Here is a 57671-nt window from a genome sequence, read left to right as displayed (position 1 = left end):
CCTGCCGCCAGCGCGCGGCCAGGTGGGGCACGCGCCCGCTTTCGGCCAGCAGCAGCCGCATGGTGCTGATCATGGCCGCGTTTCCGAGGCTGACGTAGAGATGATTGACGATGCGTTCGGCCAGATGGCGCGGCGACTGGGCGCCATCCACCACCGCCTCGATGTCGAGCCGCGAGGGGCTGAGGTGGCGCGTCAGCAGGGCTTCGAACACCGCTTCCTTGCTGTCGAAATGCGCATAGAGCCCACCCTTGGACAGGCCAGCCCGCAGCGCGATGTCATCCATCCTGGCGCCGGCATAGCCCGCCTGCGAGAACTCCTGGAGCGCGGCATCGAGAATCTGCCCGATCCGCACCACCGGAGGAAGACGACGGCGCTGCATGACCATCCTTCTGCTCCCTGTATATGTGCAATTCATTAAAAACCGACCAGTCAGTCGCTACTTTGATTCTGATCAAGGAATGCGTAGCCGCCGCACTGCACAATATCTGCAAGCATGAACCCGGTATCGGGTCCGCCCCGAAGGCGGCGTCATAAGCCTGCCCAGGGACGCGCCCGGCCCCCGCGCTGGAGAGACCCCGCATGACACTCCGCCCGTTTCCGGCCACGATCGCCACGCGCCTCGTTCCCGCAGCCCTGCTGACGCTGCTGGCCAGCGGTTGCGTGTCCATGGCGCCCGACTACGAGCGTCCCGCGCTGCCCGTGCCTGCCGCCTATACAGCCCCGGGGCCCGAAGCGACCGCGGCCAACGCCGCAGCCGCCGCCGAAATCGGCTGGCGGACCTACTTCCCCGATCCAGCGCTGCAGACGCTGATATCCACCGCTCTGGACAACAACCGCGACCTGCGCCGCGCCCTGCTGCGCGTGGAAGAAGCGCGCGCGTTGTATGGCATCCAGCGCGCCGACCAGTTCCCCACCATAGGCGTGCAAGCGGATGGCTCCCGCGCCCGTGTACCGGGCGACCTGAACCTCACGGGACAGCCGCTGGTCTCCAGCCAATACCAGGTGGGCCTGGGCATGGCCAGCTGGGAGCTGGACTTCTGGGGCCGCGTGCGCAGCCTGAAGGACGCCGCCTTGCAGAATTACCTGGCCTCTGATGCGGCCGCGCGGGCCGCGACGCTGAGCCTGGTCGCCGAAGTGGCGGACAGCTACCTGTCCTTGCGCGAACTGGACGAGCGCCTGGCGCTGACCCGCGAGACCATCGCCTCGCGCGAAGAGTCGCTGCGCATCTTCCGCCGCCGCTTCGAGGAAGGCGCAATCTCCAAACTGGACCTGACCCAGGTCGAAACGCTGTGGCAGCAGGCCAAGGCGCTGGGCGCGGACCTGGAACAGACCCGCGCCGCCCAGGCCAGCGCGCTGGAGCTGCTGGCGGGCGCGCCGCTGAACCTGCCCAAGCTGCCCACGCGCCTGGACGACAACGCCGTCATGCGCGAGTTGCCGGCGGGCCTGCCCTCGGACCTGCTGGTCAACCGCCCCGACATCGTCGCCGCCGAACATCAGCTCCAGGCCGCCAACGCCAACATCGGCGCGGCCCGCGCCGCCTTCCTGCCGACCATCACCCTGACCGGCGCGTTCGGCACCGCCAGCAGCGAGTTGGACGGCCTGTTCTCGGGCGGCAGCCGCGCCTGGAACTTCGCGCCCAGCATCAGCCTGCCGATCTTCGACGGCGGCCGGCGCTCGGCCAACCTGGACCTGACCGAAGCGCGCCGCGACCAGGCCGTGGTCGCCTACGAACAGACCATACAGACCGCCTTCAAGGACGTGTCCGACGCGCTGTCCGCGCGCTACTGGCTGGCGGAACAGGTGGACGTGCTGCGCGCCACCGTGGCGGCGCAGAGCGAACGCGCCCGCCTCGCCCAACTGCGCTACGACCATGGCGCCTCGCCCTATCTGGAGGTGCTGGATGCGCAGCGCGATCTGCTGGCGGCCCAGCAGAAGCTCGCGCAGACGCGCCGCGCCCTGCTGTCCAGCCGCGTGCGGCTGTATGCGGCGCTGGGCGGCGGCACGCAAGCTCCGCCCGCTGCGCAGACCGCCTCCGCGCCAACCGCCAGCCCCCCTATAAACCAATAATCAAGGATCCCCGATGCGCCTGCCCACCCGAAAACTGGTCCCTGTCCTGATCGCCCTGGCGGTTGCCGCCGGCGGCTACTACGGCTGGCGGTTGCTGTCCGACAGCGGCCCGGGCGAGGGATTCATCAGCGGCAACGGCCGCATCGAAGCCACCGAAATCGACGTGGCTGCCAAGCTGGCCGGCCGGGTGCAGGAAGTGCTGGCGGTCGAAGGCGACTTCGTCGCCGCCGGCCAGCCGCTGGCGCGCATGCAGATCGACACTTTGCAGGCGCAGCGCGAGGAAGCGCGCGCCCAGCATCAGCAGGCCGTCAACGGCGCGGCCAGCGCCAGCGCGCAGGTCGCGCAACGCGAGAGCGACAAGCTGGCTGCAGAGGCCGTGGTGGTGCAACGCGAAAGCGAACTGGACGCCGCGCGCCGCCGCCTGGCCCGCTCTGAGACGCTGTCCAAGGAAGGCGCCTCGTCCATCCAGGAACTGGACGACGACCGCGCCCGCGTGCGCAGCGCACAGGCCTCGGTGCATGCCGCGCGTGCGCAGGTGAAGGCCGCGCAGGCCGCCATCGACGCCGCGCGCGCCGCCGAGGTCGGCGCGCAATCCGCAGTCACCGCCGCACAGGCCACCATCGCCCGCATCGAGGCCGACATAGCCGACAGCGAGCTGCGCGCCCCGCGCGACGGCCGTGTGCAGTACCGCGTGGCACAGCCTGGCGAAGTGCTGGGCGCTGGCGGCAAGGTGCTGAACATGGTGGACCTGGCCGATGTCTACATGACGTTCTTCCTGCCCGAGCAGGCGGCCGGCCGCGTGGCGCTGGGTCAGGACGTACGCATCATCCTCGACGCCGCGCCGCAATACGTCATCCCCGCCAAGGTCTCCTTCGTGGCCAGCACCGCGCAGTTCACGCCCAAGACGGTGGAGACCGCCAGCGAACGGCAGAAGCTGATGTTCCGCGTCAAGGCCCAGATCAGCCCCGAGCTGCTGCAGCGGCACTTGAAGCAGGTCAAGACGGGCCTGCCGGGCGTGGCCTGGCTGAAGCTCGATGCCGACGCGCAATGGCCCGCCAATCTTGAAGTCAAGGTGCCCTGATGACCTCCCCGGACACCGCGCCCGTGGTGACGCTGTCCGGCGTCAGCCTGCGCTACGGCAAGACGGTGGCGCTGGACGGCATCACCCTGGACATTCCCGCCGGCCGCATGGTCGGGCTGATCGGCCCGGACGGCGTCGGCAAGTCCAGCCTGCTGGCCCTGATCGCGGGTTCGCGCGCGGTGCAGGAAGGCAAGGTGGACGTGCTGGATGGCGACATGGCCAGCCGCCGGCACCGCGACGACGTGTGCCCGCGCATCGCCTATATGCCGCAGGGCCTGGGCAAGAATCTCTATCCCACCCTGTCGGTCGAAGAGAACCTGCAGTTCTTCGGCCGCCTGTTCGGCCATGACGAAGCCGAGCGCCGCCGCCGCATCGACAGCCTGACTCGCAGCACCGGCATGTCGGCCTTCCTGTCGCGCCCGGCCGGCAAGCTGTCCGGCGGCATGAAGCAGAAGCTGGGTCTGTGCTGCGCCCTGATCCACGACCCCGACCTGCTGATCCTGGACGAGCCCACCACCGGCGTGGATCCGCTGGCGCGCGCGCAGTTCTGGGACCTGATCAACGAGATCCGCCGCGAGCGCAGCGGCATGAGCGTGATCGTGGCCACGGCCTACATGGACGAGGCGCAGCGCTTCGACTGGCTGATCGCCATGGACGAAGGCCGTGTGCTGGCCACCGGCACGCCCGCCGAACTGCAGCAGCGCACCGGCGCGGACTCGCTGGAAGCCGCCTTCATCTCCTTGCTGCCGGAAGAAAAGAAGCGCGGCCACAAGCCGGTGGAGATCGTGCCGCTGGCCATCGACCAAGACGCCGAGATCGCCATCGAGGCGCGCGACCTGACCATGCGCTTCGGCGATTTCGTCGCCGTGGACCACGTCAACTTCCGCATCCGCAAGGGCGAGATCTTCGGTTTCCTGGGTTCCAACGGCTGCGGCAAGTCCACCACCATGAAAATGCTGACCGGCCTGCTGCCGGCAAGCGAAGGACAGGCCTGGCTATTTGGCGCCGAGGTCGATCCGCGCAACATCGATACCCGCCGCCGCGTGGGCTACATGTCGCAGGCGTTCTCGCTGTATGGCGAACTGACCGTAATGCAGAACCTGGTGCTGCACGCGCGCCTGTTCCACGTTCCGGAGGCCGAGATTCCGGCGCGCGTGGACGAGATGGTGCGGCGCTTCGACCTGGGCGAAGTGCTGGACACCTTGCCCGAGAATCTGCCCATGGGCGTGCGCCAGCGCCTGTCGCTGGCGGTGGCCATGGTGCACAAGCCCGAACTGCTGATCCTGGATGAACCGACCTCGGGCGTGGACCCCGTCGCGCGAGACAACTTCTGGCGCCTGCTGATCGCGCTGGCGCGCCAGGACCAGGTCACCATCTTCATTTCCACGCACTTCATGAACGAGGCCCAGCGCTGCGACCGCATGTCGCTGATGCATGCGGGCAAGGTGCTGGTCAGCGCGTCGCCCGACGAGATCACGCGCATGCGCGGCGCGCAGACGCTGGAGGAAGCCTTCATCGCCTACCTGATCGACGCGGGCGCCGGCACCAAACCAGAAGACGCCGACGCGCAAGCCGCTCCCCCCTTGGCGTCCGCCTCCGCCGAAACGCCGGAACACCGCGGCTTCAGCCTGCAGCGCATGCTGAGCTACATGTGGCGCGAATCGCTGGAACTGCGCCGCGACCCGGTGCGCGCCACGCTGGCCCTGGCCGGTTCGCTCTTGCTGATGTTCGTGATGGGCTTTGGCATCAGCATGGACGTGGAGGACCTGCGCTATGCGGTCATGGACCGCGACCAGACCGGCCTGAGCCACAACTACAGTCTGAACCTGGCGGGCTCGCGCTACTTCATCGAACATCCGCCCATTTCCAGCTACGAGGAGATGGACGCGCGCATGCGCAGCGGCGAGCTGTCGCTGGCCATCGAGATACCGCAAGGCTTTGCGCGCGACGCGGAGCGCGGCAACGGCGCGCAGATCGGCGTCTGGATCGACGGCGCCATGCCGCAGCGCGCCGAGACCATCCGCGGCTATGTGCTGGGCATGCACCAGGGCTGGCTGATGCAGCAGGCGCGCGAACGCCTGGGCTCGGACGCGACCCTGCCGGTCAGCATAGAGACGCGCTTCCGCTACAACCCGGATGTGCGCAGCCTCCCCGCCATGGTGCCCGCCGTGATCCCGCTGCTGCTCCTGATGATGCCGGCGATGCTGACGGCGCTGGCGGTGGTGCGCGAAAAGGAGCTGGGTTCCATCATCAATCTGTACGTCACGCCCGTGACACGGCTGGAATTCCTGCTGGGCAAGCAGGCGCCCTACGTGGCGCTGGCCATGCTGAATTTCCTGCTGATGACGCTGCTGGCCGTGACGCTGTTCGGCGTGCCCATCACCGGCAGCTTCCTGACCCTGCTTGCCGCCGCGCTGATCTACAACGTGGTGGCCACCGCCATCGGCCTGTTGGCCTCCACGTTCACCCGCAGCCAGATCGCGGCGCTGTTCTTCACCATGATAGGCACCCTGGTGCCCGCGGTGCAGTTCGCCGGCCTGCTCAACCCGGTTTCGTCGCTGGAAGGCGCCGGCCGCCTGATCGGACAGGTCTACCCCGCCACGCACATGCTGACCATCAGCCGCGGCGTCTTCAGCAAGGCCCTGGACTTCTCCAATCTGCAAGGCTCGTTCTGGCCGCTGCTGATCGCCATTCCCGTCATCCTGGGCGCCTCGGCGCTGCTGCTGAAGAAACAGGAGACCTGAGATGCGGCACCTGGCCAATATCTACCGCCTGGGCGTGAAGGAGCTGTGGAGCCTGGCGCGCGACCCGATGATGCTGATCCTGATCCTCGTGTCGTTCACGCTGATGATCTACACCGCCGCCACGGCCGTGCCGGAAACCTTGCACAACGCTCCCATCGCCGTGGTCGACGAGGACGTCTCGCCCCTGTCCGCGCGCATCACGTCGGCCTTCTATCCCCCGCACTTCACACCGCCGGAAGTAACGACTTCGGCCGAGGCCGATGCCGGCATGGACGCGGGGCGCTACACCTTCTCGGTCAACATTCCGCCCAATTTCCAGCGCGACGTGCTGGCTGGCCGGCCCGCTGAAATCCAGCTCAACGTGGACGCGACCCGCATGAGCCAGGCGTTCACGGGCAGCAGCTACATCCAGCAGATCATCAGCGACGAGATCAACGAGTTCGTCAAACGCTACCGCGCGCCCACCGAACTGCCGGTGGAGCTGGCGGTGCGCATGCGCTTCAACCCCAATCTGACCCAGGCCTGGTTCGGCGCGCTGATGGAGATCATCAACAACGTCACCATGCTGTCCATCATCCTGACCGGCGCCGCGCTGATCCGCGAACGCGAGCACGGCACCATCGAGCACCTGCTGGTCATGCCGGTGACGCCGACCGAGATCATGGTCGCGAAGGTCTGGTCGATGGGGCTGGTGGTGTTGGCATCTGCTGGGCTATCGTTGACTTTCGTGGTACGCGGCTTGCTGCAAGTGCCGATCGAAGGATCGGTGGCGCTGTTCCTGGTCGGGGCGGCGCTGCACCTGTTCGCGACGACCTCTATGGGCATATTCATGGCCACGCTTGCGCGCAGCATGCCGCAGTTCGGCATGTTGCTTGTACTAGTGCTGCTGCCCCTGCAAATGCTGTCGGGCGGCACCACGCCGCGCGAAAGCATGCCGCAGTTCGTGCAGGACATCATGCTGGCCGCTCCCACCACCCACTTCGTGGAACTCGGCCAGGCCATTCTCTACCGCGGCGCGGGCTTGAGCGTCGTGTGGCAACCCTTCCTGGCGCTGGCGCTCATAGGCTCGGTCCTGTTCGCGTTCTCGCTGGCGCGCTTTCGCAAGACCCTCAGCCAGATGGCTTGAGGCCTGTGTGTTCGTTACCCCTTACCACTCTCTTAAAAGGACGGATGATGAAGAAAACCACTGCCTCCACGCCTCAGGGCCTTGCCAGCGCCAATGCCGCCTATTGCCAGCGCATGGCGCAGCTTGCGCAGGAAAGCCAGCAGCGCTGGGTTGAACTGGGCCGCCGCCTGGCCGGCGGCAACGCGGAACAATACCTGGCCGCACTGGCGCCCTTGCAACAATCCGGCAACTGGCAAGAGATCGCGCCCGCGCTGGGCGAAATGACGCGCAAGCAATGGCAAAGCCAGCTTGAAGCCAGCCAGGCCATCACCCACGCGCTGCTCGAAGAACAGGCCACCCTGGCCGCCGGCATGAGCGAAGCAATGCGAGGCTGGCTGAAGCAGGCCACCGGCGGCGCCATGGGCATCGAAGACACCCCCATGGCGCAGATCTGGAAGACGCTGTCGAACCAGATGGCGTCGGCGTGCTCGGCCATGCGCGACGCAAGCCAACCGGGATCCCATCATGACGGCTGAACGCACTGCGCTCGTCACAGGCGGGGCCGGCTGCCTCGGGCAAGCCATCGCGCGCGCCCTGCACGATGCCGGCCACCAGGTCATCATCACCTACCACTCCAGCGAAGACGCCGCGCGGGCGTGGGTGGACGCGGAGGCGGCCCAGGGCCGCCGCTACGCCATGTACAGGGTGGACGTGGCCGATTACGACTCGTGCCAGGCGCTGGCGCGGCGCCTGGAGGAAGACGGCCGCCAGATCGACATCCTGATCAACAACGCCGGCCTTACCCGCGATGCCAGCCTGCGCAAGATGAGTCACGAAAACTGGACGGACGTGCTGCGCGGCAACCTGGACTCCATGTTCAACATGACGCAGCCGCTATGCGGCGCCATGGCCGACCGGGGCTGGGGCCGCATCGTCAACATCTCGTCCGTCAACGGCAGCAAGGGGTCGTTTGGCCAGACCAACTATGCGGCCTCCAAGGCCGGCATCCACGGCTTCACCAAATCCCTGGCGCTGGAGCTGGCCAGGAAAGGCGTGACGGTGAACACCGTATCGCCGGGCTACCTGGCGACGCGCATGGTGGAGGCCGTGCCCGAAGAGGTGTTGAAGGAGAAGATCCTGCCGCAGATCCCGCTGGGCCGGCTCGGCCGCCCGGAAGAGATCGGCGCGCTGGTCGCCTTCATCTGCAGCGATGCCGCGGCGTTCATGACCGGTAGCAATGTCGCCATGAACGGCGGCCAGCACATGTGTTGATGCGGCTAGGGGCCGCCGCGGCTCATTCCCGCGGCGCGCCCAGTTCTTCCAGCAGGAAGTCGACGAAGGCGCGCACCTTGGCCACCATGTGGCGGCGCGAGGGATACACCGCATACACGTAGGTCTCGTCGGGTTTCCAATCCTGCAGCACCGCCTGCAGCGCGCCGCTGTCCAGGTCCTGCTGCACGTACACGCGCGGCACCAGGCTGACGCCAAAACCGGCGCGCAGCGCATCGCGCACCGCCAGGCTGGAACTCACCCTGTAGCGGCCCCGCACCGGGACGCGTTCGGTCTCCCCCGCGCGCTTGAAGGTCCATTCGTCCGAGTGGCCAGACAAGGTGAACTGCACGCGCTCCATGTTGCGCAGCGCCAGCGGCGAGGCCGGCACGCCATGGCGCTCGAAGTAGGCCGGCGCGCCGCAGAGCACGTGGTCCAGCGTCATCAGCTTGCGCGCCACCAGGCTGGAATCCTCCAGCCGGTCGGTGCCGCGGATAGCCAGGTCGTAGCCTTCCTTGACGATGTCGATGCGGCGGTCCTCCAGGTTGAGGTCCAGCGATACCTGCGGATAGCGCTCCAGGAAGCGCGGCATGGCGGCGGACAGCCGGACCAGGCTCAGCGACATGGGCGCGCTGACCCGCAAGGTGCCCGACGGCGCCTGCTGCAAGGGCCCCAGCGATTGCTCGGCTTCGCTCAGGTCGTCCAGGATGCGCGCCACCTGTTCGTAGTAGCGCGCGCCGGCTTCGGTCAGGCTCATGCGGCGGGTGGTGCGGTTGAGCAGGCGCGCCGCCAGGTGGGTTTCCAGTTCGGCGATGTTCTTGCTGACCGCGGCGGGCGACAGGTCCATCTGCCGCGACGCGGCTGCGAAGCCGCCCCGCTCCACCACTTGCCTGAACACCCTCAGCGCCGTCAGATGATCCATAGATTATTCACTATTGGTGAATGATATTGCCATTGAATTGGATATTATCGCCAAACAAGGATTCAATTAGCCTGTGGACATGGAGACGGCGCGCATATGGCGAGCCGGCAATCTCAGCAAATCCCAAGGATGGCAGCCATGAACCACGCCCTGACCGACGCAATCGCGCAACGCGTTTCCGCCAACTTCTTCGATCCCGCCCGCGGCGTGGACGACGACATCATCCGTACCCTGGTCTCCTGGGCCACCCGCGCGCCCACCGCCTTCAATCTGCAGAACTGGCGCTTCATCGCCGTGCGCAGCCAGGAGGGCAAGCGCCGGCTGCGCGAGTTGGCGTGGAACCAGCCCAAGGTGAGCGAATCTGCGGTGACCTTCATCGTGCTGGGCGTGCTGCCCCAGGCCGCCTGGATGGCCGACCGCCTGCAACCGTCCGTGGACGCGGGCTTCATGCCCGCGGCCATGGTGCCATCCTGGGAAGCCGCGGCGAGCCGCCTCTATGCCGACTCGCCGCAGACGCAGCGCGACGAGGCCGTGCGCAGCGCCACCTTCGGCGCCTCCACCTTGATGCTGGCAGGACAAGCCCAAGGCCTGGCCGCCAGCCCGATGACCGGCTTTGACGCCGCCGGCGTGGCCCAGGCCTTCGGCTTGCGCCAGGAGGAGGTGCCGGTCATGCTGGTCGCCATGGGCTACGCGCAGGAAGGCAATTGGCCGCAGAAGCCGCGCCGCCCCGTCCACGACGTACTTGAACTTGCCTGAGCTAGCCGGAGCATGACAATGAACCGCGGTTCCGATCTGCTGTTGACTGCCCTGGCGCCCGCCATCTGGGGCAGCACCTACGTCGTCACCACCCTGATGCTGCCGCAGGACTATCCGCTGACGGTCGCCATGCTGCGCGCGCTGCCGGCCGGCTTCCTGCTGCTGCTGATCGTGCGCCAACTGCCGCAAGGCATCTGGTGGCTGCGCGCCTTCATCCTGGGCGCGCTGAACTTTTCCGTTTTCTGGGCTCTGCTGTTCGTGGCGGCCTACCGCCTGCCGGGCGGCGTGGCCGCCACGCTGGGCGCGGTCCAGCCGCTGGTGGTGATACTGCTGGCACGCAGCCTGCTGGGCACACCCGTACGCGGCCTGTCGGTGCTGGCGGCGCTGGGCGGCCTGGGCGGAGTGGCGCTGCTGGTGCTGACGCCCAAGGCCGCGCTGGACCCGGTAGGCATTGCGGCCGGGCTGATCAGCGCCGCGTCGATGGCCCTGGGCACGGTGCTCAGCCGCCGCTGGCAGCCGCCTGTATCAGCGCTCACCTTCACATCGTGGCAGCTGACGGCGGGCGGCATCCTGCTGGCGCCGCTGGCCTTCGCCGCCGAGCCCGCCCTGCCGCCGCTCACGGCGCTTAACGTGGCCGGCATCGCCTACCTGGGTTTGATTGGCGCGGCGCTGACCTATGTGCTCTGGTTCCGGGGCGTAGCGCGGCTGGAGCCTGCGGTGGTCTCCTCGCTGGGCTTTCTCAGCCCCATTACCGCCGTGCTGCTGGGCTGGGGCATGCTGGGCCAGCAGCTGAGCGCCGCGCAGATCGCCGGCATGGTGATCGTGGTCGCCAGCGTGTGGCTGAGCCAGCGCGCCCAGCGTGCGGCCGCCGTCGCGCCAGCCCCGCGTCCGCTGTAACGGCACTGGCGCCGCCGCAAATAGTTGTGGCGGCGCCGTCCTGGCCGGCGCATGATCGTTGCTCCATCCCGAGGAAGGAGCCACATCATGAGCAGCAAACCCAGCATCATTCTTGTGCACGGTTTCTGGGGCGGCGCCGCCCACTGGAGCCGCGTCATCCTGGAACTGGCGCGCAAGGGCTATCAAGACCTGCACGCCGTCGACATGCCGCTGGCCTCCCTGGCCGGCGACGCCGAACGCACGCGCAAAATGATCGCGCAGCAGAAGGGCCCCGTGCTGCTGGTGGGCCATTCGTACGGCGGCGCGGTCATTACCGAAGCCGGCAACCAGCCCAACGTGGCCGGCCTGGTGTACATCGCCGCCTTCGCCCCGGACGCGGGAGAAAGCCCGGGCGGCATCACACAAGAAATGCTGCCCGCGGCCGCGCCCAACCTGGCGCCCGACAGCGACGGCTACCTCTGGCTGCGCGCCGACAAGTTCCATGAGAGCTTCTGCCAGGACCTGTCCGCCGACGAGGGCCTGGTCATGGCCGTCACGCAAAAGGCGCCCCTGGCCAGCGCCTTCGGCGAAACGGTGTCCGTCCCCGCATGGCGCAGCAAGCCGTCCTGGTACCAGATATCCAGCCAGGACCGGATGATCGCCCCCGAAAACCAGACGCGCATGGCCGCGCGCCTGAACACCCGCAAGACCATCACGCTGGACGCCAGCCACGCATCGCTTGCGTCGCGCGCCGCCGAGGTGGCCGGCCTGATCGACGAAGCGGCGCGCGCCTGCGCATCCTAGGCGCCGGCCTGGCGGGCTGCGCACTCAAAACCAGCGTATCAGGGGACGCACCCGCCTTTCTGTGCTGCTTTTTTTGTAACTTCATCGTCTTCGCAAGACTTGCAGCACAGATGTTTTCCCTATGGAAAGCCCATTTTCTTCCGGCAATCCATCCAAACTGATCCGCTTTTTTATTCATGCTCTGAATCTGTACTGATCCAGGCTGCGGCTCTAACTTCACGGTGTAGGTCAAACACCCGTCAGCGCACGCCGTCTTGTGGCGGTTGAGGCGCGCTGGCGAAGAAGTCAGGAATACCGCCATGGATAGCGACGCGCTATTGCTTGCCCGAATACAGTTCGGCTTCACCATCTCGTTTCACATCATCTTCCCCGCCATCACCATCGGCCTGGCCAGCTATCTCGCCGTGCTGGAAGGCCTGTGGCTGCGCACGCGCAACACCGTCTACCGCGACCTCTACCATTTCTGGACCAAGATCTTTGCCGTCAACTTCGGGATGGGCGTGGTGTCCGGCCTCGTGATGGCGTATCAGTTCGGCACCAACTGGAGCTTCTTCTCCGATTTCGCCGGCAGCGTGACCGGGCCCTTGCTGGCCTATGAAGTGCTGACCGCCTTCTTCCTGGAAGCCGGCTTCCTGGGCGTGATGCTGTTCGGCTGGTCGCGCGTCGGGCCGGGCCTGCATTTCTTCTCGACCGTGATGGTGGCGCTGGGCACGCTGGTGTCCGCCACCTGGATCCTGGCCTCCAACAGCTGGATGCAGACGCCCGCCGGCTATGAAATCCTGGACGGCCGCGTGGTGCCCACGGACTGGCTGGCCGTGATCTTCAATCCGTCCTTCCCCTACCGCCTGGCGCACATGGGCATCGCCGCGTTCCTGGCGACCGCGCTGATGGTGGGCGCATCCGGCGCCTGGCACATGTTGCGCGGCGACCGCAGCCCCGCCGTGAAGAAGATGTTCGGGATGGCCATGGGCATGCTGCTGCTGGTGGCCCCGCTGCAAGCCGTGGTGGGCGACTTCCATGGCCTGAACACGCTCAAGCACCAGCCCGCCAAGATCGCGGCCATCGAAGGCCATTGGGAAAACGAGCCTGGCGCTGGCGTGCCGCTGACACTGTTCGGCATCCCCGACATGGAGCGCGAGGAAACGCGCTACGCGGTCAACATTCCGCGCCTGGGCAGCCTGATCCTCACGCATAGCTGGGACGGCCAGTTCCCGGGTCTGAAGTCCTATCCGCCCGAAGACCGTCCCAATGCCACGGCCGTGTTCTGGTCGTTCCGCGTGATGGCGGGCCTGGGCATGCTGATGATCGCGCTCGCCCTCTGGGCCGCGTGGTCGCGCTGGCGTGGCCGGCTGTACGAATCGCGCTGGTTGCACCGGTTTGCGCTGTGGATGGGACCTTCCGGGCTGATCGCCATCCTGGCCGGCTGGTACGTGACGGAAATCGGCCGCCAGCCCTGGGTGGTGTACGGCGTCATGCGCACCGCCGACGCGGCCACGCCGCACGGACTGGGCGAACTGACGCTGACGCTGGCGCTGTTCGTGGTGGTGTACCTGCTGGTGTTCGGCGCCGGCGTCTCGTACATGCTGCGCCTGATCCGCATGGGCCCCAGCCCCGCCCCCGGCCACGCGCCGCTGTCGGGCGGCCCGGGGGAACCGCGCCAGCCCTCGCGGCCGCTGTCGGCCGCCTCCACCCTGGCGGGCATCGAGCCCGCGCAACGCAAGCATTCGGGAGTCTGAGGCCATGGGCATCGACCTTGCACTGGTATGGGCCGTCATCATCCTGTTCGGCGTGATGATGTACGTGATCATGGATGGCTTCGATCTGGGCATCGGCATCCTCTTTCCGCTGATCTCCGATCGCGAGGAACGCGACGTCATGGTCAACACCGTGGCGCCCGTGTGGGACGGCAACGAGACCTGGCTGGTACTGGGCGGCGCCGGCCTGATGGCCGCGTTCCCGCTGGCCTACTCAGTGATCCTGAGCGCGCTGCACCTGCCGCTGGTATTCATGCTGCTGGGCCTGATCTTCCGCGGCGTGGCGTTCGAATTCCGCTTCAAGGCGGACGAGCATCACCGCCCGCTGTGGGACCGCGCCTTTGTGCTCGGTTCCGTGTGCGCCACGTTCTTCCAGGGCGTGACGCTGGGCGCCTACATCGAAGGCATCCCGGTCGTGGACCGCGCCTATCAAGGCGGCGCCTGGGACTGGATCAGCCCGTTCTCGCTCTTCACCGGGGCGGGGCTGGTGGTGGCTTACGCGCTGCTCGGCTGCACCTGGCTCATCATGAAGACCGAAGGCCGCCTGCATCGCCACATGTGCGACATCGCCCGTCCGCTCACGCTGCTGCTGCTGGCCGTGATCGCGGCGCTCAGCGTCTGGACGCCGCTGGCGCAGCCGCAGATCGCGCAGCGCTGGTTCAGCCTGCCCAACATGTTCTGGTTCCTGCCCGTGCCGCTGCTGGTCGCCGTGACCGGCTTCGATCTCATCCGCCGCGTCAAGGGCATGCCCAACGCCGGCCCCTTCGTGCTGTCGCTGGCGCTGCTGTTCCTGGGGTACAGCGGCCTGGGCATCAGCATCTGGCCCGCCATCATCCCGCCTGACGTGTCCATCTGGACCGCATCCGCGCCGCCGCAAAGCCTGGGCTTCGCGCTGGTGGGAGCGCTGGCGATCATTCCGATTATCCTCATGTACACCGCCTGGTCGTACTACGTGTTCCGGGGCAAGGTGCGCCTTGGCGAGGAGTTCCACTGATGAACGGCTCCCAATCCTCCCTGCCCTCATGGCGCAGCCGCCTGCTCTGGCTGGCGATGATCTGGGCATGCAGTGTCGCGGCCCTGGGCGTGGCGGCCTATGCGCTGCGCCTGGTGATGAGATCCATCGGCATGTCGACCTGAACCCGCTCCAAACAAACGGACCCGCCCATGAAGCGCTATGAACGGCTGACAGAAGAAATCACCGCCTCGATCCGATCGGGCCTGCTGCAGGCGGGCGACCGCCTGCCCTCGGTGCGGCAGACCAGCGCCAGCCGCGGGGTCAGCCCGTCGACGGTGTTCAAGGCCTACTACCTGCTGGAAGCCCGCGGCCTGATCCGGGCGCGCGACCGCTCCGGCTATTACGTGCTGCGCGCGCCGCACGCCACGCTACCGGAGCTGGACGGATTGTCCAGCGCCAGCGCCGGACGCCATCCGGTGGACGTCAGCGACAACGTGCTGCAGGTGCTCAACGCCACCCTGCGCCGCGACATGCTGCCCTTCGGCTCGGCCTTTCCCAACCCGTCGCTGCTGCCCTACGGACGCCTGGCGAAGTTCATGGCAGCCACGGTGCAGCGCCTGGACCCCTGGGGCTCGATCGACGACCTCAGTCCGGGCGACGCGGCGCTGCGCCGCGCCATCGCGCTGCGCTACCTGGCCGACGGCATGTCGGTGCCGGTGGACGACATCATCATCACCAACGGCGCGCTGGACGCGCTGAACCTGAGCCTGGCGGCGGTCACCGAGCCCGGCGACGCGGTCATCGTGGAATCCCCCACCTTCTACGCCGCGCTGCAATCGCTGGAGCGCAACCACCTGCACGCCATCGAAGTGGCCACGCATCCGCGCGAAGGCATAGACCTGCGGGCGCTGGAGCAGGCCATCCTGCGCCACCGCCCCAAAGCCTGCTGGCTCATGACCACCTTCCAGAACCCGCTGGGCAGCCTGATGCCCGACGACAAGAAGGAAGCGCTGGTGCGGTTGCTTGCGAGCCACGACGTGGCGTTGATCGAAGACGACGTCTACGGCGAGCTGTACTTCGGCGAGCAGCGTCCGCGCCCCGCCAAGGCCTACGATCGCGATGGCATCGTCATGCACTGCTCTTCGTTCTCCAAGACCCTGGCGCCGGGCTACCGCGTGGGCTGGGTGGCCGCCGGCCGCTACACGCGGCGCATCATGCGCAACAAGCTCACCACCAGCCTGGCCACCGCCGCGCCCACCCAGGCGGCCATCGCAGCCTATCTGGAAAAAGGCGGTTTCGACCGTCACCTGCGGCAATTCCGCCAGGCGCTGGCCCAGCAGCAAGGGGAACTGCTGCAAGCTATCGCCCGCTACTTCCCCAAGGGCACGCGCGCCACGCGACCGCTGGGCGGCTACTTCGTGTGGGTGGAGCTGCCGGCCCATATCGACACGCTCAAGGTGCACCGCGCCGCGCTGGGACACGGCATCAGCATCGCCCCGGGTCCGCTGTTTTCAGCGTCAGGCGCCTTCGGCAACTTCCTGAGGCTGAACGGCGGCCATCCCTGGAATCCCGAAATGGAGCAAGGCATGGCGACGCTGGGCAAGCTGCTGGCGGGCGGCTGATCCGCGAGCGTCGTTCAGCGGCGCTTTCTCGCGGCCTCCAGATCGCTGCGCAAGGACGCAGCGTCCGGCCGCAGGGGCAGCGCCAGGACGCCCTTGCGGTCGATGGCGCCCCAATCGCCGCCGACCATCACGGAATGCTCGCCATCCTGCACGCTGACGCAATGGCTGCACACTGCGGCCAGACCGCCGCTGAAAGGCTCAGCCCACGCATAGGAGGTGGCCAGCGCCAGGTCCAGCTGCTTGTCGTAGTAGGCCATGCCTTCCGGCCTGCGCCCGCGCGCCAGCCCTTCCTCAAACTCGTCCGGGCCGTTGTCGTAGGTAATCACGGACACCGACCGGCCATCCGGCCGCACCCAACGCCAGCCAGCGACGGCCGCGGGCGCCAGGCCATCGGCGCCGAACTGCATGCGGCGCAAGATTTCGGGGTTGAAGACGATGCCGCCGCCGTCCTCGCGGGCGCACTGTTCCGCGTGGCCGAATGCGCCTTCGTCGGTCTTGTCCGCATAGAAGCAGGAAAGTTCGAAGGCAGCCGCGTTGCCCGTTGCCAGGGCCAGCGTGGTGAGCAGGGCAATAAGCATGCGTCATTCTAGGACACTGCCCCGCTCTACGCCCCCGGTATCAGTTCGCCGTGGCGCCCGAATCCTTGATGGCCTTGGCCCAGGCCGCGATCTCGCTCTGGATGAAGGCGCCAAACGCCGCCGTGTTCAGGCTGGAGGCCTGCGCGCCCTCTTCCATCAGGCGCTGCTTGACCGCCGGCGCGGCCAGCGCGCCGCTCAACGCCTGGTTCAGCGTGGCGACCACCGCGTCCGGCGTGCCCGCCGGCGCAACGATGCCGTGCCACGACACGGCCTGAAAGCCCGGCAGGCCCGATTCCGCCATGGTGGGGATATCCGTCATGGCGGGCGAACGCTGCGGCGAGGTAACCGCCAGCGCGCGCAGCGTGCCGGCCTTTACGTGCGGCAGCACGCCGGGAATGGTCGTGAACATGAAGTCGATCTGGCCGCCGATCAGGTCGGTGATGGCCGGACTGCCGCCCTTGTAGGGGATGTGCGTGAACTGGAGCTTCGCGGCGCTCTTGAACATCTCGCCGGCCAGATGGCCAGGCGTGCCCGCGCCGGCCGAGCCCATGTTGATCTTGTCGCCCTGCGAACGGATGTAGGCAACCAGCTCCTGCACATTGGCAGCCTGCACCTGCTTGCCCACCACCAGCACATTGGGCACGGTGGCCAGCAGCGTCACGGGCGTGAAGTCCTTCACCGCATCGTACGAAATCCGCGAGTACAAGGACGGATTGATGCCGTGCGTGCTGGCAGTTGCCAAGAGCAGCGTGTAGCCGTCCGGCGCGGACATCGCCACCTGCTTGGCGGCGATGGTGCCGTTGGCACCGCCCTTGTTGTCGATGACGATGGTTTGCCCCAGCGTCTTCGCCGCCTCCGCCGCAACGGTGCGCGCCAGGATATCCGAGGTGCCGCCCGCGGAATGCGGCACCACCAGCGTGATCGGCTTCGAGGGGAAGGACTGGGCTTGCGCCGGCAAGGCCGGCAGCAGACAGGCGGCCAGCGCGGCACGCGCCAGCAAGGAAGTGCGGAACATTGAAGTCTCCTGGTTTGTTGTCGGTCGCGGCGCCGTCGACGGACGCCGTCATGGCCGCGCGGCTGCGCGGTGCTTCAATCCGAGCCCAGTTGCAGCTTGTTGGGCTGGCGTTTCTCGATGGCCCACTTCAACAACGCGGCCGAACGATAGATGCCGTGGGCGAACTTGCCGTAGGGCAGCGTCAGGAATAGCGCCATCACCACGCCCAGGTGAATCGCCAGCAGCAGCGCCATCGCGCCGCCGTCGCGGCCGGCCAGCAAGGCCAGGCCCGTGGCGCTGGTCAGGAACAGCAGCGCAATGAAGCCGCGGTCCATGGGCTTTTGCGCCGCGTCGCCCTGCTGTGGATGACGCTTGAGGTTCAACCACAGCAGTCCCGCGGGTCCGATCAACAGGCCGACGCCGCCTGCCGTACCCAGCAGCACAGGCGCGCTCCAGAAGGGATACGGCGCCTGCTGGTCCAGCAGATAGTGATACAGCGTCGCCACGCTGGTGGCGGCGAAACACAGCATGAAGCCGTAGAACGTGAAGTGATGGAAGCGGCGGCGCCACAAGGTGAAGGCGTCGTCCGCGTTGTTGCAGCCCTTGCCATGCCCCCCATCCAGGTAGCGCAGGCGCAGGGCGTCATGCGCCGCTTCCGCCACTGCAGCGCCTGTGGCCGCGCCCGGACTGACATTGCGCCAGAAGCGCGTCACGCCCACGCCCAGCGCCAGCATCGCAAAGCCGAACACCGCGCCGAACATCAGCGCCAGCGTGTTATGCGGGAATACGGCATAGAAGTTGCCGCCCATGGGCTCATGCAGCAGCCCGCCCCCCATCAGCGCCGCCAGGGCCAGGAACAGCGCCAGGCCTGCGGCCGTCGCCAGCGACAGGGCCAGGCCGTTGCGCTTGTACAGCCTGCCCAACACGGGCGGCCAGGCGTAGTCGGTGTACGTCTGCATCCGCACCCGCGCCATGGATTGCGGCACGTTCACCGCGAACTCGTGCGGCGGCGCGTACTGGCAGGCATGCAGACAGGCGCCGCAGTTGTGGCACAGGTTGGCCAGGTAGTTCAAGTCGGCCTTGCCGAATTCCAGGCGACGGGTCATGGCGGGAAACACCGCACAGAATCCTTCGCAATAGCGGCAGGCGTTGCAGATCTGCATGACGCGGGCGACTTCGGTTTCATCGCCCGTCAGCAGATCCGCCCGGCGTTCGGCCTGTTTGCCATGCCAGCGCACCGGCTGCTCTGCCATGACGGGCGCTGCCTCGCCATGCTGCGTGGAAAAGGACTGGGCCTCGCGGGCCAGGGCTTCAAGCTGCTTCATGTCGTGCTTCCGCGTTATGCCGGCCGCGCGCGGCGGCGGCGGCCCGGGTGCCGGCGATGCGGCCGAAGGCCGTGCCGATGGACATCCCCACCCCGGCCGTATAGCCCTTGCCCAGCACATTGCCTGCCATCATTTCGCCCGCGACGAACAGGTTGTCGCTGGGCACGTCGCTGAACCGGACCGCGGCGGTGTCGTCCACCTTCAGGCCCAGGTAGGTAAAGGTGATGCCAGGCCGCAAGGCATAGCCATAGAACGGCGCCGTGTCGATGGGCCGCGCCCAGTGCGTCTTCGCCGGCGCCAGGCCTTCGGTATGGCAGTCGTCCAGCGCCGTATGGTCGAACTTGCCGACGCGGCAGGCCGCGTTGTAGTCGCGCACGGTCTGCTCGAAGACCGCCGGGTCCAGCCCCAGCTTCACCGCCAGTTCCGGCAAGGTGTCGGCCTGCACGCCCGGGAACACCGGCGGCATGAAGCGGCCCACGGCCTTGGCGTCAATGATGGAATAGGCGATCTGGCCCGGCTGCATGGCTGTCAGGCGGCCCCAGATCGCGTAGCGCTTGGGCCAGAAGTCCTCGCCCTCGTCGTAGAAGCGCCTGGCCTCCCGGTTGACCACCACGCCCAGCGACACGCAATCGATGCGCGTGCAGATGCCGCCGTCGTACAGCGGCGCGCGCGCATCGATTGCCACGCAATGCGACTGCGACGGATCGCCGATGCTGTCCGCGCCGGCGTCCAGCATGAACTTCAGCAGCACGCCCATGTTGTAGCGCGTGCCGCGGATCAGGAAATTGTCGGCCGGCCATTCGCCGCGCTCGTTCTGGCCCCAGGCTTCGCGCAGCCACTCGCGGTTGGACTCGAAGCCGCCGGCCGCCAGCACGCAGGCGCGCGCCTCGATGCGCTCATGGCCGATGCGCGCCGCTACGAAGCGCCCTTCCTCCAGCTCCAGCGAGTCGACCGGCGCGTCGTAGCGGATCTGCACGCCCAGCGCTTCGGCGCTGCGATAGTAGGCGTTGACCAGGGCCTTGCCGCCGCCCATGAAGAAGGCGTTGGTGCGCGCCACATGCAGCGCGCCGGACAAGGGCGGCTGGAAGTTCACGCCATGGCGGCGCATCCAGTCGCGACAGGTGGAGGACTCGCGGATGACCAGCCGCGCCAGATGCTCGTTGGTCAGCCCGCCCGTCACCTTGAGCAGATCCTGCCAGTATTCTTCCTCGGGATAGGCCTCGACCAGCACGTCCTGCGGCGCGTCGTGCATGCAGCGCAGATTGCGCGTGTGCTGCGAATTGCCGCCGCGCCATTCGCGCGGCGCCGCTTCCAGCAGCAGCACGCTGGCGCCGGCCTCGCGCGCCATCAGGGCCGCGCACAGCGCCGCGTTGCCCCCTCCCACCACCAAGACGTCGACCATGCCATCGTTCCTCTTCCAAGGAACGGACTGTAGCGAGCGGCAGCGCCCGCCGATATCAGCCAGCCGTCAACAGGTCTTCATGAATCGTGAAGAGCCACCACCGGCCATTTGCCCTCGCGCGCCAGCGTGCGCGACACATCGGCCAGCACCAGGCGGGCGGCCAGCGCCGCGGGCGACAGCTCGTCCTCGGACAGGCTGGCCAGCAGATTGGGGCGGTACAGGTGCGCGTCGTCGATGCGCGCCATGTGCAGCTGGCCCGGCGCGATCCGGGCCATGGCGGAACTGGGCTGGATGGTGGCCACGTGGCCCAGTTGCACCACGTCCATCAGCACCGGCAGGCCGTCCACCTCCACCGCCACCAGCGGCGTGCGGCCCGACTGCTGATACGCGTTGTTGACCAGCGCCCGCAGCCCGTGGCGTCCACTGGGCAGGACCAGAGGCAGATGCGCAATGGCCTCGATGCGCGTGGTCTCGCCGGCAGGCAAACCCGCCATGTCCGGCCGCGCCAGCAGGAACAGCGGCTCGTCCAGCAAGGGCGTCACGCTCCAGCGGCGCGCGGATTCGGCCTGGAACACGATGGCCAGGTCCAGCATGCGGCCGTTGAGCATGTCGCTCAGATGGCCCGACAGCGCCTCCACCAGATGCAGGCGGATGTCGGGATAGCGCTCGTTCATGGCCTGCACGAAGGGCGCGCCCAGGATGGCGGCGGTGGTGGAAGGCAGGCCCACGCTGACGTGGCCCGCCAGCCTGGCCTGCTGCGCGGCATGTACCGCATCGTCGGCGTGGCGCAACGCCAATTGCGCCTGACGGAAGAACGCCAAGCCCGCGTCGGTGGGCTCCACGCCGCTGGCGCTGCGCCGCAGCAGCCGCGTGGACAGCTCGCCCTCCAGCCGGCTGATCTGTTGGCTGAGCGCCGAGGTCACCATGCCTATGGACTGCGCGGCGCGGCCGATGCTGCCCGCCTCCACGACGCGGACGAAGTAACGCAGTTGGCGCAGTTCCATGGGCGGCCCCGGCTTTCCAGAAGGGATGACAGGGCCGATTGTAGAGGCAGGGTACGCGCGGCGTTATCCGGGGATCGTCAGGCCCCTGGCCACCGCAGGACGCGCCACGAAGGCTTCCAGCACCCGGGCGACATTCTTGAAGCGCGAGAACTCCACCAGCTCGCCCGCGCCGTAGAAACCCACCAGGTTGCGCACCCAGGGCAGGATGGCGATATCGGCGATGGTGTACTCGTCGCCCATCACCCAGTCGCGGCCTTCCAGGCGCTGGTCCAGCACGTTCAAGAGGCGCTTGGATTCTTCCGCGTAGCGGTCGCGCGGGCGCTTGTCTTCATAGTCCTTGCCCGCAAACTTGTGGAAGAAGCCCAGCTGGCCGAACATCGGGCCGATGCCGCCCATCTGGAACATGACCCATTGCAGGGTCTCATAGCGCCCCGCCGTGTCCGCCGGCAGAAACTTGCCCGCCTTGCTGGCCAGGTAGATCAGGATGGCGCCGGACTCGAACAGGCCCAGCGGCTTGCCCTCGGGACCATTGGGATCGAGGATGGCCGGGATCTTGTTGTTCGGGCTGAGCGACAGGAATTCGGGCGAAAACTGGTCTTTTGCGTCGAAGCTGACCCGGTGGACCTCGTAGGGCAGCCCGGTTTCCTCCAGCAGGATCGACACCTTCACGCCATTGGGCGTGGGCAGCGAATACAGCTGGATGCGGTCGGGGTGCCGGGCGGGCCACTTCTTGGTGATGGGAAAGGCGCTGAGGTCGGTCATGCGGGGGCTCCAGGGAGGGGCGGAAAGGTCGGGGTAATCCTAGCGCAAATCCGGTCCGCCGCGCCGCCGGATGAAATCCCCTAGCGCAGGTCTTCGGGATTCATCGACGCATCGCGCACGTACTTGTCGCCCGGCTCAGGTTGCAGCGTGGCCTCGATCTCCGGCGGAAACGCCGGGATCTTGCTGGTCTGCATCACCGCCCAGCGCATGATGGCATGCAGGTAGTTGAAGGGCACCATGACCAAATACATGAGGCCAGGGCTCTGCGCATCATTGGCGAAGATGCGTTCCTTGCTGAAGGCGAAACTCTCGCGCTTGCCGTCGACGGGCATGCAGTACAGGACCGCATCCAGCACCGCCTGAGGACCCTCTTCCATGTACCGGCGCAGGAACTCCCAGTGGGAATAGGCATTTTCGACGCGGCTGGTGGCGATGCAAAAGGCGAAGGTGTCCTGCACCGTGGCGCCGTCCTCGGCCAGGATCAGGCCGCGTATGTCCCAGTTGAGCCAGCCGAACGTGCCCTTGCCCCGGCCCAGCGTGAAGTAAATCTTGTCCCAGGGCGCCGTCAAGACGGTGCCATTCAGCCGGAACACGTGTACCAGCCGGCGCTTGCGATCCAGCGCGATGGGATAGTAGGTCCAACGGAACATCTCCTTGCACGCAATCCAGACGCCAGCCAAGCCCAGCATGGCGAACATCGCCATTCCGATGAAGATCGCTTCCCAGAGACCGTTCTCATTGGGCAGATCGCCCGCTACCAGAATCCAGGCCAGCATCAGGATGCCACCCACACCAAAGGCGATTCCTATGGCGCCGATCAGTGCAATAAAGCCTCGCCAGCCATACCAGCGATCCACCGACAGCAGGCTGTTGGAATTCATCTTCACGACGCAGAGCTGCGCCAGCAGCGGCACATCGAGACGCTTCTTTTGCAGCAAGCGATGCTCGCGGTCGAACTCCGAAAGCGGACGATCGTTAGGGAACCTGGACATCAGTCCCGTAAAGTCCATCACGACCCTCCCAAGGCCACGCGCAGGCTGTTCATCTCTTGCTGCACCCCATAGTAGTAATCGGCCCCGGCCTGTCCCTGCAGTTTCCCCCACAGACAGCGCTTCAGCCATTCATCGATCTTGTTGCCCTTGAACTTCTCTATCAATATCGCCACGATGATCAGGAGCACCGCCGCGATCAGGCCCACGACCGTGGCCGACAGGGCGAACGCTCCGATGACAACCAGGCTGAGGATACCCGAGGCAAGGTAAAGCCCGCCCATCAAGCCGTTCTTTTCAATCGTGAATTGGTCCGCGGCAGATTTGAAATCGAACACGGCCATGATGACGCCAGTGACGACGCCTATGCGGCCGCCCCATCGCACCAGCAGAGAACCGGTGGTTTCAAGTCCCACCCCAATCCCCAGCCGCATACCCGCGGCCTGCCGGCTCTTGAGCGCCACGCCCAGTACGTCTGCCACCGAGCCGCCCGCCGACGCGATGCCGACCACGAACTTCCAGCTCGCGTCGCTGCGTTCGTGAGGCATGGCCGATTCCAGGTCGCTCCAGAGCTTGTACACCGCCACAGTCTGGAACAGGCAGCCGACGACGCCGACACGGACGTCCGTGTTGATCGCGGTGCGCCAGCGCGACAGTTCCCGGGCTTCGTATTCCTCGACCGTCATGGTGGTCTGCGCCAAGGCCCTGGCCCTATCCGCGGCCCGCAGGTCCGTTGACACATTGGCGGCAGCGTCCCTGTCCACCAGCATGAACCAGCGCTTCTTGTCGGTGCCCTCCAGCTGTTCGCCGCGCACCTCCAACCGCCGCAGCTCGTCCGCCACCGCCTGCTCCATCTGGCGCATGCTCACCTGGCTGCCATGCTGGCGCAGTACCTCGCGGATCAGCGCGGCGCGGAAAGCCTTCTTGCCGCCCTCGACTTCCACGATCGCCACGTTCTGCCGCGCCAGCAGGCCCACGTACATCGCCAGCTTGCGCGCGATGCCGCTATCCACGCCCAGCCTGAGCACATGCACAACCGGCCCCATGACCTGCTCCAGCAGGCGCGCGGTCTTGTCCATCTGACCTTCGCTCAGCACCTTGAGCCCGGTCTTGTAGGCCTCGTGCAGATTGCCCCAGGGGATGGCCTTCCAGTCGAGCGCCGCTTCGTGCGCCTCGACCACCTTCTTGACCACGAAATCCTGGTTGTGGAACATGGCGCGCAGCAACAGGTTGCGCGTGTCGTCCGGTTCCCCCTGTAGCCAGTCCGCATACTGCTTGAAGCAAATGCGCTTGTCCTGGGTTCCGTCGATGCACAACGCAAGGACCGTCTGGTAAACCGCACCGCTATCCGCGTTATTGGAGTCGTAGTTGCATTCGAACGAATCGAGCGTTTTCTGGCAGGTGATCCACGCCACGTGCGCCTTCGCCAAGGGCACGATGGTCGCCGCGTCGAATTGCGCCAAGCGCTCGTCGAATCCCTTCTGCCATGCCCTGCGCGCGTTCTCGTCGTAATTGTCGAAGTACTTCGACCAGGCTTCCCAGCGCACCTTGCCGCGCTCGGCCTCGGTCGGATGGCGATAGTCCTCCGCCTCGGCCATGCGCTGCTTCTTGTTCTCCGGCATCAGCCAGTCCGCCAGCATCTGGCCTACCGCCAGCCCCCCGGCCCCCGACCCTCCCGGGCCGGCTCCCATACTCGGAGTCGTGGTCCCATAGACCGTATGGTTGGTGGCATCCCGGCCTCTTTGCTCCAGGAACTCGCTCTCGGCCGACTGCATGATGATTTCGCTAAGAGACTCGATGGACTTCGACACGGTCAGGGGACGCAGGTCCTCCTTGTTCGATACGAAGTCGTCGAAGCGTATGCGCATCAGCCGCGCGAGATCCTGCAGGATTCCGGTGCTGTCCGGCAGCGCCAGCATCAGGCCCTTGCCGGGCAGGAAGGCCTCCGCGGCGTTCTCGATCATTTCCCCCATCCAGCCCTTCACGTCGTAATAGCCGACGGTGCTCCAACCCAGCAACTGCTGCTTCTGATGTTGATCCAGGTCGCGCTTGCGATGCACCTGGTAGTCCGCGGCCGTATCCTTCAGGGTGTTGATGCTCTTGGCATTGGCGTGCTTGCCGCTGCTGAGCCAAGCCTGCACATCGAACTTGAACATGTGCCGCTCGCGCATATCGGCGCCCTTCTTGCCCTTGTGCGCCTTGCACACGTCCTTGGTCCACTGCACGTCCGAAAACGCCAACCATACGAATGTCGCTTTTTTGGCGTTCGGAATAGTCAGCAGCGAAGCCTTGGCTTCGTGGTCCATCGTGCAAGTAAAGGTCCGGTCGCAGTCCTGCACCGGCTTGTCGAGATCAAAGTTGTACAGCGTGGCGTTTTCGTTGACGTAGTAGCCCTTCAGCTCAGAGCGCGCCTCGTCATAGACGTACAGATAGCCCGGACGCAGCAGCCGCACGCCATAGCGCGCGCTGTCACCCAGGGGCCGCTCTGCCAGCTGCGGCGTGTTCAGGTCGCCGTCCAGCGCCGCAAAGGCACCGTCGTTCTTCAGCACCGCGTAGCGCAGCGGCATGATGGGCAGGCCGATCCGGTGAAACGGGCAATCCTCTCCGCAATCCAGCGACGAGCGCTTCTTCCCGCAGTTCTTTGCATCATCGGCCATCGGGCTCTCCAGTTCGTTCCATATCCGCGCGCACGCTGGACCAGTCCTCATCGGACAGGTCCTGGACCGCAGCAAGGTAGGGGTAATCATCTTCGGGCTGCATTGCTGCCAGGCAGGCGCGGACCCGCTCGTGGCGGTGGAAGGCGGGGTGCACGTCCAGGGCATGCCGTGCAAACGCCTTGCGTTCCTGCGCGGTCGCCAGGCCCAGTTCGCGGGCCGTGCGGAAATGCGCCATCACCTTCTGGCCCAAGGCGACGCGCCCTTCGGGCTCCAGCGTATCCAGGTCCGACAGCACTTCATTCAGGGCCTGCACCTGGGTCAAGGCGAAGGACTGATCCACGCTCAGCTTCGGACGCGCCGCCCCCTCGGCGTCGGGGCGCGCCACCGCACGCCATGCGCCATCCAGGTGGAACACGAAGCGCTGCACCGGCCCGCAAAGCCAGAACAGCTGCGCCGGGTCCAACATCCATGGCAGCTGGACCAAAACGCGCGGATCAAAAAAGCGGAAAAAGCACGGCCCCTGTCCCGCGATGTCGACGATCATCCGCGAGCGCAGATGCGCGGCGACGGCATCGGCGGGCTGATCGGACTGCAACAGCAGCCCCAGCCAGAGATCCTCGCCATCGAGCAAGGCCTGGTTCAGGCTAGCCAGCGCCTGCGCCTTGTCCGCCGCTGGCATTGCGGTCAGGTCCACCAACCGGGGCATGAGTCCCGGCATTTTCCGTAGCGCCGGCGGCACCAGGGCTTCGGCCTGGACGCAGGCCGGCACGCCGGCCGTCCGCTCGTCCTGGATGAGGCCAAAGCCATGGGCGCTGAAAGCCTGGTAATCGAGCATGCCGCCTTCCTCCCGCCTCAACCCAGCGGCACCACGGCGCCGCCGCGCTGGGCCGCGCCGCGCACGCGCGCTTCGCACAAGGGGCTGGCTTCGTTGAAGACCAGGTTCGCCTGGCTGCTTTCCGGGCCGACCCAGTTATGCACGCCGGCCTTCAGCTCGACCTTCCCCGGCGCATGGAGCTGAATGCCGCCGCCTTCCACCCGCACATAGGCGCCGCCGGCCGTCGCCAGCACGCGCTTGGCCGCCTGCACCGTCACGCCGGCCTGCGCCGACGCGAAGGTCACCGCCTTTTCCGCGGACAGAGTCATCTTGGCATCCTGACTGTGCAGGCGCAGCTTGCCGCCCGCCGCATGCAGCAGCAGCCCCTGGCCCTGCACCGGGCTGCCGCCGGACGCCTTGCGGCCAAGCGTGAACAACACCGCGCCGCCGGCCACGCCCACCGCCAGGTTGGCGCTGCTGACCCAGTTCACGTCCGGCGCCACCTGCGCCAACGACGCCCCGGCCGCCAGGAAGGCGTCGGCCGGCGTGTATTGGCCGATGCCGCTGGGCGCGCTCACCTGCAACTGTGGTTCGCTATAGGCGGCAACGGGCTCGCCCTCGGGCGCGTCCTGCTTCGCGTCGATCACCTCCAGGACGTGCTTCAATGCATCCTGCGCCGGCAGTGTTTCCGGATCGTCTTCCAGCACCGCCTTCTGTCGCGCTGCCGCCTGCGCCAACTCCTCCGCTGAACGCGCCGCCCGCTCGATCTGCTTGGCCGCTTCCGAGCTGTCCAGCAACGCACCCTCGGCGTTCCCGCGCAGGTCCGCGCTGATCAGCAGACCGGAGCCGCCGCGCAGCGCCACCGCCTCTCGGGTCGACAGTTCCGCGCCGTGGCCCAGGTCCTGAAGTCTTTCGTTGTCGCGCTGCTGCTTGATATGGCCCAGGTTCAGGCGGCTCTCGGCCTGCGTGGTCGAAGCCGTCAGACGCGACTGTCCGGGCGTGTCGTCGTGCACCAGCTGGTTGTAGCCGCCGGTGCCCTGGCCGCTGCTGGCCAGCGCCTGCGTCTTGAAACCGGACATCACCACGTTGTGCGCATGACCGTCGGCGCCGCCCGCGAACCAGGCGGGCGCGTTGCCGGTGGCGTTGGCGGCGCCGCCTTGCACCTGGTTATGCGCGGCGTCCTCGGCGCCTGCGCCGTTGTAGAGCGCGCCCACCACCACGGGGCGGTCGATGTCGCCGTGCAGGAACTCGACCAGCACTTCCTGGCCGACGCGCGGCACGAAGTTCCCGCCCCAGTCACCGCCCGCCACGGACTCCGCCACCCGCACCCACGTGCCAAGTTCGTCCTTGGCCGGCGCGTTCTCGTCGCCCGAAGGATGCTCCAGGCGGCTGCTGGAAGCCTTGCCGCGTTGCCAATGGAACTGCACCTTGACGCGGTGATCGCGGTCGGTGTGCACCGGCGCCTCGGCGCCCACCACCAGCGCGGTCTGCGCGCCGTACACGGTGGGCCGCGGATGCAGGCGTTCGCCGTGCCCGTCGCGCGTGGCCTTGCGGAATTCCGTATCGATGCCGATGCAGGTAAAGGTATTGCGGTAGAAGTCGGCCTCGGCTGCCTGCGGACCGGTCTCGCCCAGCGCCTCGCGCACGGCGCGGCCCAGGTCCTCGTCGAAGTTGTTGCGGGCCTCGTGCCGCACGGCGATCGCCACATAGGCGGCCCCGCCCTGCTGATAATGCCCGGTCAGATCGAAGCGCTGGCCCGGCGCCAGCGTGCGCACCGTGCCCGCGCCTTCGCAGCTGTCCTGGCCCACGCGCAGCGCGGCCAGCGCGATGTGCGCCAGGCGTTCGCCCTGCGCACTGTCCTCGTAGGCGTACTGGCCGGGATAGTCATTGACGACCAGATCCATCGCGCCCTTCGCGCCGCCGCCATCGACCTGGGCCGCCACCGGCCTGGCCTGGGCGCTGCGGTAGTCCCAGCTGGCCATGCGCACCGCATTGGTTTGCCAGCGTGCGCGCCGGCTCCATTGCTGGATGCTGTCCTCGGTCTCCGTCACGTCGGCGCGCGCGAAGCGCACGCTGGCCTGCGGGCCGGGCTGAAAGGCGCCGTTGTGGTCGGCAATGATCAGCGTGTGGCTGCCCTCGCCTTCGCCGGCCTCATGCTCCACCCAGTAAAACAGGCCTTCTTCGGCCAGCAGGCGCTCGACGAAGGCATGATCGGTTTCGCGATACTGCACGGTGAGGCTGCGCTTGGCGTAGGCGGCGCGGTCCTTCACCACCCAACGCCATTGCGGCGCCAGCCCCCCCTGGTCCTTGTAATCGCCGAAGATGCTGTCGACGATTTCAATGACTGTCTTGTCCTGATAGGCAAAGCTGTCGCGGCGCGCGCGCAGAAACGCGAGCCAGGGCTCCAGCGTCAATCCATAGCGCGCCAGCCCGCCGTTGGCGCCCTGGAACTCGGCCGCCATGATGTAGCCATTCCAGACACGGGGCTGTTCGCGGCCCAGCGCGGTCTGCAGGCGCAGCGTCGCCGGCTTGCCCAGCAGTTCGGACAAGGGGATGCCGGCATCGTCCGACAGCGCCGTCAGTTCCAGCCGGAACGCGCCGTCCGACAGGGTCTCCGTGGCGGACAGCGTTTCCGCGACGAGCCGGTTGGCGCCCAGCGGCGTGCGCAGGTCCAGCAAACGGTTGGCCTGGTCGACCGACGCGATCGACATTCGGGAAAGGCCGGCATTATCCATCGGCATGTCAGGCTCCGGCGTCAGGCAAGGCGGTAACGGAAATCGCCGTTCTTGCCGGCGGTAACGCGGATGCGGGCGATGGCCTCGCCCTGCGCCATGCGGCCCAGCACCTGCTCCGCGATTTGCGGCAACAGCGTGCCATTCAGGATGTGGTCGACGTTGCGCGCCCCCGTATCCACCTCGGTGCAGCGCGCCAGCACGGCCTCCACCAGCGCCTCGTCCCATTCGAACGCGGCGCGGTGATTGGCCTGGACCCGCTGCGCGATGCGGCCGAGCTTCAGCCCGATGATGCGGGCCAGCGCGTCGTCGTCCACCGGGTAATAGGCGATGGTCTTCATGCGGCCCAGGAAGGCGGGCTTGAAGGCCTTGTACAGCTGCGGCGCCAGCAGTTCCTGCAAGGCCTCGGGATCGGGCCGTTCCTCCGCGCTCTTGTTCAGGCACGCCTGCATGATGGCCGAGGACCCGACATTGGAGGTCAGGATGATGAGCGTGTTGCGGAAATCGATTTCGCGGCCTTCGGCGTCGTCCATCACGCCCTTGTCGAACACCTGGAAGAACAGCTCCAGCACGTCCGGATGAGCCTTCTCGATTTCGTCCAGCAGCACCACGCTGTAGGGCTGGCGGCGCACCGCCTCGGTCAGAACGCCGCCCTCGCCGTAGCCCACGTAGCCCGGCGGCGAGCCCTTCAGGCCCGATACGCTGTGGGCTTCCTGGTACTCGCTCATGTTGATGGTGACCAGCTTGCGTTCGCCGCCATACAGCACGTCGGCCACGGCCAGCGCGGTCTCGGTCTTGCCCACGCCCGAGGGGCCAATGAAGAGGAACACGCCCTTGGGTTTGTTCGGGTCCTCCAGGCCGGCGCGCGCGGTGCGCACGCGCTGCGCGATGGCGTGCAAGGCATGGTCCTGGCCGATGACGCGTTCGGCCAGCAGGGGCTGCAGTTCCAGCACAGTGCGGATTTCGTCGTTGACCATACGGCCCAGCGGAATGCCAGTCCAGGCCGACACGATCTCGGCGATGACCTGCGCGTCCACGAAGGCCGGCACCAACGGCGCCTCGCCCTGCAAGGCGCGCAGTTGCTGCTGCAGTTCGGCCAGTTGTGCCTGGCCGGGCGTGACGGGTTCGGCCGCCTTGCCCGAGCGGCGCTTGCCGGCGGGCTCCGGCGTCACGTCCGTTCCCGCCGCTTCCAGTTCCTCGCGCAGCGCGTGGATCTGCCTGACCAGCTCGCTTTCCTGCTCCAGCCGCGCTTCCGCGTCCGTCAACGCGGCGCGCGTGGCGTCCATTTCCTGATCCAGTTCGCGCAGGCGCGCGGATTGCGCCGCGCCCGCCGCGGCTTCGCGGCGCAGGGCGGCGCGTTCGGTCTCCAGGCGCGCCAGGCGGTGGCGCGCGTCATCGATCAGTGCCGGCGTGGCGCTGCGGCCCAAGGCCACGCGCGCGCAGGCCGTGTCCAGCACACTGACGGCCTTGTCCGGCAGCTGGCGGCCGCTGATATAGCGGTGCGACAGACGCGCGGCGGCCACGATGGCCTCGTCCAGCACGCGCACGCCGAAGTGCTGCTCCATCAGCGGCGCCATGCCGCGCAGCATGCTGGCGGCCAGTTCCTCGCTGGGTTCTTCCACCTTCACGACCTGGAAGCGGCGCGCCAGCGCGGCGTCCTTCTCAAAGTACTTCTTGTATTCGCTCCAGGTGGTGGCGGCGATGGTGCGCAGTTCACCGCGCGCCAGCGCCGGCTTGAGCAGGTTGGCTGCGTCGTTCTGTCCGGCCTGCCCGCCCGCGCCTATCATGGTGTGGGCTTCGTCGATGAACAGGATGATGGGCGTGGAGCTTTGCTTGACCTCGTCGATCACATTCTTCAGACGGTTCTCGAATTCGCCCTTGACGCTGGCGCCGGCCTGCAACAGGCCCATGTCCAGCGTGCGCAGGGCCACGCCCGCCAGCGCCGGCGGCACGTCGCCCGCCACGATGCGCAGCGCCAGCCCCTCGACCACCGCGGTCTTGCCCACGCCGGCCTCCCCGGTCAGGATGGGATTGTTCTGGCGGCGACGCGTCAGGATGTCGATCATCTGGCGGATTTCGGCATCGCGCCCGATCACCGGATCGATCTTGCCTTCGCGCGCGCGCTCGGTCAGGTTGGCGGTGTATTGGTCGAGCGCCGGCGTCTTGGACAGGCCTGCAGCAGGGGCCGCGCCGTCCTGGGCAGCGTCCGCCGCCGGACTGTCGCCCAGCGTCACCGACTGGCCCGCCTCTTCGGAGCCCGCCGTCAGCGCGGCGAAATCGTGCTTCAGTTCATCCAGCCTGAACGATTCGAACAGGCGCGAACCGCGGCGCGCCAACTGGGCCAGGTCGGGCTCGGTCAGCAAGGCCAGCAGCAGATGGCCGGAGCGGATGCGCGTGGTCTGCGTGTCCAGCGAAGCGATCAGCCAGGCATGTTCGAACAGCCGCGGCAGATGCGGCGAAAACACCGGCGTGCGCGTGTTGCCATTCTTGAAGCCGCGGATCTCGGCATTCAGGTCCGCTTCCAGCACCGAAGCCTCGATACCGCTGCGCCGCGCCACGATGCTGAAATCGCTGGCCGGCTTTTCCAGCAGCGCCAAAAACAGGTGTTCCAGGTCCACCTCATAGTGCCCCTGGGCCATGCACAGGCTGGCGGCGCGCTCGGCCGCCTGGCGGCAGGTCTGGTTGAGCTTTCCAATCAGGGTCTTCAAGGGTGTGGCCATATTCCAGGTCGTCTAGTCTCAATGTATGGTGTGCAATTCGTAGCTGGCGTCATCGCGGTCCGATGCCACCGCTTCGGTGCAAAGAAAGGAGTTCCAGCCCAGACGCGCGCCGCCGCCTTCGCCCAGCACGCTGCCGCCCACGTCTTCCTTGGCCATCACCAGCCGCACTTCGTATTCGAAGCTCATGCCGCCGAACATGGTCAGGAGTTTCTCCAGCGCCTGGGCGCGCGCGCCGCCGGGCAGGAAGTCGGTGAACGCGTCCTTGGACAAGGGGCCGATCCACAGCCGGATGCGCATGTCGCGCTGCCAGATGCGGTCGCCGGCCATGGCCGACACGCCCAGCACCGCGCCAGGCATGCCCAGCTGCGTGCGGTTCTGCGGCGGCACGTGATACCAGCGCCCGACGAACTGCTCCACCCGCAGCGGCACCTGGAAGTAATCCGCCAGTACCCGTTGCAGGTAGGCCGCCGATACCGGCCGTTGGCGCGCGGCCGCGGCGTAGTGCGCCAGCGATTCGTCGAACACCCGACCCTGCCCCGACTGCAGGCGGTCGCGCAGCGCCGGATGGCCGATGCCGCCCAGCGCCAGCAGCAGCGGCAGGTAATGGTGGTCCTGTTCGGTCTCGTGCCGCACCGGCATGCGGTACTTCTTCCAGGCCGCGTAGAACAGCGCCGCCGCCCGGTTGGAGAAGATATCGAAAAAGGCGCGGGCGCCGCGGTCGCGCCGCGAGCTCTCGCGCGTGCTCAGGATCTCGGTGTAATGCAGCGGCATGGCGCCCTGTGCGCCCAACAGGCCAAAGAAGGCCGGTTCGATCTCCACTCGTCCCAGGTTGCCTGCTGCCAGCGCCGCCAGCCGCGCTTCGGTGTCTTCCAGCGCCTGGCCCTGCTTGTCATAGGCTGTCAGCGCGGCGATCTCGCTGGCGGGAAAGCCCAGCGAAGACGAGTTCAGGAAGCGCAGGTGCGCGGGCACGGCATTGCGCGCGCGGCTGCCTTCCTGCCGCGCGAACCACGACTCCAGCACGCGCACGGCCTGGAAAAACTTGAAGCGCTGCGGCTCGGCCAGCAGCGATTCGATTACGCTAGGATCGCGTCGCCGTTGCATGGAGCGCACCGTAGGATTTCTTCCGCGCCGCGGCGCGACAGCACAACCAGCTGCACGAAGCTGTTGGCATGCACGTATAGGCCGAAAAAGCGGTTGATCACCGCCACGAAGGCATGCAGGCTGGTGCCGACGAAGTTGTCTTCGTTGATCGTCAGCCGGATCTCGATGCCGCGCACGAAGGTCGCGAACGGCTCGCCGGGCATCCAGTGCGTGGCAGGCTTGTAGTCCAGGCCGACCAGCCCTTCTATCTGGCGCGCCGCCACCGCGGAGTGCGACAGGTCATACAGCCGCAGCGTCTCTTTCAACGCAGGCAGGCCGCTGTGGACCAGCGACAGGTGGTTCAGAGCCAGATGCGAAATAAGGCGCCAGTGCGCCGCCCGCCCCTGCTGGAAGCGATGCGTGTGCGTCGGCCGGCGCAACATGCGGATCTCACGCGCGATCGAGCCGCCCTCCAGGAACAGGTCCCCGCCCGGCTGTCCCACCGCCAGATGCGCGGGCAGGTCACGGTTGGTGCAGGTCAGTTCCAGGCTGAGGGTCTCGGTCTGCGGCAGCGAGGGATCGAAATCGATGTCGACGATAGACAGCTCCATTTCGTAGCCTGGGCTGCGCTCGGCCACCATGGCATTGCGCCGCGCCGTCCAGTAGTGACCGGCGCCCTCGGGCGTTTCGCCATGATGCAGCGAATAGAAGGGCCGGAATTCCACCACCGAATCGCCCTGCATGTTCTGCCGCACCTGACGCACGCGGTCGATCGAATAGATCTCGTAGCCATAGGCGCGGCGCGCGTCGGCCACCACCGGATAGGACGCCTGCGCATGGGTGACGCGGATGGGATCGGCGCGTTGCGCGAACAGGTTGACCACGGGCGTGCAGCCCAGCCGGAAATTGTCCGCGGAGGCCGACTCCAGCAGGCGCGCCGTGTTCGAATCCGCGCGCACGCCCTTCAATGCCAGATGCAGGGTGATTTCACGCACCGGCCCTGCCGCGCGCCTGAGCGCCGCGAGGTCGATGTCCACGAAGTTGAATTTCTCGGAGAACGCGAAGTACTCCGCCAGCAGCCGGTAGGCGGGATGCGAGCTGGCCGGGAAGTCGATCAGGGCTTCGTCCTCGGACAGCCCCACCTCCGCCAGCGGCACGTCCTGCATGCGGTTCCAGCGGCCCGGCTGCGTTTCAAGATAGGCCGCGGCGGTGCGCAGGAACAGGCAGTCCCGCAGCGCGGCTACGAATGAGGGCTCGCCATGCAGGTATACGCGCAGGCGGTCCACCGCCAGGGTGGAAAAATTCTGGGTTTCTGCCAGGCAGACCAGCGTCAGCGACAACCGGCCCGTCACGCCCGCCGGCAGGCTGGCTGCAGACGGTGCATTGGCCGTGGCCGCGAACACCGCCTGGCGTACGCTCACCGGCGCCAGGGTCACGTCATACGCCGTGCGGAAACGGCACGCCACGCCGCGCACGGGATGCGACTTCAATTCCGTGCCGCGCGCCATGCGCACCGGCGCGGTCAGCTGCGAGGCCATGCCGCCCATGTCGAACTGCGCCACCGAGCACGAAGGGAACGGGCGCAGGTAATGCGGGTACATGACCTCGAACAACGCTTCCGTGAATTCCGGATAATCGTCGTCCAGTTTCTTGTTGATGCGTGCGCCCAGCAGCGCGAACGATTCGATCATCCGCTCGACGTGCGGATCCTCGCAGGTTTCGCCGGATAGCCCCAGCCGCGCGGCGATCTTGGGATAGCGCTGCGCAAAATCGCGCGACGAACCGCGCAGAAAGCCCAGTTCGCGTTCGTAGTAAGGCAGCAGTTCTTCCATCTTTCCCTTCTTCGCCGGCGGCGTGCCGCCGGCGCCCGCGTGCATGGTTTGTTATCAGGCGGCCGCCGCGGCCTTGGCCCGGCCCTTGCTCACCGAGTACTGCAAGGTGGACGGCTGCAGCGTCGCGTCGAACGTGACCGGCTCATGCGCAGGCCCTACGTCCAGCATCGCGGTAATCGCGAAATACAGCACTGAGGTCGCGCGGCTGTCCACCTGCAGCAACACCCGCACATGCGTCAGGCGCGGCTCATGGCGGGCGATCGCCTGCTCCAGCGACCGGCAGATGAACTCGCGGTCGTAGTGACTGGCCAGGCTCAGGCCGGAAAAATCCGACAAGCCATAGGTCAGGATGGACCGCTGGCAGTTCGGAAAGCGCTTGAGCGCGTCTTCTGTGAAGACCATGCGCGTATTGAGCAGGGCCTCGATGTCGCGCGCGACCGTTTCCTTGATTTCTTCCACCGACAGGCGTCGCAACGCATGCGGTGTCTGCCCGTCGCCGTCGAACAACTTGTCGAACAGGCTGGGTTCGAATCCCTTCATCGCGGCCTCATTGAGCAAAGGCGCCGGACCGGCCGGGGCCTTTGCCGTTCATGCGGTCAGGTTCAGACCGAGTACGTCTTGTCGTTCTTGGTGAGGCTCCATGCGCCCTGGGCGTTGCCGCCCTGGTTGCCGCCCACCTTCTGCTGCGTGTACTTCCACTGCACGGCGGCGTACTTCAGCGAGAACGATTCGTGCGGCAGGCCTTCGCTGACGACTTCCGGCGCCACGCGCGAGATGATCACGTACTTGAGCTTGATTTCCAGGTACTTGACGCGGTTGCCTTCGCCGTCGGCGCGCAGGAAATCAATGGTCACTTCGTCGAACGTCGTGCCGCCGGAAGCGTGCTGATACAGCAGCGGGCTGACCACGTCCAGGTCCTTGGTGAAGACCATCTCGCCATGCTCGGTGCGCTCGGCGGTGTGGCCGCCGGAGGTGGAGGCGGTAGCCGAACGCGGCTGGATGATTTCATGGCGCCACGATCCGACTTCGATCCAGTCCGGATGGTCCTTGTCCTGCGACTCGCCCTTGAGTGCGGGGTTGCCGAATTTGACGTAGATGTCCTTCATTAATAGCCTCTCTGGTTAAAAATCGTCGAATCCGACGGTGGTCACGACTTCTGGGCTTGGGCGGGGAGTTCCGCGACCAGGCGCAACGAAATCGAAAGCTCATCGAGCTGGAAGTGAGGCCGTAGGAACGCCACGGCCCGGAACACGCCGGGACGCCCCGGCACCTCGGCAACCTGCACCGATGCTTCCCGCAAGGGGAACTGCGCCTTCTGCTCCTGGCTCGCGTTGTCGTCCAGCAGCACGTACTGCGAGACCCAGCGGTTCAGGAAGCTCTCGACAGATTGCGCGGAGGCAAAGCTGCCGATCTTGTCTCGCATCATGGCCTTCAGGTAGTGCGCCACGCGCGATACCGAAAAGATGTATTGCAGCTGGGCCGACAGCACCGCGTTGGCGTTGGCGCTGTCGGTGTTGTACTTCTTGGCCTTCTGCACCGACTGCGCGCCGAAGAACGCGGCGTAGTCCGAGTTCTTGCAATGCACCAGCGGAATCAGGCCCAGGTCGCTCAATTCCTTTTCGCGCCGGTCGGTGATGGCGATCTCCGTCGGGCACTTCAGGGCGATTTCGCCGTCGTCGGTCTTGAAAGTGTGGGTCGGCAGGTTCTCGACCAGGCCGCCGCCTTCCACGCCGCGGATCGCCGCGCACCAGCCGAAGTCGGCAAAGGCCGCAGTCAGGCGCGCGCCGAAGGCCCAGGCGGCGTTGCACCACAGGTACTTGGCATGGTCGGTGCCGTCCACTTCCTCGACGAAATTGAAGCCCTCTACCGAAGTGCCTTCCTTCGGGTCATAGGGCAGGCGGCCCAGGAAGCGCGGCATGGTCAGGCCCACGTAACGCGAGTCTTCCGAATCGCGGAAGCTGCGCCACTTGGTGTATTCCACGGTATCGAACACCTTGGCCAGGTCGCGCGGGCGGCCCAGGTCGGCAAAGCTGTCCAGGCCCAGCAGCTCGGGCGAGGCCGAGGCGATGAAGGGCGCATGCGAGGCCGCGGCCACGTGCGACATCTGTTCGATGAAGTACATGTCCTCGGGCTGGCGCGTGATCTCGAAGTTGCCCAGCAGCGCGCCGAACGGCGAACCGCCGAAGGTCCCGAACTCTTCTTCGTAGACCTTCTTGAACATCAGGCTCTGGTCGAAGTCGATGGCGGTCTGGAAGTCGCGCACCAGATCGCGCTTGGTGACGTTGAGCACCTTGATCTTCAGCATCGGGCCGGTGTTGCTCTCCTGGCACAGGTAATGCAGGCCGCGCCAGGTGCTTTCCAGCTTCTGGAACTCGGCGCCGTGCATTACTTCGCTCAGCTGGGCCGAGATCAGGCGGTCCAGCTCGGCCACGCGGGCGTCGAGCATCGCGGACAGGTTGTCCGAGACCACGACGGTGCCCTTCATGACTTCACGGGCCAGCTCGCCGATGAGATCCTTGGCGCGGTCGTGCTCGGCCGTGGACTTGGCCACGCGGCTCTGTTCGACGATCTGGTCCAGCAGGCCCGAGTCGGCCTCGGCGGCGGGCGCGGATACGTTCTGCGCGGCGGCGGAATTACTCATTGCTGCCTCCCTTGCCGTTCTTGCCGGCTTCGCTGGTCAGTTGCTGCAGTTTTTCCGTGCTGCTGAGCACTTCGCCCAACAGGTCTTCCAGCTTGTCGTTGCCCGCCAGCTTGTTGCGCAGGTCGGCCAGCTTGGTGCGGATGTCCAGGAGTTCCTTCAGCGGCTCGATCTGCTGCACCACGGCCTCGGGCCGGAAGTCCTCGACCGAGCGGAACTTCAGGTCCACGCCGAAGGTGCCGCCTTCGTCGGTCAGGCGGTTCTTCACGCGGTACGCGGCGCGCGGCTCCAGGCCGCGCATCACGTCGTCGAAGTTGTCGACGTCGATGTTGACGAACTTGCGGTCTTTCAGGCGCGGCAGCTCGGCTTCGGACTGCGCGCTGAAGTCGCCGACCACGCCCACGACAAACGGCAGTTCCTTCTGCTCGATCGCGTCGCCCTTCTCGACGTCATAGGTCAGCTGCACGCGCGGCGGACGTACTTTCTGGAGTCTTTTCTGAACGCTTTCTTTCTTAGCCATGGGGGCTCCAAGCGAAGTGCATAGTGAAGAGGCCGTGGGGCCCGATCAGGGTTTGAGGAGGTTGCCGAACGGATCCGGCGCGCGGCCGGCCGGCGCGGCGCCGGAAGCAGCCGGGGCCACAGGCGGCTTTGCGGCGGGAGCCGCAGCGGAATTCGCCGCGGGGGCCGCAGGCGTAGCGGGCGGCGTCGCCGCCGCCGCCGCGTTGGCGGCAGGCTTGGCCTGTTGCGCGGCGGCCGCGCCCTGCGCATCGTTGCGCCGCGGCTGGCGCGGGCGCGGGGGCTTGTAACCCTCGGGGAACAGCACGTCCTGGCCCAGGGTTTCACGCATGGCGGCAGCCAGCGCCACCGCATCAGTGCGGGCGTTGCCCGCCAACAGCGCGTTGGCGCGCAGATCGGCCAGCGATTGCATGGCCACGCGCAGGCCGCCCACGGCCCGCACGGTCTTGGCGGTGAAGTCTTCGGGGTCACGGTTCAGCGCTTCATCGGCCGCGACGATGGCCTCGCCGTACTTCTGCTCGTCGAAGCGGATCTTGGCGATGTACGACCACGGCTCGCCGCGCGCGGGATTGAGCAGGGCTATTTCCTGGAACTCGGCAACCGCCTGATCGTTGCCCTTGGCAGCCAGCGTCTGCGTGGCGTGCGTCATCGACTGCTTGTACTCGGCGTCGGTCTGCGGCTTGGGGGACGTGGCGCAGCCCGCGAGGAAGGCCATCATTGCGCCGATGAGGAGAACCCGGGATATGTGCATTTTTTTGGTATGTAGGAGGGTGTAACCAAGGCCGCGTATTTCAACAACCTTTTGTTAGCGCAGCACTACAGTGCATTACTTCATGTAACTCGCGCAGAAACTTCGCTCATCGTGCCGTGATCTGTATGTTGTCGCAGGCTTCCGGTATAAAGAGCCATGTCAAAACATCTCTATTTTTCTCGGTGCATGGCAGCAGCGGCCATCATCGCGGCAAGCCCCGTAATCAGCGGTTGCGCAGCGGTTTCAGCGATCGGAGCGGTGGCCGGAATGACCGGCGGCATGATGGATATGGCGGGCCTGAAAAAAGACCCGAATGCGCCAATCGATGTGAAATTGGCGATACATGCCGGAGAAAATTTGAATGCGAGTAGCGGACAGCCAATGGCTGTGGTTACGAAAATATACTATTTGAAGAATGCCGAGGCATTTCAGCGCGCACCGCTCACGCAATTGGTTGATACTGACGCCGAAAAGGCGGCGTTGGGTGACAGCATCATCGCTGCACGCGAAGTCACACTGACGCCGGGACAGCGCTACGAACACCTGGAAAAAGTGCCTAAAACCGCTGCCTACATCGCTGTCGCGGGCTTGTTCTACGCGCCCGCGCCGCAGCGTTGGAAATACGTATTCGAAGTGAAGACCGCCGAGGACACCGGCATCGTCATGGGCGCCCATGCCTGCGCGATGACCGTGGTCACCGGACAGATAGTGTTGCCACCGGGCGTGCCCGGCTTCGACCCGGCCCGCCTCGGCTCGGTGCAATGCCCGAACTGAACGCAAGCCGCGCCTAGCCGCCGTCATCGACGCCCTCTATATATAAGAAGCAAGAGCCAGCAAACGTGAGCCATTCAGCGAAGATACTGTGGGGAGAGGGGCTGTTCCTGCGGCCCCAACATTTTCAACGCCAAGACGCGTACCACGAGGCCCGCCTCGCGGAAATGAGCCGCGCGCTGCATCCCTATGCATGGGGCCTGCGCGCGGCGCGCTTCGACGCGGCGGCGCTTGCCAACGGCATGCTGCGCGCCACCGAGCTCTCCGCGATATTTCCCGACGGCGAAATCTACAGCGCCCCCCATAACGACGACCTGCCGCCCGCGGTCGCGCTGGACGGCCTGGACGGCGCCAGCACGGCGGTGTTCTACCTGGCGCTGCACCCGATGAAGGACATCGGCGGCAACTATCGGGACACGCGCCAGGAACAGGGCTTCGATGCGCGCTATGCGCACCAGGACAGCCCCGCGCCGGATCTGTACACCAACGCCAGCACGGCCGAACTTGCCTTCCTGCGCAAGAACGTGCGCCTGCTGTCGGAACACGAGCCACGCGACGCGCTGCTGACCATTCCCGTAGCGCGCGTGCGCCGCACGGCCAGCGCCGGCTACGAGCTGGACACTAGCTTCATCGCCCCCAGCGTCACGGTGCAGGCGTGCAGCGCGCTGTTCGAACAGCTGCGCCGGCTGCTGGACGCACTGCAGGCCAAGGTCAACGCGCTCTATGGCTTTCACCGCGAACCGAACAAGAACATCATCGAGTTCCGCTCGGGCGATGTGGCCTCGTTCTGGCTGCTGCACACCTGCAACGAAGCCTATTCCGCGCTGTCGCACCTGTTCCACAATCCGCAGCTGCATCCCGAGCGCCTGTTCCAGGAAATGCTGCGGCTGGCCGGCGCGCTCATGACCTTCTCCAAGGTGCACACCCTGGCGGACCTGCCGGCCTACCAGCACGACGCGCCGGGCGCGGCCTTCGCGCAGCTGGACGAAATCCTGCGCGACCTGCTCGACACCGTCATCTCCACCCGCTACTTCTCCATCGTGCTGGAAGAACTGCGCCCCTCGTTCCACGTCGGCCGGCTGGATTCCGGCAAGCTCGACGAGACCACCGCGCTCTACCTGTCGGTATCCGCCGCCACGCCGGCCAGCGAACTGGCCGAGACCGTGCCGTTGCGCTTCAAGGTGGGCGCGCCCGACGACGTGGAAAAGCTGGTGCTCTCGGCCATGCCCGGCGTGCAGCTCGTCTACACGCCGCAGGTTCCGCCCGCCGTGCCCGTCAAGCCGGGCGCCTGCTACTTCACCCTGCAAACACGCGGCTCGCTGTATGACCGCATGCTGCAGGCACGCAGCATCGCCATCTATGCCCCCTCGGGCATACCTGAACTGAAACTGGACCTCATCGCCGTCACCCGCTAGAGCCTGCCCATGACCGCCGCCGCGCCTACCCTGATGCCCGGAGCCTCGCTCCCTCCCCGAGCCGCCGATTTCTATGGCTCGCGCCCCGCGAAGTCCCTGCTGGACCTGCTGTACGACGGCTTCCTGATGCTGTTCCTGCTGAAAAGCGGCCAGGAACCCGTGGACGCCGCCTCGTTCTCGGCGCGCGTGCAGCAGTTCCTGGCAGACTTCGAGCGCAGCGCGAAGAAGATGGACATTCCTGCCGAGGACGTCTACGCCACCAAGTACGCATTTTGCGCCGCGGTGGACGAGACCGTGCTGAATTCCGGCTTTTCCATCCGCGACGCCTGGATGCTGCAGCCGCTGCAGCTGACCCTGTTTGGCGAACAGCTTGCGGGCGAGAATTTCTTTGCGCGCCTGGAAGACCTGCGCGCGCAGGGCGCGCCGCGCCTGCAATCGCTGGAAGTGTTCTACATGTGCCTGCTGCTGGGCTTCCAGGGCAAGTACATGATCGAAGGCCAGGAGAAGCTGGGCTATCTCACGGCGCGGCTTGGCGATGAAATCACGTTGCTGCGCGGCAAGCGCGCGGGCTTCGCGCCGCACTGGCCCCTGCCCGACAAGATCGCCCACACGCTCAAGCGCGACGTGCCGCTGTGGAGCATCGGCGCGTTGTTCGCGCTGCTGGGGCTGCTGGCCTATCTGGGCATGAGCCACTTCCTGAACCGCGACATGCAGACCGCCATGGCTCCGTACCATGACATCGTCAAGATCGGCCCGCGCGCCGCGCACCTGACCATCTCGCTACCCTGAAGGCCTCAGGCCACCGCTCAGCACCATGACCGACCGTTCCCAAGCGCCCGCCGGATTCAGCAGCCTGGATGTTGCCGCCCTCTCCCAGAACGCCCGCATGCTACAGGTGCGCACGCCCCTGGATGCGGCGCTCGCAGTGGAACGCATGGTCCTGCGCGAAAGCGTCTCCGAACTGTTTGCCCTGACGCTGGATTGCCTGGCGTCCTCGGCCGAACTGGATGTGCAAACCCTGCTGGGCCGCGAGATCAGCGTCAGCCTGCTGCTGGCCGACGGCAACAGGCGCCAATGGCATGCAGTGGTGGAAGGCGTGGACGCGCTGGGCGCAGACGGCGGCCTGGCGCGCTACCGGCTGCACGCCGCGCCCTGGCTGGCAGCCCTGGGCCTGCGCCGCGACAGCTTTCTGTACCAGGACAAGTCGGTCACTGACATCCTGAGCGAGATCTTCGCCGACTATCCGCAGGCGGCCTATTCGTTCGACATCGCCGAACTGCCCGCGCCGCGTCCACTGCGCACGCAGTACCGCGAGACCGACCTGGCCTTCGTGCTGCGCCTGATGGCCGAAGCCGGCTTGAGCTTCCGCTTCGACCACCAGCAGGGCGAACAGCAGGACGAAGCCTCGGGCGGCGCGCGGCACCGGCTGGTCGTGTTCGACACGCGCGCGGCGCGGCCCGTCTGCCCCGATGCCACGCTGCGCTTTCACCGCAGCGACGCCACGGAAACCGAGGACAGCATCACGCGCTTTGGCGCGTCCCGGGCGGTACGGCCTAATGCCGTGACGCGCCTGGCCTGGGACGACCGCAAGCTGCTCGCGCACGCGGCGCATGCGCAGTCCGACGTCCAGGCCGGCGCGGTGCCGCGCCTTGAAGACTATGACTACGACGGCCACGGCCGCCATGCCGACGGCGACAGCGCGGAGCTTGCCGCCGCGCGCAGCCTGCAGGCGCATGAAGCCCGCATGGTGCGCTTCGACGGCGGCGGCACGGCCCGCCAGATGATGCCCGGCCATGACTTCACGCTGACGCAGCACAGCCGCTACGCCGGGGGCTCGGGCCAGGCCGTCGATGAGATGGGCGGCAACCGCTACACGCTGCTGCACGTCGAACACGAAGCCACCAACAACCTGGGCAGCCAGGCCGCCCAGGCGCTGGGCGATTCCGATCTGGAACATGGCTCTTACCGCAATACCTTCGGCGCCCTGCCGGCAGCCGCGCCGCTTATGCCCGGCTGGCGCGCCAAGCCCACGGCGCCCGAAGGCCTGGCGGCCGTCGTGGTGGCTGCGCAGGACGCGCCCATTTCCTCGGGCCGCGACCTGCGCATCAAGGTGCAATTCCCCTGGCAGCGCGGCGCGCGTCCGCTACCGGGTGGCCTGGCGCACCGCAGCCATGGCGACGACACCGGCAATGCGCCGGGCGACGACAGTTCCGGCACCTGGCTGCGCGTTGCGGGCGCGCAGGCCGGTCCCAATTGGGGCGCGCACCATCTGCCGCGCAAAGGCACCGAGGTCCTGGTCGAATTCCTGGACGGCGACATCGACCAGCCCGTGGCCTCGGCCCAGTTGTACAACGACGCCGACCTGCCGCCCTGGTCCGCCGGCGAGGACGCTGAAGCCAATCATCCCGGCAGGCTCAGCGGCTGGCATAGCAAGGGCCTGGACGGCGAGGGCCACAGCCAATGGCTGTTCGACGACACGCCGCGGCAGATGCGCACGCGCCTGTCGAGTTCCATCGGCGCCACGCAGCTGGGCCTGGGCTATCTGATCGCACAGGGCGCGGATGAATCCAGTCGCGGCGCATGGCGCGGCACCGGCTTCGAGCTGCGCTCGGATGCCTGGACCGTGGTGCGCTCAGGACAAGGCATGCTGCTGTCCGCCAACGCACGCGAGGACGCGCGCTCCACCCAGGCCGACGCGCAGGAAGCGCTGGCGCTGCTGCGCGGGGCGCAGAATGCGGCGCAACGCCTGGATGCCGCCGGCGCGCAGCGCCAGGCGCGCGCGCTCGCGGCCACCAGCCAATACGACACGCTGACCCGCGCCATCGATCCCAAGGGCGATGGCCGCTATCCGGGCAGCGTAGGCGGCCAGCAGGCGGTCAAGGCCAGCGGCGGCGAACGCACCGGCACGGACGCAGTGGAGCGCATCGACGGCGCCCGCATGCTGATCGACGCGCCGTCCTCCCTGAACTTCGCCACGCCCGCCTCGGCCATCCTGCACGCCAGCGAAAACCTGCACGTCACCGCGCAGGCCGACGGCCACGTGGCAGCGCGCCGGACCTTTGCCACGGCCTCCGGCCGCTCCACCAGCCTGTTCGTGCAGGACGGCGGCATCCGCGCCGTCGCCGCCGAATCTCCTGTGTCGATCCACGCGCATACCGACATGCTGGAAATGCTGGCCGGCCAGGACATCACCGTCACCTCCACCACCGACAGCATCGAGATCCTGGCGAACCAGAGCATCACCCTGCAGGCCGCCGGCGCCAGCATCGTCATGAATGGCGGCGACATCCTGTTCAAGGGGCCGGGGATGTTCTCGGTCAAGGGCGCATCCCACAACCTGATCGGGCCTGCCAGCGACGCGGCCGCGCTGCCGGCGCTGCCGTCCTCGCAAGTGGGAGATCCGATGCTGGTCACGGCCGAACTGGTGCACCGTCCCAAGGCCAAGCTGCAGGCGCAAGCCGGCTCCGGCCAGGCGCTGAATGCGGCTGGGGCGACCGGCGCGGTCGCCTCGGCTGCAGCGGCTGGAGGCCCCACAGCAGCTGCAGCCAGTGGATCGCAAAGCTCGCTGCTGAGTAGCGCGGGCGCGGCGCTTGCAAGCGGCGCAACCGCCGTATCCAACGGTCTGTCCGCCGCGGCCGATGGCGCCTCCGGCATGCTGAACCAGGCCAAGAGCATGGCCGGCGAAGCGCTCAAGCCCGTGCAGGAATTGGGCGCGATGGCCGGCAAGACCATGCAGGCAGCGGGCAAGGCGGGCTCGGAACTGATGTCGGGCGCCATGGCAAAGGCCGGCGGCATGGCGCAAACGGCCATGCAGAATGTGGCTCCGTCGCTGACTGGCGGCGCCACGTCCTCACTGGCTAACGGCGCCACGCAGTCCTTGGCCAGCATGGCAACGCCGTCGCTGATGGACGGCGGCCTCTCCACCATGAAGATTCCACAGGGCGCTGGCGACGCGCTGGCCGGCGCGGTTTCCATGCCCCAGGCGCTGACTGACGCGGCAGGCGCCGTGTCCAAGGCCGGCGGCATGGCTGCGCAGGCGTCGGCCCTGGCCTCGCAGGCATCCACCTTCGCCTCGCCGGCCGCAGGCGCCGGCCCGTCGGCCTCGGGCATGCTGTCGGGCGCTTCCAGCGCCGCCACGGCAATGGGCAACGCCACGGCGGCATCCGCCCTGGGCGCCGCCTCCAACCTGACCGCCGCCGGCAGCGGTGGCGTGGGGTCCGCCATCGGCCCGGTCATGACCCAGGCCATGGGCGCCATGGGCGGCCGCCCCGCCGCGCTGAGCTCGGCAGTGAACACGCTGCTGACCATGCCCGACGTCAACCAGGGCAATCTGCCCGCGGTGGCGGGCGCCATACTCAGCACGCCGGGCCTGACCGACTCCGCGATTCCGTCCGTGGTCGGCGCCATCCTGCAATCGCCCACGATATCCAACGTCACGCTGCCCAAGGTGGCGGAGGCGATCATGAACATTCCGGCGGTGGCGAACTCGCCTTATCCGGCTATGGCCAAGCGGGTCATGGAAATGGCCGGCGTCGGCCTGCCCGGCCCTGTGGCGAGACCCGCTGGCGCGCCCGGCGGCCAGGACGCGGGCGGCTCCGCAGCGGCCGGGACGCCGGATGCCGGCGCACCCACGCCGTCCGCCTACCGGGCCAGGAGCGGCGCCAAGCTCCAGTACGTCAACCTGAAGGAAGAGGACGAGGTCTGGAACGATGGCCAGGCGCTGGACAGCCTGGACCGCCAGACCAACAAGCCCAGGATCCGCGTGCGCTTCAACAAGGCCGGCCAGCATCGCTTCAGCGTCAAGGTCAGCCCGCGTCCGGGCAACGCGGTGTACTCCGCGCGCGAGCAAAGCCGCCAACCGCTGTACCGCGAGCCCAACCAGCGTTCGTACAGCTACGTAACCGACGCCGACGGCACCAAGGTGGTCGACAACATCACCCTGCCCGCCGCCGGCCTGAACACCTATACCTTCGAGGTGGTGAACGACAAGAACCAGATCATCTCCACGGAGCAGGTCGAGACCGCAAGGCGGCTATATCTCCAGGAGATCATGCTGCCCGGCCCCGAGGCTCTGGCGCGCCGCCACGGCTTCCAGCCGACCGCGACGGAATACGCGCGGCATGGTGTGGACGTCGTGCAATTGCCGCCGGTCAGCACGCGCGGCGACGCCAACATGGACGTGTTCACGGACGACGGCTATGAACGCCTGCGCCGGCTGGCCGCCTCCGTCTATCCAGGGTCGCAGGGCCCGGATCACGAGCCCTATACGCTCGTCGTCTGCCACATCGACCGGCTGGCCACGATGCTGCCCGTCCAGCCCATTTACGTGCAAGCCTCGGCCGGCCCCGGCGCGGCCGACAAGCAGGTGCAGTTCGTCAACGCCGACGGCACCCTCAGCTTCCTGTGGTATCACATCGAGCCCGGCGTGGACTGGTACGTCGAATGCCTGTTCGAGTACACCGACCCCGCGGCCGGCATCAGGCAGGTCCCCATCCCCAAGGATCGCATGACCCCGGTGCCTTACGACCCTGCGAATCCCAAGGCCTGCGACACCCTGAACATCCGCATGGCGGGCCTGGTGCCCGTGCCGACCTCGGGCAAGATCATCCTGAAGGTCCGGTTGCTGGAAAGCTCCGCGGGCGGCGTGGCGTTCCCTGGCACCAACCTCCTTGGCGTGGCGGCGATGAGCCCCTGGGAGCCCAACACGCTGGATTATCTGCAGCAGACGCTGGTGCACGAGATCGGCCACCTGATCGGCATGACGCCCAGCGGACCCGAGTGGGTACGCGCCCATCCCGATGAAGCCGACATGGACTCGTCCAAACTCGACAAGGGTCCGTATTTCTACTCCCAGTTCGGCAACCACTGCCACTTCGGCCTGCCCGCCAGCCAGGCCGATCCCAGCCACACCGGCTCCTGCGTCATGTTCGGCGGCGACTGCGTCAGCATCCGCTTCTGCGCCAGCTGCGCCCAGGCCGTACGCAAGACGGACATGTCCAATGGCTGGCCCTCGTTCTGACGCGCGGCGCCGCGTGGCGCCGGCGTTGGCCCTGCTGCTCGCGGCCGCGATGGCCATGGCCGCGCCTGGCGCCGCCACCGCCGCGCGCCCCACCCCACATACCCAGAAGACCACGATGAACACCGACTGGATCGACCCGCTCTCGTTCGCCACCGCCCCCATCGGCACGGTGCGCGACCATGCCTGCATTCCGCCCAACCATGGCAGCGACGACCAGCTCAACATCGCCGCGCCCGCGCGCGTGCGTCCGCAGGCGTCCGGCGCGCTGGTGATCCCGGTCTGCGCGCAAGGCATCATTCCCGTATCGCAGAACCAGAAGCTGCCGCGCTTCGTCGCCGTCAATACGCAGACCAAGGCGGTTTATGAAGGCGTGGCCTACGAATACAAGCCGCGCAAACGCCCCGGCATGGAAGTGGACGAGATCCCCAGCTCGCGTCCGCCCAAGGGCATCCCCATCAGCCCGGGCATCAGCGTCGGCACGCAGTTCAGCACCGACCTTGCGGCGCAGGTGCAGCTGCCCAAGGATCCGGCGGTCTACGAGGTGTATATCGAATCGAACGGCGTGCGCTCGAATACGGTGAAGATCGAAGTGCAGGCGGCCAAGTAGGCGCTTTTCTTCAGGAGCCCCGGCCGATCATGCGCAGCGCTCGGTCCCGGATCGACCGCCCATAGGCCCAGCACCAAACGGCCAGCGCCAGCATCGCAACAGTGAAGTAGGCCCTGGCCTCGATCGGCACCGGATTCATCTCCGAGATCGTCAGAAAAGGTTCATAGCCCACGAAATCGCTGGCGGCCAGGGTGCTGAAGATCAGCGCCAGCACCGGCCCCGTGAAATGCGGCCGCTCGCCGCGCGTGGTCTTGTCAGCCCAGAAGGACCAATGGATGAAACGGCTTAGCTGAATCGTCACCGCGAACAGCGGGATGACGACGGCGAGCATCAGGACGATAAGGGCGACGAGGACTTGAGGCGGAAGCATGGCGGGATTTTAGCGGCACATCAGGCATTGTCCTTCACCACCCCCTTGCACAACCTGTACCGGACCCACAGGCCGATCACGGACAAAATCAGCGCCGGTCCCAGATAGTAGGGAAAAAAGAACAGGAAATACCCATACCAACGGTCATAGTTCCGGGCGACGTAATAGACGAGCAGGGCACCCACGGCCGCAAACGCCCAGACGGCTACCATGGACACGGCAAACCACTTGCGCGATGCCGCGGAGCCCAGGGCTCCGAAACGGTTTGGGCGCACGTGGACTGCGATCCCGAGGAGATAGAGTAGGGGCAGCGCAAAACCCAGGGCTTTTGTGGCGTAGAGGATCATGTCGGTGGACCACATGACGAATTCACGCACAACCGTCTCCTACGGATCAAGCTCTCCGATGACCCGCTTCATCAAGGTTTATCTCTATCCGGACTTCTGACGTGATCATCGATTCGACACCCAATCGCTTCCCGGAAGCTCAGGGGCCACGTTGCTGAAATCCGATACCAGCGGACGCGTGACATAGCGCGCAGCAGCCTTGCCATCGGGATAGATACGCAATTCCAGCACCACGGCGCCCGCTGGCCGCTGTGGCTGTGGAAGCATCACGACAAATGGATAGTCTCCCTCTCCCGTTGCTTGAGGACCAGAGTCATAGCGCCACGATATCTGCATCGGAGCATCAGGCGCAGCTGGCCTGTAACCGAATGACTGCACATTATTTCCTGTGGCCGAATTCGCTCTGGCGATCCATCGCAGACCAGGCATCAACGAATACGCCACGTCGTACTGCGTAAAGTTGTACGAGTAGACCGCCACCGATCCTTCCAACGCGCTTCGTTGAAAATTTTGCGTCTGGCTTCGCTCTACGTAGACATAAGCCCCCGCCGCCACGGCGATCACCGCCAGTACACCGAGTGCGACCAACCGCCCGAGTTGCGAGCGCCCTGTCTTTCCCTGATTCCGCTCAGACATCCTCGACATCCCACTTTGATCATAGGCTTGCCCAGTCGCCACTGGTTCCACACCGATTCCTGCGCATCCACGGGCTCTGGCATTTCTGTTGCTGTCGCAAAGCGAGCTGGCTAGAGTCCCCGACGCTCTCGCGGCATGCTCATCCCCTATGCTCTATCACTCAAGCCGGATGCTTCCGACGCCGACACAGCTACGGACGAACCGGAGCCATTCCATCCAGATTGGCGCGCATCTGATCAACCCGCGATGCCGACTCATTGTCCGACTTGAACTTGGCTTGTTCCGCCTTGAAGTCGGTCTTGCCAAAAATGTCCTTGTCCCGCACGCGGAAATACAGTGAAGTGCTGGCCAGCAAATGATCGGGCCAGCTGCTCAACATGGCGTCATGCACCAGGAAGTCGAACAGCGCCATGACCTTAGGAGGCAAAGGGTTGGTCCCGGCGCTCGCCTCGCGCCATACGTTGAGCAGGCGCTTTTGCACTTCGCGCTTGGCTTTCATATCAGCGAAAGGATCTTTCGGCTTGTCCTCTTCGGTCAGCGTGCCGCCGCCGCGTGTGATGAGCTCGTTGCGCATTCTTTGCATATCCTTGAGATTCTGTTCCCACGCCTCCATGGCATGCACCGAATTCGGATTTCTCCTGCGAAATTCTTCCTTGCGCTGTTCATTCGCAATGTCCTGGCGCTCCCCCTCTTCGAGCGCACGGTACTCTTCTTCCAGCCGCTGCCATAGTGGCTTGAAACGCTGCGGCGGCAATTCTCCACGGCTCGCGACGGCACGATTCCAACGTTCGTCCTTGAGCGCTTCCAGCTCTTTCAGGCGAGCCGTGTTCTCGGGCTTGTTGCGTTCCTCGCGCGGCAGCATGGATACGCGCCTGAACTCTTCGTTGTATTCCTGCTCCGGAGTGAAGAAATCGCGATCCTGGATCCATTTTTCGGCAGGATCCGACATATCAGCCTTGAAGACGGGATCCTGGTAGCGCACTGCGAGCCACCGCAGGAATACTTCCATGTGTGGAATGAAGTCCATGCCTTTCTCATACTTCACCACGCCGCGATATGCGTCCACCAGTTCAGCGATGCCATAGCTCTGCGCCCCCTCCCCCACGCGTGACGCCAGGGAAAATTTGATGGCGATCAGCGGCCGAACCTTGAAGAGCTGTTCCATGCTGTACATCGCTGCGCCGCTTGCCAGGGCTTGGTGCAACATATCGCGCAAGGGCACCCGAGAGAGTTCCGTGCGAGCACCCAAGGAGCCTGCCGGACTCACTCCAGTGACATCGCCGCTGGAACCTGGATAGAGATACTGCTCGCCCCGAGTCTTCTCCAGACTGTCGATGCGCTGATTGGCGCGCAGTTCATGGCCTGCTGCGAAGTGAACGCACTTCTCCACGGCGGCCGGCACCGTCAAGGCACGGTCCTTGTGGGTTTGCTTCAGCAAGTCGGTAAATGGCATGAATCCCAGGAAGGTGCTCTCGTCCATGATGGAGGAAACGGAGTCCAGCAGGCCAAGAAACCGGATCCGGATCTCCGCAGCGGGAGCCCCCTCCTTCCCCGGCATCACCAGGTCTTGATCGTTCCGACGCCGATACTTCTTGACCAAGTCGTTGATGAATTGGCGAGCCATCACACCGCCACGGTCGGCGCCAAACACGGAGATCTCTATGCGCCGCACATTGTTCATCTCGGCGCTGACCGCGTCATGGGCTGCCTTGAGCTGACGTAGAGCGGCGTCGACCCGAGTGTCGACTCCTGTTCCCATGAGATAGGCGACCGTCTCATTGTCCCGGATCACGGGTACCCCTTCCATCGCGGTGGTCTTGACGACCTCTTTTCCCGCAGTCCATGCGACCTTCAAGGGGTTTCTCTTGAAGCCGGACCAGAACCCCTGTACCGTGGCTTTCGCACGATTTGCCAGGCGTTCGGGATCCCAGGCATTCCATATCCGCACAGCCTTGTCGGGAAGCGTTTTGACGTCCTTCACTACGTCGTTGTAGGCCTTTACCATAGGCTGGAAGGAGCCTTCCTTGATCATCTTCTGCGTCGCGGCTCGTAAGCGCTTCAGAACGTCATGCTCAGGAATCTCATCCAGCCGGGCGATGTTCTGGCCCGCCTTGCCAAGATTCTTGGCGCTTTCGCTCAGCGCCTTGCTGCCCGCGACGGTAGCCGCATAGATCAGGGCGTCTTGCTTTTCTTTTGCATCCTCGTTCAACTCGGTTCCCAGTCCCGAGTAATAGAAGCGAAACCAGAATTGCTTCTCGGGACGCCCCAGATCCGTCTGAATGTAGTGTGCCTCCCAAAGCCTGCAAATGTTCGAATAGAACGTCGGATCATTCCGGTCCACGTCCCGGCTGCGCCCGAAACCATCAAAGAAGAACCCGATCCGAATGACCGCACCGCACTCCAGGCAATCGTCCTTGGGATACGCAGCTTCGTTCTCGGCCATCTTCTTCAATACGGAAGCCGGCGTACGATCTTCCGGCGGCAGGCCACCCGAGGTTTTGTCAACCATTCTTCTCTCCTGAAGCCTTCTCTTCCGCCCTCAGACGTGCAATCTCTCCTTCAGGCATAGCCTCGACAGCCTTGGCAAAGTCGCCCGGTTGGCGGCCCGGCTTGGCCAGCATTGCGGCAATCTTCGGATCTCGATCAAAATTTGGCGAAACCGTAAAATACAGCAGCATGTATTGCTGCATGTCGCGCTTGTCTTCAATACGGTATTCAATCCAAGCCGTCCTCGCTACCTTTCCCACGGCCCTCAATACCGCATAGCCATCCCTGTACCCCTGAAGCGCATCTCGATGAGCGGCATAAAGCCAATCCGTGACGGAAACCAGCGGCAGACGCGTTTGCCCAAGCAACTTTCGGCTCAATGCGATTTCCATGTGCTCGTCGGGATAGATGTGCAACTCCATGTACAACGGACCGTCACCCGAAGGAATCTGCGCCGCAGGGAAATGCACCTTCGTTTCCTTATGAAAGATCACCTCGTCGAGCTTGCCGTCGTACAAATGTTTGATCGCTTCTTCGCCGTCGGCGCCGCTCCATTTCACGACGAAATCGGTGCCTTTCAGCGTGTAGCAACACGTACCCGACCCTTCTCCGCCGCCAACGCCGACCGCACCCGAGCTGGCGCTGCGGCCTGCGTTGTCGGTCAGTTGAATGGTGTCAAGGTCCCAAGGTGTGTAGTTGAAGGCAACCAAGGTCACGCCTTGGTACGTAGGCTCGCCATTGCAGCCCGCCAGCAAGCCCAGCCACATCAGAACGACAATCAGGCCCTTACGCATTTCCCGTCCTCTCCCGCAACAATCCATCCCACACGTCGTCAGGCACATCCTCCAGCGCCTGCGACAGCCCAGAGCCCTTGAATGCGCGCAGCGCGGACTGAATCACCTCGTGTTCATCAAAACGCGGCGATATTGTGATACCCCACGCCACATAGTCCAGCATGTCCCGCTCGCTTTCTATCCCGTAGGCACGCGCCCGCGCCATCTGCTCCAGCACCTGCTCATGCAATTCGTCCTGCCGCAGGTCGCTGCCCAGAACTCCCATATAGATGCGGCGGATTTGTTGGGTCAGCTTGTCCGGATAATCCATATCCAGCAGCGCCTGATGCTGCGCCAACGTAAACGGCTGTGGCGCCGGCAGCGCCGCAGCGCTCAATTCACGTTCTCCACCGCCCTTCCACTCGGCGATGGAACCGTCGCGGCGCAGGTAGCGCATGAGCGTCAGCGGCGCCAGGAAACGCTCGCGCTCGGCTTCGCTCCAGACCTGAAAAGCGCGGTCCAGAATGCGGCTGTCGTAGAAGTGCAGGTAATACTCGCGACCGTCCGGCAAGCCATAGTCGCCGTAGTACGCGCAATGTGCCATTAGTTCGGCCAGGGCCATGGGCGACAGGATATGGGTGACCGCAAACTGCCCACCGTCCGCCTCGTACACCCTGCGCAGCAGCCGCAATAGTTCAGAGGTGTATGGCCCGTCCGTGTCGCGCCCCAGTTCAAAACGCGTCAGATCGTCTATTTCGATCAGCAGGGGCGCGATTTCACCGTATACGGCCAGATCCGTTCCCAGCCAGACCGAACCGTGGCTGACTTGAGCGCTGCTCTTGATCGGCGCGGCCAGCTCCGCGCGGTTGCGGAAATCCACGAGCAGATAGGCATGCATTGCCTCGCCCGTTTCGATGCGGCTGATTTCAGCATGCCGCAACGTCTCGCCAAGCAGGGATTGCCAATCCGTCATGCGCTTGCCCGCCTCATGCCTTGTCCGTGATGGACTGCACGCCATCGTGCGCGTCCAGCACGCATTGTTTGCAGACCGTGAACTGGGGAAAAGCGTAAGGCATGCGGTCCGGCCCCGCAAACTGCTTGTTCCCCGTCTTCACATCGATCCGCCCCGGCGCGGTCACCGTGATGTTGCCGCCTTCCAGCACGATGCTGGCGCCGGCCGCGGTGGCGATGCGGATGCGTTTGGGCGCGGCATACTCGACGTTGGTCTGCGCGCTGCCGATGGTGATGTCCTTCTGCGCCTGCACGCGCAGGATGTCGTGCTGGGCCTGAACATGCACGTCGCCCGTGGCGGAGATCAGGTCCAGGCCGGAGTCCGCGCCGCCCTGCTGCAGGCCGGCGACGATGCCCAGGCCCTGTCCGGTGTGCACGCGCAGCGCGCCCATCACCGCCAGGTTCTGGTCCTTGCCGGCCGACCAGTGCACGGTCTCGCCGGCGGTGTATTGCATGTGTTGGCCAGCGACCTGCGCCAGTCCCGCGCGCGCGGCCATGAACACGACCGGATCGGTCAGGTGCGGCACCTTGCCCTCGGCCGCCTGGGTGTGCTTGGCCGAAGCGTCGCTGCGCGCACCATCCAGGCTTTCGCCTGCGACGGTGCCGGACACGGCGCGATGCATGGCGGCCAAAGGCGCCTTGCCGTCGTCCAGCACGCTGGCTTCCGCTCCCTTGGAGCCCAGCGCGCTCGCCAGGCGCAAGCCCTGGTGCGCGCCGACCACGCCATCCAGCGAACGCGCCATCTGGTCGGCCTGGCTGGCCAGCGCCTGCAAGCCCGCAGCCTCGCCTGCGGGGCCGGCGCTGGCGCCAGTGCCGGCGTAGGTGCTGAGCAGCACGCCCGCGCCGCCGCGCACGGCGCCGTAGGCGTCGGTGCGCAGCTCGGCGCCCAGGCCGCGCAGTCCGCCGCGGTAGTTGCCGGCCTGATGAATCAGGTGGCCCAGGTTCAGTTCGCTGGCTTCCTGGCTGCTCTTGATCTGCAAGCGCAGTTGTCCGTCGCTGTCGTCGAACACGATCTGGTTGTAGCCCGAGCCGCCGAACTCCTTGCTCTTGAAGCCGCTCAGCGCGGCGGCGTTGCGGTGGTTCTCGTCGCCGCCCGCGGCGCCATGCCAGGCAGGCGCATTGCCTCCCGCCAGGTTGGCCTGGGCGCTGGGTGCGGCATCGCGCGCGGCGGTGTAGACCTGGGTGTCGGCTTTGCCGCCGTCCCGGCCGCCCGGCGTGGCGGGCGTGCCGCCCTCGCCGCGGCCGTTGTACAGCGCGCCCACGACGATGGGCTGGTCCACGTCGTCGTCCAGGAAGCGCACCAGCACCTCCTGGCCGATGCGCGGCACGAAACTCATGCCCATGCCTGCGCCCGATTGGCGCTGCGCCACGCGGGCCCAGCGGCTCTTGGCCACCCCCTCGGCATCGTCTGCCTGCCAATGGAATCGGATGCGCACGTCGCCGCGCTTGTTGCGCAGGATCTCGTCCTCGCCCTGCGCCTGCACTGCGCCGTCGGCGCCCGTGACGATGGCCGTGTGCACGCCATGGACCGAAGGCGCGCCGCTCAGGCGCGCGCCGCGTGTCTGCGGCAAGGCTGGCCGCCAGGGGCGGTCGCAACGCACCGCCTGGAAGCGGTTGGCGTAGCCGACCTCGCGCGCTTTCGCCAACACCGCGGCGTCGGGCCGCGACGGATCGGCGTTCGAACCCGCCGCGCCAGGCGCCGCGGGCGCCTCGGTATCCAAGGCCAAATGTGCGTCCAACCCGCCCAAGCGCTGCGACAGCGAGGCTCGGGTTTCTGGCGGCAGGTTGTTGATGCCGACGTGCTCGACCCGGTCCAGCGCAAAGGCGGGCTCGAAGCCTTCTTCGTCGGCAGGCCCCAGTGGAGACATGTTCTGCAGCGTGAAACGCGTGCCGGAACGGAAGGTACGCACCCCGCCCTGGCCGACAAAAGTCTCAGCGCCGGCTTGTACGGCTTCCATCGCGAGCGTGGCCTGGCGCCGCGCCTCGGCCTCATCAGCAAAGCTGCCGTGGCCTGCCACCTCGTACCATTCCAGGCCCGCGTCGTCAGTGCCGTCTGCCGGACGGGCCAGCGCCTCTGCCGCCACGGCGCGCTTGCCGCCGCCGTGCCAGCCCAGGACGGTGACGCGGTCAGGACCGCGCCGCCACTGGCGCGACATGGCCTGCACGGTGTCGCGCGACTCGGTCGCGCCGGCGCGGTGAAAGCGCACGCCCCCGCTCGCGGACTCGGAGTCCTCGGCCAGGCCGCGGCTGTCGGCGAATATCAGCGCGACGTGCCGCGCGGGGACCTCCGGGTCTTCGACCGTCGTCCAGCCCAGGCCTGCTTCGGCCAGCAGGCGGCTGATGAAGTCATAGTCGGTCTCGCGGTACTGCGTGGTGTAGGGGCGCGGCGCCACGCCGGCCTGCGCTTCGGCCGCATCGGGAGCCACGCGATGCACATAGCCTTCGTAGCCGCCCAACACATGGCCGACGATGTCCAGCACGGAACGCGCTTCGAACACGCGGCTGTTGCGCTGCTGCGTGGCCAGCCACAGCCAGGGCGCGACCGTCAGGCGGTAGCGCGCCAGGCCCGCGTCGCCCGACAGCAGCTCGGCTTCGCGGACCAGACCGCTGCGACTCGCGCGGCTGCCGTCGGCGCGCGTGGTCCACAGTGTCACGGGGCGGCCGATCATGTCGCGCAATTCCAGGCCGGCGTCGTCGGACAGCGCGACCACGCGCGTCTGCGAAACGCCCGACAAGGCTTCGCGCGCGATCCAGCCCTCGACCTGCAGCGAGGCGAGCGCGCCCTCGCCCTCCAGGCTGTAGAGGCGGGCGTCGGAACTGAACAGGCCAGGCGTTGCAGTCGGATCCATTGCGGAAAAAACCTTCTCTGAAGACTCAGGGTTCGACCTGGGCTTGCGGATTGGGGCATTCGGGCGCCGTGCCCCAATAGCCCGAACACACCCGCAAGCGGCATTGCTCGCTTTCCAGGAAGCCCAGCTTGCGGCATTGCTCCAACCGGGCCGCCAGGGGCGAGCCCGGCAGTTCGCGGACGAAGACGCCGTCGTTCTTGTAGACCTTGGTACCGGGCGGCGACGCCGGCGGCAGGCCATAGGACATCAGCGCGGCCAGCAATGCGGCGTCGGAATCGTTGCGCGGCGTCTTGGCGCGCTGCGGCGCGGCCTGGGGCGACGCTTTGGGCGAGCCTTGCGAAGTGATCGCGCGCGGCACCGTGGGCCCGGCTGCCTTGGGCGCAGCGGCCTGCGCCTGCAACGCAGCGCGAGGCTGCGGCGGCGTGGCGGTGACGGCCAACGCAGACAAGGGGTTCTCGGGCGCGCGGTCCTCATCGGCATTGGGAAGTCCCAATTGCGCGAGAGGGTGGTCTTCGATGACGGCCGCGGAAGAAGGCTGCGGGTCGGGATCGGCAGCGGCCACGCGCGCACCCGCTGTTGGAGCGGCTGGCGCGGCGGCGGGCTGCGCTGGCGGCGTAACCGGAGGAGTCGATTCAGCGACCACAGGCAGCGGCGGCGTATCGAACACGCTATATAACATCGCGCCCGCAGCACCCGTCAGCAATAGCAGCAGCAAGGCCAGCGGCAAGCGGGAACGGCGCTTGGGCGCCAGGTGTTTGACTTCGGCGTCCGGCACTCGCCCCTCTAGCGCGGCGAGGATGCGCGACGCTGCGCGTTCATCCGGTGACGGTGAGCGTCCTGCGAGCAAGCTGGGAACAGAGGTCGGTGATCGCGATCTTTTTTCGTCTTCTGCCATGCGAAGTCCCGTGTCTGCAGAGGTCGTCTAAACCCCTGTAACCAAGGGGTTCGAGAATACCTGATGACTTCTTTCGCATCATCGATTCTTGTTACGAGTTCTAAGCCACAGACGCGTTTTGCAACGTCCAAGCGCTTGCCTGAATCCCGAATAGAACAAAAGATTACGCCTTCGTAACTGAGGGACCTCCTTGCTTCTCCTGCTGCCTCTCTACTTTCTGCTCGCCATCGGCGTTTCCGCGTTGCTTGTCTTTCCGTCCTTGCGGGAGGCCACGGCAAGGGGAGCGCGCGCGCTTGCACAGGGAATACGCCAGGGCATGGCGCGCGGCGCGGGACACGCAGGAGGGGCGATGGGCGACTCCGCGCAGGCGCTGCGCACGGGCTTTGGAAAGGCTGGCGGCGCGTTTTCGGCATACCGCTGGCACATCGCTGCGGGCCTGCTGGTTGTGTTGCTTCCGTCACTTTTCGCTTTCGTCATGCGACACAATCACACATTTGTTTACGAGGATCGGACCGCGGGTCCGGACCCTCGCATCCAGGCTTTGCTGACCGGCGAAAGACTGGTCCCGCCGCCTCCGCTGCCGCCCGAAGCGTTCACCACGCGCGAAGTGGAATTGGTGCGTCCCAACCTGGGCGGCGCCAGCCGCGACTGGAACCTGCTGGACGCCGATTACCGCCAGCGCCTGCTGGCCGCGTACCGCGTGATGCGTGAAGAGCATGGCTACGAGATGGTGCTGATCGAA

At 66.4% G+C, this 57671-nt stretch carries 47 protein-coding genes (2 of these 47 running past the window's edge); 19 read left to right on the top strand and 28 right to left on the bottom strand.

All coding sequences use genetic code 11. The features are described from left to right. Positions 1 to 385, bottom strand: partial view of a TetR/AcrR family transcriptional regulator gene (locus IB268_RS04715; RefSeq protein ID WP_054452012.1) — the 5' portion only. It extends 233 nt beyond the left edge of the window; the window shows 385 of its 618 coding nt (coding positions 1–385); the start codon lies at positions 383 to 385; the stop codon falls past the left edge of the window. Positions 386 to 579: 194 nt separating this feature from the next. Here IB268_RS04715 and IB268_RS04710 point away from each other — a divergent pair, with 194 nt between their 5' ends. From IB268_RS04710 to phbB, 6 genes are read left to right on the top strand one after another with little or no spacing between them, the layout of a single operon-like run. Continuing rightward, positions 580 to 2067, top strand: a complete 1488-nt coding sequence (locus IB268_RS04710) for an efflux transporter outer membrane subunit (RefSeq protein ID WP_192353907.1) — start codon at positions 580 to 582, stop codon at positions 2065 to 2067. A 13-nt stretch (positions 2068 to 2080) separates the two neighbouring features. Then, the gene (locus tag IB268_RS04705; protein ID WP_054452014.1) at positions 2081 to 3148 is read left to right on the top strand and encodes an HlyD family secretion protein; all 1068 of its coding nucleotides are present in this window, start codon (positions 2081 to 2083) and stop codon (positions 3146 to 3148) included. Beyond that, on the top strand, positions 3148 to 5892 hold the full coding sequence (gene rbbA / locus IB268_RS04700; protein ID WP_192353906.1) for a ribosome-associated ATPase/putative transporter RbbA: 2745 nt from the start codon (positions 3148 to 3150) through the stop codon (positions 5890 to 5892). The genes IB268_RS04705 and rbbA overlap by 1 nt, the downstream gene beginning before the upstream one ends. Position 5893: 1 nt before the next feature. Next, on the top strand, positions 5894 to 7018 hold the full coding sequence (locus IB268_RS04695) for an ABC transporter permease (protein ID WP_059371289.1): 1125 nt from the start codon (positions 5894 to 5896) through the stop codon (positions 7016 to 7018). Positions 7019 to 7065: 47 nt separating this feature from the next. After that, positions 7066 to 7533, top strand: a complete 468-nt coding sequence (locus tag IB268_RS04690; protein WP_082400836.1) for a hypothetical protein — start codon at positions 7066 to 7068, stop codon at positions 7531 to 7533. After that, complete coding sequence (phbB, locus tag IB268_RS04685) at positions 7523 to 8269, top strand: acetoacetyl-CoA reductase (RefSeq protein WP_054452018.1); 747 nt, start codon at positions 7523 to 7525, stop codon at positions 8267 to 8269. Before IB268_RS04690 ends, phbB begins: the two co-directional genes overlap by 11 nt. A 22-nt stretch (positions 8270 to 8291) precedes the next feature. Here phbB and IB268_RS04680 read toward each other — a convergent pair whose 3' ends face one another. Next, on the bottom strand, positions 8292 to 9188 hold the full coding sequence (locus tag IB268_RS04680; protein ID WP_192353905.1) for a LysR family transcriptional regulator: 897 nt from the start codon (positions 9186 to 9188) through the stop codon (positions 8292 to 8294). Between the two features lie 138 nt (positions 9189 to 9326). Here IB268_RS04680 and IB268_RS04675 point away from each other — a divergent pair, with 138 nt between their 5' ends. The 7 genes from IB268_RS04675 to IB268_RS04645 all read left to right on the top strand — a co-directional run bounded on the left by IB268_RS04675 (position 9327) and on the right by IB268_RS04645 (position 15955). After that, positions 9327 to 9944 (top strand): nitroreductase family protein, encoded by a 618-nt coding sequence (locus tag IB268_RS04675; protein WP_175161305.1) that lies wholly within the window; start codon positions 9327 to 9329, stop codon positions 9942 to 9944. Positions 9945 to 9962: 18 nt separating this feature from the next. After that, positions 9963 to 10841, top strand: a complete 879-nt coding sequence (locus IB268_RS04670) for an EamA family transporter (RefSeq protein ID WP_175180578.1) — start codon at positions 9963 to 9965, stop codon at positions 10839 to 10841. An 87-nt stretch (positions 10842 to 10928) separates the two neighbouring features. Further along, a complete protein-coding gene (locus IB268_RS04665) occupies positions 10929 to 11624 on the top strand; it encodes an alpha/beta hydrolase (RefSeq protein WP_119450340.1) in 696 nt (231 codons plus the stop codon). 299 nt (positions 11625 to 11923) lie between these two features. Next, complete coding sequence (locus IB268_RS04660) at positions 11924 to 13360, top strand: cytochrome ubiquinol oxidase subunit I (protein WP_192353904.1); 1437 nt, start codon at positions 11924 to 11926, stop codon at positions 13358 to 13360. Positions 13361 to 13364: 4 nt separating this feature from the next. Beyond that, a complete protein-coding gene (gene cydB / locus IB268_RS04655) occupies positions 13365 to 14372 on the top strand; it encodes a cytochrome d ubiquinol oxidase subunit II (RefSeq protein ID WP_125470129.1) in 1008 nt (335 codons plus the stop codon). Next, complete coding sequence (locus IB268_RS04650) at positions 14372 to 14515, top strand: DUF2474 domain-containing protein (RefSeq protein ID WP_082400805.1); 144 nt, start codon at positions 14372 to 14374, stop codon at positions 14513 to 14515. Before cydB ends, IB268_RS04650 begins: the two co-directional genes overlap by 1 nt. A 27-nt stretch (positions 14516 to 14542) precedes the next feature. Continuing rightward, positions 14543 to 15955, top strand: coding sequence for a PLP-dependent aminotransferase family protein (locus IB268_RS04645; protein ID WP_054452025.1), 1413 nt, complete (start codon positions 14543 to 14545; stop codon positions 15953 to 15955). A gap of 14 nt (positions 15956 to 15969) precedes the next feature. Here IB268_RS04645 and IB268_RS04640 read toward each other — a convergent pair whose 3' ends face one another. From IB268_RS04640 to IB268_RS04555, 18 genes are all read right to left on the bottom strand, one after another. Further along, entirely contained in the window at positions 15970 to 16533 is a 564-nt protein-coding gene (locus IB268_RS04640; protein WP_192329383.1) for a hypothetical protein, read from the bottom strand. A 40-nt stretch (positions 16534 to 16573) separates the two neighbouring features. Further along, a complete protein-coding gene (locus tag IB268_RS04635) occupies positions 16574 to 17548 on the bottom strand; it encodes a tripartite tricarboxylate transporter substrate binding protein (protein WP_054452027.1) in 975 nt (324 codons plus the stop codon). A gap of 74 nt (positions 17549 to 17622) precedes the next feature. Then, on the bottom strand, positions 17623 to 18852 hold the full coding sequence (gene tcuB, locus IB268_RS04630; protein WP_225590387.1) for a tricarballylate utilization 4Fe-4S protein TcuB: 1230 nt from the start codon (positions 18850 to 18852) through the stop codon (positions 17623 to 17625). Continuing rightward, positions 18839 to 20254 carry an FAD-dependent tricarballylate dehydrogenase TcuA gene (tcuA, locus tag IB268_RS04625; protein WP_125470132.1) on the bottom strand — a complete coding sequence of 472 codons (1416 nt, stop codon included), beginning with the start codon at positions 20252 to 20254 and terminating at the stop codon, positions 18839 to 18841. The genes tcuB and tcuA overlap by 14 nt, the downstream gene beginning before the upstream one ends. A gap of 77 nt (positions 20255 to 20331) precedes the next feature. After that, a complete protein-coding gene (locus tag IB268_RS04620) occupies positions 20332 to 21258 on the bottom strand; it encodes a LysR family transcriptional regulator (RefSeq protein ID WP_175180575.1) in 927 nt (308 codons plus the stop codon). A gap of 63 nt (positions 21259 to 21321) precedes the next feature. Next, positions 21322 to 22020 carry a glutathione S-transferase N-terminal domain-containing protein gene (locus IB268_RS04615; RefSeq protein WP_119450347.1) on the bottom strand — a complete coding sequence of 233 codons (699 nt, stop codon included), beginning with the start codon at positions 22018 to 22020 and terminating at the stop codon, positions 21322 to 21324. Between the two features lie 80 nt (positions 22021 to 22100). Further along, positions 22101 to 23012 carry a DUF6708 domain-containing protein gene (locus IB268_RS04610; RefSeq protein WP_225591293.1) on the bottom strand — a complete coding sequence of 304 codons (912 nt, stop codon included), beginning with the start codon at positions 23010 to 23012 and terminating at the stop codon, positions 22101 to 22103. A gap of 17 nt (positions 23013 to 23029) precedes the next feature. Next, positions 23030 to 25666 carry a T6SS effector BTH_I2691 family protein gene (locus IB268_RS04605; protein WP_054452035.1) on the bottom strand — a complete coding sequence of 879 codons (2637 nt, stop codon included), beginning with the start codon at positions 25664 to 25666 and terminating at the stop codon, positions 23030 to 23032. After that, the gene (locus tag IB268_RS04600) at positions 25656 to 26501 is read right to left on the bottom strand and encodes a DUF4123 domain-containing protein (RefSeq protein WP_192353903.1); all 846 of its coding nucleotides are present in this window, start codon (positions 26499 to 26501) and stop codon (positions 25656 to 25658) included. Before IB268_RS04600 ends, IB268_RS04605 begins: the two co-directional genes overlap by 11 nt. A 17-nt stretch (positions 26502 to 26518) precedes the next feature. Next, entirely contained in the window at positions 26519 to 29221 is a 2703-nt protein-coding gene (locus IB268_RS04595) for a type VI secretion system Vgr family protein (protein ID WP_192353902.1), read from the bottom strand. Positions 29222 to 29235: 14 nt separating this feature from the next. Further along, positions 29236 to 31932: a type VI secretion system ATPase TssH gene (gene tssH / locus IB268_RS04590; protein WP_192353901.1), complete on the bottom strand. Its 2697-nt coding sequence runs from the start codon at positions 31930 to 31932 to the stop codon at positions 29236 to 29238. 18 nt (positions 31933 to 31950) lie between these two features. Continuing rightward, positions 31951 to 33042 carry a type VI secretion system baseplate subunit TssG gene (gene tssG / locus IB268_RS04585; protein ID WP_175161300.1) on the bottom strand — a complete coding sequence of 364 codons (1092 nt, stop codon included), beginning with the start codon at positions 33040 to 33042 and terminating at the stop codon, positions 31951 to 31953. Beyond that, on the bottom strand, positions 33006 to 34844 hold the full coding sequence (gene tssF / locus IB268_RS04580) for a type VI secretion system baseplate subunit TssF (protein WP_192354076.1): 1839 nt from the start codon (positions 34842 to 34844) through the stop codon (positions 33006 to 33008). Before tssF ends, tssG begins: the two co-directional genes overlap by 37 nt. Before the next feature lie 54 nt (positions 34845 to 34898). Continuing rightward, positions 34899 to 35384: a type VI secretion system baseplate subunit TssE gene (tssE, locus tag IB268_RS04575; RefSeq protein WP_192353900.1), complete on the bottom strand. Its 486-nt coding sequence runs from the start codon at positions 35382 to 35384 to the stop codon at positions 34899 to 34901. 62 nt (positions 35385 to 35446) lie between these two features. Next, positions 35447 to 35950, bottom strand: a complete 504-nt coding sequence (locus IB268_RS04570; RefSeq protein WP_006395404.1) for a type VI secretion system tube protein Hcp — start codon at positions 35948 to 35950, stop codon at positions 35447 to 35449. Positions 35951 to 35991: 41 nt separating this feature from the next. Continuing rightward, complete coding sequence (gene tssC / locus IB268_RS04565) at positions 35992 to 37485, bottom strand: type VI secretion system contractile sheath large subunit (RefSeq protein WP_059371264.1); 1494 nt, start codon at positions 37483 to 37485, stop codon at positions 35992 to 35994. Then, positions 37478 to 38002 carry a type VI secretion system contractile sheath small subunit gene (tssB, locus tag IB268_RS04560; RefSeq protein ID WP_013396290.1) on the bottom strand — a complete coding sequence of 175 codons (525 nt, stop codon included), beginning with the start codon at positions 38000 to 38002 and terminating at the stop codon, positions 37478 to 37480. Before tssB ends, tssC begins: the two co-directional genes overlap by 8 nt. Before the next feature lie 45 nt (positions 38003 to 38047). Continuing rightward, positions 38048 to 38716: a hypothetical protein gene (locus IB268_RS04555; protein ID WP_192353899.1), complete on the bottom strand. Its 669-nt coding sequence runs from the start codon at positions 38714 to 38716 to the stop codon at positions 38048 to 38050. 189 nt (positions 38717 to 38905) lie between these two features. On the opposite strand from IB268_RS04555, the gene tssJ reads away from it, so the two are divergent. The 5 genes from tssJ (at position 38906) to IB268_RS04530 (ending at position 47561) form a co-directional block, all read left to right on the top strand. Beyond that, the gene (gene tssJ / locus IB268_RS04550; protein WP_225588881.1) at positions 38906 to 39523 is read left to right on the top strand and encodes a type VI secretion system lipoprotein TssJ; all 618 of its coding nucleotides are present in this window, start codon (positions 38906 to 38908) and stop codon (positions 39521 to 39523) included. A 65-nt stretch (positions 39524 to 39588) separates the two neighbouring features. After that, entirely contained in the window at positions 39589 to 40935 is a 1347-nt protein-coding gene (tssK, locus tag IB268_RS04545; protein ID WP_054452043.1) for a type VI secretion system baseplate subunit TssK, read from the top strand. Between the two features lie 33 nt (positions 40936 to 40968). Further along, positions 40969 to 41724 (top strand): type IVB secretion system protein IcmH/DotU, encoded by a 756-nt coding sequence (gene icmH / locus IB268_RS04540; RefSeq protein ID WP_223283522.1) that lies wholly within the window; start codon positions 40969 to 40971, stop codon positions 41722 to 41724. Positions 41725 to 41749: 25 nt separating this feature from the next. Continuing rightward, the gene (gene tssI / locus IB268_RS04535; protein WP_192353898.1) at positions 41750 to 46954 is read left to right on the top strand and encodes a type VI secretion system Vgr family protein; all 5205 of its coding nucleotides are present in this window, start codon (positions 41750 to 41752) and stop codon (positions 46952 to 46954) included. Continuing rightward, positions 46935 to 47561 carry a hypothetical protein gene (locus IB268_RS04530; protein WP_192353897.1) on the top strand — a complete coding sequence of 209 codons (627 nt, stop codon included), beginning with the start codon at positions 46935 to 46937 and terminating at the stop codon, positions 47559 to 47561. The genes tssI and IB268_RS04530 overlap by 20 nt, the downstream gene beginning before the upstream one ends. A 10-nt stretch (positions 47562 to 47571) precedes the next feature. On the opposite strand, the gene IB268_RS04525 is transcribed toward IB268_RS04530, so the two are convergent. From IB268_RS04525 to IB268_RS04490, 8 genes are all read right to left on the bottom strand, one after another. After that, positions 47572 to 47931, bottom strand: a complete 360-nt coding sequence (locus IB268_RS04525; RefSeq protein ID WP_192329395.1) for a hypothetical protein — start codon at positions 47929 to 47931, stop codon at positions 47572 to 47574. Positions 47932 to 47951: 20 nt separating this feature from the next. Beyond that, positions 47952 to 48308 carry a hypothetical protein gene (locus tag IB268_RS04520; RefSeq protein WP_192329397.1) on the bottom strand — a complete coding sequence of 119 codons (357 nt, stop codon included), beginning with the start codon at positions 48306 to 48308 and terminating at the stop codon, positions 47952 to 47954. 75 nt (positions 48309 to 48383) lie between these two features. Next, positions 48384 to 48914 (bottom strand): hypothetical protein, encoded by a 531-nt coding sequence (locus tag IB268_RS04515; RefSeq protein ID WP_147400242.1) that lies wholly within the window; start codon positions 48912 to 48914, stop codon positions 48384 to 48386. 190 nt (positions 48915 to 49104) lie between these two features. Continuing rightward, complete coding sequence (locus IB268_RS04510) at positions 49105 to 51423, bottom strand: DUF2235 domain-containing protein (RefSeq protein ID WP_054452048.1); 2319 nt, start codon at positions 51421 to 51423, stop codon at positions 49105 to 49107. Continuing rightward, complete coding sequence (locus tag IB268_RS04505; protein ID WP_054452049.1) at positions 51416 to 52195, bottom strand: DUF3304 domain-containing protein; 780 nt, start codon at positions 52193 to 52195, stop codon at positions 51416 to 51418. The genes IB268_RS04510 and IB268_RS04505 overlap by 8 nt, the downstream gene beginning before the upstream one ends. Further along, positions 52188 to 53147 carry a DUF4123 domain-containing protein gene (locus IB268_RS04500; RefSeq protein ID WP_175180566.1) on the bottom strand — a complete coding sequence of 320 codons (960 nt, stop codon included), beginning with the start codon at positions 53145 to 53147 and terminating at the stop codon, positions 52188 to 52190. Before IB268_RS04500 ends, IB268_RS04505 begins: the two co-directional genes overlap by 8 nt. A 13-nt stretch (positions 53148 to 53160) precedes the next feature. After that, positions 53161 to 56034: a type VI secretion system Vgr family protein gene (locus IB268_RS04495; RefSeq protein WP_192353896.1), complete on the bottom strand. Its 2874-nt coding sequence runs from the start codon at positions 56032 to 56034 to the stop codon at positions 53161 to 53163. Between the two features lie 25 nt (positions 56035 to 56059). After that, entirely contained in the window at positions 56060 to 56809 is a 750-nt protein-coding gene (locus IB268_RS04490; RefSeq protein ID WP_192353895.1) for a hypothetical protein, read from the bottom strand. Between the two features lie 310 nt (positions 56810 to 57119). Here IB268_RS04490 and IB268_RS04485 point away from each other — a divergent pair, with 310 nt between their 5' ends. After that, positions 57120 to 57671, top strand: the 5' portion of a protein-coding gene (locus IB268_RS04485) for a M15 family metallopeptidase (RefSeq protein WP_054452053.1). 300 nt of this gene lie beyond the right edge of the window; only the first 552 of its 852 coding nucleotides appear in the window; its start codon is at positions 57120 to 57122; its stop codon lies beyond the right edge, outside the window.

Origin of the sequence: Achromobacter sp. ACM01 (assembly GCF_014851745.1) — a bacterium.
Classification (GTDB): domain Bacteria; phylum Pseudomonadota; class Gammaproteobacteria; order Burkholderiales; family Burkholderiaceae_B; genus Achromobacter; species Achromobacter aegrifaciens.
The sequence above is the reverse complement of the archived record's forward strand: the minus strand, read 5'-3'. Positions and strand labels throughout refer to the sequence as shown.

What these genes read in the sequence shown, in the direction of transcription:
- tssI (WP_192353898.1), top strand. Translation starts at nt 41,750, where the DNA reads ATGACCGACCGTTCCCAAGCGCCCGCCGGATTCAGCAGCCTGGATGTT.
- IB268_RS04705 (WP_054452014.1), top strand. Translation starts at nt 2,081, where the DNA reads ATGCGCCTGCCCACCCGAAAACTGGTCCCTGTCCTGATCGCCCTGGCG.
- IB268_RS04495 (WP_192353896.1), bottom strand. Translation starts at nt 56,034, where the DNA reads ATGGATCCGACTGCAACGCCTGGCCTGTTCAGTTCCGACGCCCGCCTC.
- IB268_RS04620 (WP_175180575.1), bottom strand. Translation starts at nt 21,258, where the DNA reads ATGGAACTGCGCCAACTGCGTTACTTCGTCCGCGTCGTGGAGGCGGGC.
- IB268_RS04680 (WP_192353905.1), bottom strand. Translation starts at nt 9,188, where the DNA reads ATGGATCATCTGACGGCGCTGAGGGTGTTCAGGCAAGTGGTGGAGCGG.
- IB268_RS04665 (WP_119450340.1), top strand. Translation starts at nt 10,929, where the DNA reads ATGAGCAGCAAACCCAGCATCATTCTTGTGCACGGTTTCTGGGGCGGC.
- IB268_RS04670 (WP_175180578.1), top strand. Translation starts at nt 9,963, where the DNA reads ATGAACCGCGGTTCCGATCTGCTGTTGACTGCCCTGGCGCCCGCCATC.
- IB268_RS04500 (WP_175180566.1), bottom strand. Translation starts at nt 53,147, where the DNA reads ATGACGGATTGGCAATCCCTGCTTGGCGAGACGTTGCGGCATGCTGAA.
- IB268_RS04600 (WP_192353903.1), bottom strand. Translation starts at nt 26,501, where the DNA reads ATGCTCGATTACCAGGCTTTCAGCGCCCATGGCTTTGGCCTCATCCAG.
- tssJ (WP_225588881.1), top strand. Translation starts at nt 38,906, where the DNA reads ATGTCAAAACATCTCTATTTTTCTCGGTGCATGGCAGCAGCGGCCATC.
- IB268_RS04570 (WP_006395404.1), bottom strand. Translation starts at nt 35,950, where the DNA reads ATGAAGGACATCTACGTCAAATTCGGCAACCCCGCACTCAAGGGCGAG.
- IB268_RS04695 (WP_059371289.1), top strand. Translation starts at nt 5,894, where the DNA reads ATGCGGCACCTGGCCAATATCTACCGCCTGGGCGTGAAGGAGCTGTGG.
- IB268_RS04525 (WP_192329395.1), bottom strand. Translation starts at nt 47,931, where the DNA reads ATGCTTCCGCCTCAAGTCCTCGTCGCCCTTATCGTCCTGATGCTCGCC.
- tssE (WP_192353900.1), bottom strand. Translation starts at nt 35,384, where the DNA reads ATGAAGGGATTCGAACCCAGCCTGTTCGACAAGTTGTTCGACGGCGAC.
- IB268_RS04635 (WP_054452027.1), bottom strand. Translation starts at nt 17,548, where the DNA reads ATGTTCCGCACTTCCTTGCTGGCGCGTGCCGCGCTGGCCGCCTGTCTG.
- IB268_RS04615 (WP_119450347.1), bottom strand. Translation starts at nt 22,020, where the DNA reads ATGACCGACCTCAGCGCCTTTCCCATCACCAAGAAGTGGCCCGCCCGG.
- IB268_RS04515 (WP_147400242.1), bottom strand. Translation starts at nt 48,914, where the DNA reads ATGTCTGAGCGGAATCAGGGAAAGACAGGGCGCTCGCAACTCGGGCGG.
- icmH (WP_223283522.1), top strand. Translation starts at nt 40,969, where the DNA reads ATGCCCGGAGCCTCGCTCCCTCCCCGAGCCGCCGATTTCTATGGCTCG.
- IB268_RS04650 (WP_082400805.1), top strand. Translation starts at nt 14,372, where the DNA reads ATGAACGGCTCCCAATCCTCCCTGCCCTCATGGCGCAGCCGCCTGCTC.
- tcuB (WP_225590387.1), bottom strand. Translation starts at nt 18,852, where the DNA reads ATGAAGCAGCTTGAAGCCCTGGCCCGCGAGGCCCAGTCCTTTTCCACG.
- tssC (WP_059371264.1), bottom strand. Translation starts at nt 37,485, where the DNA reads ATGAGTAATTCCGCCGCCGCGCAGAACGTATCCGCGCCCGCCGCCGAG.
- cydB (WP_125470129.1), top strand. Translation starts at nt 13,365, where the DNA reads ATGGGCATCGACCTTGCACTGGTATGGGCCGTCATCATCCTGTTCGGC.
- phbB (WP_054452018.1), top strand. Translation starts at nt 7,523, where the DNA reads ATGACGGCTGAACGCACTGCGCTCGTCACAGGCGGGGCCGGCTGCCTC.
- rbbA (WP_192353906.1), top strand. Translation starts at nt 3,148, where the DNA reads ATGACCTCCCCGGACACCGCGCCCGTGGTGACGCTGTCCGGCGTCAGC.
- IB268_RS04645 (WP_054452025.1), top strand. Translation starts at nt 14,543, where the DNA reads ATGAAGCGCTATGAACGGCTGACAGAAGAAATCACCGCCTCGATCCGA.
- IB268_RS04690 (WP_082400836.1), top strand. Translation starts at nt 7,066, where the DNA reads ATGAAGAAAACCACTGCCTCCACGCCTCAGGGCCTTGCCAGCGCCAAT.
- IB268_RS04605 (WP_054452035.1), bottom strand. Translation starts at nt 25,666, where the DNA reads ATGGCCGATGATGCAAAGAACTGCGGGAAGAAGCGCTCGTCGCTGGAT.
- IB268_RS04595 (WP_192353902.1), bottom strand. Translation starts at nt 29,221, where the DNA reads ATGCCGATGGATAATGCCGGCCTTTCCCGAATGTCGATCGCGTCGGTC.
- IB268_RS04510 (WP_054452048.1), bottom strand. Translation starts at nt 51,423, where the DNA reads ATGGTTGACAAAACCTCGGGTGGCCTGCCGCCGGAAGATCGTACGCCG.
- IB268_RS04530 (WP_192353897.1), top strand. Translation starts at nt 46,935, where the DNA reads ATGGCTGGCCCTCGTTCTGACGCGCGGCGCCGCGTGGCGCCGGCGTTG.
- tcuA (WP_125470132.1), bottom strand. Translation starts at nt 20,254, where the DNA reads ATGGTCGACGTCTTGGTGGTGGGAGGGGGCAACGCGGCGCTGTGCGCG.
- IB268_RS04710 (WP_192353907.1), top strand. Translation starts at nt 580, where the DNA reads ATGACACTCCGCCCGTTTCCGGCCACGATCGCCACGCGCCTCGTTCCC.
- IB268_RS04675 (WP_175161305.1), top strand. Translation starts at nt 9,327, where the DNA reads ATGAACCACGCCCTGACCGACGCAATCGCGCAACGCGTTTCCGCCAAC.
- IB268_RS04610 (WP_225591293.1), bottom strand. Translation starts at nt 23,012, where the DNA reads ATGTCCAGGTTCCCTAACGATCGTCCGCTTTCGGAGTTCGACCGCGAG.
- IB268_RS04640 (WP_192329383.1), bottom strand. Translation starts at nt 16,533, where the DNA reads ATGCTTATTGCCCTGCTCACCACGCTGGCCCTGGCAACGGGCAACGCG.
- tssH (WP_192353901.1), bottom strand. Translation starts at nt 31,932, where the DNA reads ATGGCCACACCCTTGAAGACCCTGATTGGAAAGCTCAACCAGACCTGC.
- tssB (WP_013396290.1), bottom strand. Translation starts at nt 38,002, where the DNA reads ATGGCTAAGAAAGAAAGCGTTCAGAAAAGACTCCAGAAAGTACGTCCG.
- tssF (WP_192354076.1), bottom strand. Translation starts at nt 34,844, where the DNA reads ATGGAAGAACTGCTGCCTTACTACGAACGCGAACTGGGCTTTCTGCGC.
- IB268_RS04555 (WP_192353899.1), bottom strand. Translation starts at nt 38,716, where the DNA reads ATGATGGCCTTCCTCGCGGGCTGCGCCACGTCCCCCAAGCCGCAGACC.
- IB268_RS04660 (WP_192353904.1), top strand. Translation starts at nt 11,924, where the DNA reads ATGGATAGCGACGCGCTATTGCTTGCCCGAATACAGTTCGGCTTCACC.
- IB268_RS04505 (WP_054452049.1), bottom strand. Translation starts at nt 52,195, where the DNA reads ATGCGTAAGGGCCTGATTGTCGTTCTGATGTGGCTGGGCTTGCTGGCG.